General features: G+C 40.2%; 57 protein-coding genes, 2 tRNA genes, 1 other RNA gene and 1 pseudogene (1 of these 61 running past the window's edge). 26 read left to right on the forward strand and 35 right to left on the reverse strand.

What is annotated here, in order from left to right; all coding sequences use genetic code 11:
* The 4 genes from FTU65_RS05375 to ubiH all read right to left on the reverse strand — a co-directional run.
* On the reverse strand, positions 1–285 hold a 285-nt coding region (locus tag FTU65_RS05375), incomplete at its 3' end, for an IS630 transposase-related protein (RefSeq protein ID WP_180065047.1).
* A 122-nt stretch (positions 286–407) separates the two neighbouring features.
* Positions 408–656: a hypothetical protein gene (locus FTU65_RS05380; RefSeq protein ID WP_078189169.1), complete on the reverse strand. Its 249-nt coding sequence runs from the start codon at positions 654–656 to the stop codon at positions 408–410.
* A 174-nt stretch (positions 657–830) separates the two neighbouring features.
* Complete coding sequence (locus FTU65_RS05385; protein WP_180012154.1) at positions 831–2,075, reverse strand: FAD-dependent monooxygenase; 1,245 nt, start codon at positions 2,073–2,075, stop codon at positions 831–833.
* Positions 2,072–3,280, reverse strand: coding sequence for a 2-octaprenyl-6-methoxyphenyl hydroxylase (gene ubiH / locus FTU65_RS05390; protein WP_180012156.1), 1,209 nt, complete (start codon positions 3,278–3,280; stop codon positions 2,072–2,074). Before ubiH ends, FTU65_RS05385 begins: the two co-directional genes overlap by 4 nt.
* 348 nt (positions 3,281–3,628) lie before the next feature.
* Between ubiH and FTU65_RS05395 the strand changes: the two genes are divergently transcribed.
* Positions 3,629–3,793: a hypothetical protein gene (locus FTU65_RS05395; RefSeq protein ID WP_180004157.1), complete on the forward strand. Its 165-nt coding sequence runs from the start codon at positions 3,629–3,631 to the stop codon at positions 3,791–3,793.
* A gap of 572 nt (positions 3,794–4,365) precedes the next feature.
* On the opposite strand, the gene FTU65_RS05400 is transcribed toward FTU65_RS05395, so the two are convergent.
* From FTU65_RS05400 to FTU65_RS05410, 3 genes are all read right to left on the reverse strand, one after another.
* The gene (locus FTU65_RS05400; RefSeq protein ID WP_180012158.1) at positions 4,366–5,541 is read right to left on the reverse strand and encodes a tetratricopeptide repeat protein; all 1,176 of its coding nucleotides are present in this window, start codon (positions 5,539–5,541) and stop codon (positions 4,366–4,368) included.
* A gap of 190 nt (positions 5,542–5,731) precedes the next feature.
* Entirely contained in the window at positions 5,732–7,066 is a 1,335-nt protein-coding gene (gene pepP, locus FTU65_RS05405; RefSeq protein WP_180008932.1) for a Xaa-Pro aminopeptidase, read from the reverse strand.
* Between the two features lie 102 nt (positions 7,067–7,168).
* The gene (locus FTU65_RS05410; protein ID WP_180012160.1) at positions 7,169–7,786 is read right to left on the reverse strand and encodes a UPF0149 family protein; all 618 of its coding nucleotides are present in this window, start codon (positions 7,784–7,786) and stop codon (positions 7,169–7,171) included.
* A 64-nt stretch (positions 7,787–7,850) separates the two neighbouring features.
* Here FTU65_RS05410 and FTU65_RS05415 point away from each other — a divergent pair, with 64 nt between their 5' ends.
* From FTU65_RS05415 to ssrS, 3 genes are all read left to right on the forward strand, one after another.
* A complete protein-coding gene (locus FTU65_RS05415; protein ID WP_180012162.1) occupies positions 7,851–8,402 on the forward strand; it encodes a hypothetical protein in 552 nt (183 codons plus the stop codon).
* A 2-nt stretch (positions 8,403–8,404) separates the two neighbouring features.
* Positions 8,405–8,692, forward strand: a complete 288-nt coding sequence (locus FTU65_RS05420; RefSeq protein ID WP_168378082.1) for a cell division protein ZapA — start codon at positions 8,405–8,407, stop codon at positions 8,690–8,692.
* Positions 8,693–8,791: 99 nt separating this feature from the next.
* Positions 8,792–8,974: non-coding RNA, 6S RNA (gene ssrS / locus FTU65_RS05425), on the forward strand.
* Positions 8,975–9,446: 472 nt separating this feature from the next.
* On the opposite strand, the gene FTU65_RS05430 is transcribed toward ssrS, so the two are convergent.
* The 5 genes from FTU65_RS05430 to FTU65_RS05450 all read right to left on the reverse strand — a co-directional run bounded on the left by FTU65_RS05430 (position 9,447) and on the right by FTU65_RS05450 (position 14,141).
* Entirely contained in the window at positions 9,447–9,911 is a 465-nt protein-coding gene (locus FTU65_RS05430) for a hypothetical protein (RefSeq protein ID WP_180012164.1), read from the reverse strand.
* 90 nt (positions 9,912–10,001) lie between these two features.
* The gene (locus FTU65_RS05435) at positions 10,002–11,198 is read right to left on the reverse strand and encodes a YncE family protein (protein WP_252725800.1); all 1,197 of its coding nucleotides are present in this window, start codon (positions 11,196–11,198) and stop codon (positions 10,002–10,004) included.
* 261 nt (positions 11,199–11,459) lie between these two features.
* Positions 11,460–11,804 (reverse strand): type I secretion C-terminal target domain-containing protein, encoded by a 345-nt coding sequence (locus tag FTU65_RS05440; protein ID WP_180012168.1) that lies wholly within the window; start codon positions 11,802–11,804, stop codon positions 11,460–11,462.
* Positions 11,785–13,344: a hypothetical protein gene (locus tag FTU65_RS05445; RefSeq protein WP_180012170.1), complete on the reverse strand. Its 1,560-nt coding sequence runs from the start codon at positions 13,342–13,344 to the stop codon at positions 11,785–11,787. The genes FTU65_RS05440 and FTU65_RS05445 overlap by 20 nt, the downstream gene beginning before the upstream one ends.
* On the reverse strand, positions 13,341–14,141 hold the full coding sequence (locus FTU65_RS05450) for a cadherin-like domain-containing protein (protein ID WP_180012171.1): 801 nt from the start codon (positions 14,139–14,141) through the stop codon (positions 13,341–13,343). The genes FTU65_RS05445 and FTU65_RS05450 overlap by 4 nt, the downstream gene beginning before the upstream one ends.
* Between FTU65_RS05450 and FTU65_RS05455 the strand changes: the two genes are divergently transcribed.
* The 3 genes from FTU65_RS05455 to lon all read left to right on the forward strand — a co-directional run bounded on the left by FTU65_RS05455 (position 14,122) and on the right by lon (position 18,305).
* Complete coding sequence (locus tag FTU65_RS05455) at positions 14,122–15,006, forward strand: OmpA family protein (protein ID WP_257222682.1); 885 nt, start codon at positions 14,122–14,124, stop codon at positions 15,004–15,006. The genes FTU65_RS05450 and FTU65_RS05455 overlap by 20 nt on opposite strands.
* A 137-nt stretch (positions 15,007–15,143) precedes the next feature.
* Positions 15,144–15,731, forward strand: a complete 588-nt coding sequence (locus FTU65_RS05460) for a 5-formyltetrahydrofolate cyclo-ligase (protein ID WP_180065520.1) — start codon at positions 15,144–15,146, stop codon at positions 15,729–15,731.
* Positions 15,732–15,878: 147 nt separating this feature from the next.
* A complete protein-coding gene (gene lon / locus FTU65_RS05465; RefSeq protein WP_180065521.1) occupies positions 15,879–18,305 on the forward strand; it encodes an endopeptidase La in 2,427 nt (808 codons plus the stop codon).
* Between the two features lie 417 nt (positions 18,306–18,722).
* On the opposite strand, the gene FTU65_RS05470 is transcribed toward lon, so the two are convergent.
* Entirely contained in the window at positions 18,723–19,685 is a 963-nt protein-coding gene (locus FTU65_RS05470) for a M20/M25/M40 family metallo-hydrolase (protein ID WP_180011831.1), read from the reverse strand.
* Between the two features lie 152 nt (positions 19,686–19,837).
* On the opposite strand from FTU65_RS05470, the gene rlmH reads away from it, so the two are divergent.
* From rlmH to FTU65_RS05485, 3 genes are all read left to right on the forward strand, one after another.
* Positions 19,838–20,320: a 23S rRNA (pseudouridine(1915)-N(3))-methyltransferase RlmH gene (rlmH, locus tag FTU65_RS05475; RefSeq protein WP_078189858.1), complete on the forward strand. Its 483-nt coding sequence runs from the start codon at positions 19,838–19,840 to the stop codon at positions 20,318–20,320.
* A 137-nt stretch (positions 20,321–20,457) separates the two neighbouring features.
* Positions 20,458–21,234, forward strand: a complete 777-nt coding sequence (locus FTU65_RS05480) for a dioxygenase (RefSeq protein WP_180011833.1) — start codon at positions 20,458–20,460, stop codon at positions 21,232–21,234.
* Between the two features lie 167 nt (positions 21,235–21,401).
* Entirely contained in the window at positions 21,402–22,178 is a 777-nt protein-coding gene (locus FTU65_RS05485) for an META and DUF4377 domain-containing protein (RefSeq protein ID WP_180011835.1), read from the forward strand.
* Between the two features lie 616 nt (positions 22,179–22,794).
* Here FTU65_RS05485 and gdhA read toward each other — a convergent pair.
* Positions 22,795–24,141 (reverse strand): NADP-specific glutamate dehydrogenase, encoded by a 1,347-nt coding sequence (gdhA, locus tag FTU65_RS05490; protein WP_227591817.1) that lies wholly within the window; start codon positions 24,139–24,141, stop codon positions 22,795–22,797.
* Positions 24,142–24,471: 330 nt separating this feature from the next.
* Between gdhA and FTU65_RS05495 the strand changes: the two genes are divergently transcribed.
* Both FTU65_RS05495 and nth read left to right on the forward strand, forming a co-directional pair.
* Positions 24,472–25,266, forward strand: coding sequence for an RnfABCDGE type electron transport complex subunit B (locus FTU65_RS05495; protein WP_180011837.1), 795 nt, complete (start codon positions 24,472–24,474; stop codon positions 25,264–25,266).
* Between the two features lie 2 nt (positions 25,267–25,268).
* Positions 25,269–25,952, forward strand: a complete 684-nt coding sequence (gene nth, locus FTU65_RS05500) for an endonuclease III (protein ID WP_180011839.1) — start codon at positions 25,269–25,271, stop codon at positions 25,950–25,952.
* Between the two features lie 142 nt (positions 25,953–26,094).
* Here nth and FTU65_RS05505 read toward each other — a convergent pair whose 3' ends face one another.
* From FTU65_RS05505 to FTU65_RS05525, 5 genes are all read right to left on the reverse strand, one after another.
* A complete protein-coding gene (locus FTU65_RS05505; RefSeq protein ID WP_180011841.1) occupies positions 26,095–26,832 on the reverse strand; it encodes a tetratricopeptide repeat protein in 738 nt (245 codons plus the stop codon).
* A gap of 46 nt (positions 26,833–26,878) precedes the next feature.
* Positions 26,879–27,112 (reverse strand): hypothetical protein, encoded by a 234-nt coding sequence (locus FTU65_RS05510; RefSeq protein ID WP_180011843.1) that lies wholly within the window; start codon positions 27,110–27,112, stop codon positions 26,879–26,881.
* A gap of 86 nt (positions 27,113–27,198) precedes the next feature.
* Positions 27,199–27,858 (reverse strand): adenylate kinase, encoded by a 660-nt coding sequence (adk, locus tag FTU65_RS05515; protein ID WP_078189866.1) that lies wholly within the window; start codon positions 27,856–27,858, stop codon positions 27,199–27,201.
* Between the two features lie 84 nt (positions 27,859–27,942).
* On the reverse strand, positions 27,943–29,259 hold the full coding sequence (locus tag FTU65_RS05520) for a hypothetical protein (protein ID WP_218946197.1): 1,317 nt from the start codon (positions 29,257–29,259) through the stop codon (positions 27,943–27,945).
* 64 nt (positions 29,260–29,323) lie between these two features.
* Positions 29,324–29,842 (reverse strand): hypothetical protein, encoded by a 519-nt coding sequence (locus FTU65_RS05525; protein WP_180020698.1) that lies wholly within the window; start codon positions 29,840–29,842, stop codon positions 29,324–29,326.
* A gap of 234 nt (positions 29,843–30,076) precedes the next feature.
* Between FTU65_RS05525 and mrdA the strand changes: the two genes are divergently transcribed.
* Together mrdA and rsmD are read left to right on the forward strand one after the other, a co-directional pair.
* Positions 30,077–32,119, forward strand: coding sequence for a penicillin-binding protein 2 (gene mrdA, locus FTU65_RS05530; protein WP_180065523.1), 2,043 nt, complete (start codon positions 30,077–30,079; stop codon positions 32,117–32,119).
* Positions 32,120–32,122: 3 nt separating this feature from the next.
* Positions 32,123–32,674, forward strand: coding sequence for a 16S rRNA (guanine(966)-N(2))-methyltransferase RsmD (gene rsmD / locus FTU65_RS05535; protein WP_078189870.1), 552 nt, complete (start codon positions 32,123–32,125; stop codon positions 32,672–32,674).
* Between the two features lie 56 nt (positions 32,675–32,730).
* On the opposite strand, the gene FTU65_RS05540 is transcribed toward rsmD, so the two are convergent.
* Positions 32,731–33,213 carry a hypothetical protein gene (locus FTU65_RS05540; RefSeq protein WP_180065525.1) on the reverse strand — a complete coding sequence of 161 codons (483 nt, stop codon included), beginning with the start codon at positions 33,211–33,213 and terminating at the stop codon, positions 32,731–32,733.
* Between the two features lie 199 nt (positions 33,214–33,412).
* Between FTU65_RS05540 and FTU65_RS05545 the strand changes: the two genes are divergently transcribed.
* On the forward strand, positions 33,413–34,150 hold the full coding sequence (locus tag FTU65_RS05545; protein ID WP_180065527.1) for a sulfite exporter TauE/SafE family protein: 738 nt from the start codon (positions 33,413–33,415) through the stop codon (positions 34,148–34,150).
* A gap of 190 nt (positions 34,151–34,340) precedes the next feature.
* Positions 34,341–34,670 (forward strand): hypothetical protein, encoded by a 330-nt coding sequence (locus tag FTU65_RS05550; protein ID WP_078189873.1) that lies wholly within the window; start codon positions 34,341–34,343, stop codon positions 34,668–34,670.
* A gap of 93 nt (positions 34,671–34,763) precedes the next feature.
* Here FTU65_RS05550 and FTU65_RS05555 read toward each other — a convergent pair whose 3' ends face one another.
* Entirely contained in the window at positions 34,764–35,342 is a 579-nt protein-coding gene (locus FTU65_RS05555; protein WP_171262613.1) for a 1-acyl-sn-glycerol-3-phosphate acyltransferase, read from the reverse strand.
* A 280-nt stretch (positions 35,343–35,622) separates the two neighbouring features.
* Between FTU65_RS05555 and FTU65_RS05560 the strand changes: the two genes are divergently transcribed.
* Positions 35,623–36,105: a copper resistance protein NlpE gene (locus FTU65_RS05560; RefSeq protein ID WP_180007485.1), complete on the forward strand. Its 483-nt coding sequence runs from the start codon at positions 35,623–35,625 to the stop codon at positions 36,103–36,105.
* 115 nt (positions 36,106–36,220) lie between these two features.
* Here FTU65_RS05560 and FTU65_RS16240 read toward each other — a convergent pair whose 3' ends face one another.
* Positions 36,221–36,346 (reverse strand): hypothetical protein, encoded by a 126-nt coding sequence (locus FTU65_RS16240; protein ID WP_257222683.1) that lies wholly within the window; start codon positions 36,344–36,346, stop codon positions 36,221–36,223.
* Positions 36,347–36,590: 244 nt separating this feature from the next.
* On the opposite strand from FTU65_RS16240, the gene FTU65_RS05565 reads away from it, so the two are divergent.
* Positions 36,591–37,787 carry a hypothetical protein gene (locus tag FTU65_RS05565; RefSeq protein WP_179988557.1) on the forward strand — a complete coding sequence of 399 codons (1,197 nt, stop codon included), beginning with the start codon at positions 36,591–36,593 and terminating at the stop codon, positions 37,785–37,787.
* Between the two features lie 38 nt (positions 37,788–37,825).
* On the opposite strand, the gene FTU65_RS05570 is transcribed toward FTU65_RS05565, so the two are convergent.
* From FTU65_RS05570 to FTU65_RS05590, 5 genes are all read right to left on the reverse strand, one after another.
* Entirely contained in the window at positions 37,826–38,977 is a 1,152-nt protein-coding gene (locus FTU65_RS05570) for a helix-turn-helix transcriptional regulator (RefSeq protein WP_180020691.1), read from the reverse strand.
* 259 nt (positions 38,978–39,236) lie between these two features.
* Entirely contained in the window at positions 39,237–40,871 is a 1,635-nt protein-coding gene (groL, locus tag FTU65_RS05575; RefSeq protein ID WP_078192965.1) for a chaperonin GroEL, read from the reverse strand.
* Positions 40,872–40,931: 60 nt separating this feature from the next.
* Positions 40,932–41,222 (reverse strand): co-chaperone GroES, encoded by a 291-nt coding sequence (gene groES, locus FTU65_RS05580; protein ID WP_078189876.1) that lies wholly within the window; start codon positions 41,220–41,222, stop codon positions 40,932–40,934.
* A 184-nt stretch (positions 41,223–41,406) separates the two neighbouring features.
* Positions 41,407–42,192: a metallophosphoesterase gene (locus tag FTU65_RS05585; protein WP_180003948.1), complete on the reverse strand. Its 786-nt coding sequence runs from the start codon at positions 42,190–42,192 to the stop codon at positions 41,407–41,409.
* On the reverse strand, positions 42,173–43,111 hold the full coding sequence (locus FTU65_RS05590) for a diacylglycerol kinase family protein (protein ID WP_180003946.1): 939 nt from the start codon (positions 43,109–43,111) through the stop codon (positions 42,173–42,175). Before FTU65_RS05590 ends, FTU65_RS05585 begins: the two co-directional genes overlap by 20 nt.
* A gap of 412 nt (positions 43,112–43,523) precedes the next feature.
* On the opposite strand from FTU65_RS05590, the gene FTU65_RS05595 reads away from it, so the two are divergent.
* Positions 43,524–45,356, forward strand: coding sequence for a phosphoenolpyruvate carboxykinase (GTP) (locus FTU65_RS05595; protein ID WP_180065528.1), 1,833 nt, complete (start codon positions 43,524–43,526; stop codon positions 45,354–45,356).
* Between the two features lie 80 nt (positions 45,357–45,436).
* Here the strand turns inward: FTU65_RS05595 and glpD are convergent, their stop codons facing one another.
* Complete coding sequence (glpD, locus tag FTU65_RS05600) at positions 45,437–46,954, reverse strand: glycerol-3-phosphate dehydrogenase (RefSeq protein ID WP_180065530.1); 1,518 nt, start codon at positions 46,952–46,954, stop codon at positions 45,437–45,439.
* Between the two features lie 342 nt (positions 46,955–47,296).
* Here glpD and FTU65_RS05605 point away from each other — a divergent pair, with 342 nt between their 5' ends.
* The 3 genes from FTU65_RS05605 (at position 47,297) to FTU65_RS05615 (ending at position 50,850) form a co-directional block, all read left to right on the forward strand.
* A complete protein-coding gene (locus FTU65_RS05605; protein WP_180065532.1) occupies positions 47,297–48,616 on the forward strand; it encodes an MFS transporter in 1,320 nt (439 codons plus the stop codon).
* 287 nt (positions 48,617–48,903) lie between these two features.
* On the forward strand, positions 48,904–50,223 hold the full coding sequence (locus FTU65_RS05610) for an MFS transporter (RefSeq protein WP_078190125.1): 1,320 nt from the start codon (positions 48,904–48,906) through the stop codon (positions 50,221–50,223).
* Between the two features lie 198 nt (positions 50,224–50,421).
* Complete coding sequence (locus tag FTU65_RS05615; RefSeq protein ID WP_180065539.1) at positions 50,422–50,850, forward strand: hypothetical protein; 429 nt, start codon at positions 50,422–50,424, stop codon at positions 50,848–50,850.
* A gap of 54 nt (positions 50,851–50,904) precedes the next feature.
* On the opposite strand, the gene FTU65_RS05620 is transcribed toward FTU65_RS05615, so the two are convergent.
* Both FTU65_RS05620 and folD read right to left on the reverse strand, forming a co-directional pair.
* On the reverse strand, positions 50,905–51,573 hold the full coding sequence (locus tag FTU65_RS05620; RefSeq protein ID WP_078189884.1) for a methyltransferase: 669 nt from the start codon (positions 51,571–51,573) through the stop codon (positions 50,905–50,907).
* A 265-nt stretch (positions 51,574–51,838) separates the two neighbouring features.
* A complete protein-coding gene (folD, locus tag FTU65_RS05625; protein ID WP_078192972.1) occupies positions 51,839–52,687 on the reverse strand; it encodes a bifunctional methylenetetrahydrofolate dehydrogenase/methenyltetrahydrofolate cyclohydrolase FolD in 849 nt (282 codons plus the stop codon).
* Positions 52,688–52,839: 152 nt separating this feature from the next.
* Here folD and FTU65_RS05630 point away from each other — a divergent pair.
* Both FTU65_RS05630 and FTU65_RS05635 read left to right on the forward strand, forming a co-directional pair.
* A tRNA-Cys gene (locus FTU65_RS05630) sits at positions 52,840–52,913 on the forward strand.
* 10 nt (positions 52,914–52,923) lie between these two features.
* Positions 52,924–53,009 (forward strand) — tRNA-Leu (locus FTU65_RS05635).
* Positions 53,010–53,163: 154 nt separating this feature from the next.
* Here the strand turns inward: FTU65_RS05635 and FTU65_RS05640 are convergent.
* Entirely contained in the window at positions 53,164–54,156 is a 993-nt protein-coding gene (locus FTU65_RS05640; protein ID WP_168378388.1) for an NAD(P)H-quinone oxidoreductase, read from the reverse strand.
* Positions 54,157–54,287: 131 nt separating this feature from the next.
* On the opposite strand from FTU65_RS05640, the gene FTU65_RS05645 reads away from it, so the two are divergent.
* Positions 54,288–54,638, forward strand: a complete 351-nt coding sequence (locus FTU65_RS05645) for a co-chaperone YbbN (protein WP_180020679.1) — start codon at positions 54,288–54,290, stop codon at positions 54,636–54,638.
* A 13-nt stretch (positions 54,639–54,651) separates the two neighbouring features.
* Here FTU65_RS05645 and FTU65_RS05650 read toward each other — a convergent pair whose 3' ends face one another.
* From FTU65_RS05650 to FTU65_RS05660, 3 genes and pseudogenes are all read right to left on the reverse strand, one after another.
* Positions 54,652–54,912 (reverse strand): DUF2798 domain-containing protein, encoded by a 261-nt coding sequence (locus FTU65_RS05650; protein ID WP_180026651.1) that lies wholly within the window; start codon positions 54,910–54,912, stop codon positions 54,652–54,654.
* Positions 54,913–54,925: 13 nt separating this feature from the next.
* A pseudogene (locus tag FTU65_RS05655) lies at positions 54,926–55,244 on the reverse strand (DUF3861 domain-containing protein).
* Positions 55,241–55,762, reverse strand: a complete 522-nt coding sequence (locus FTU65_RS05660; RefSeq protein ID WP_180065534.1) for a PadR family transcriptional regulator — start codon at positions 55,760–55,762, stop codon at positions 55,241–55,243. Before FTU65_RS05660 ends, FTU65_RS05655 begins: the two are co-directional and overlap by 4 nt.
* A 120-nt stretch (positions 55,763–55,882) precedes the next feature.
* On the opposite strand from FTU65_RS05660, the gene FTU65_RS05665 reads away from it, so the two are divergent.
* Positions 55,883–57,175: a hypothetical protein gene (locus tag FTU65_RS05665; protein WP_180003927.1), complete on the forward strand. Its 1,293-nt coding sequence runs from the start codon at positions 55,883–55,885 to the stop codon at positions 57,173–57,175.
* A gap of 49 nt (positions 57,176–57,224) precedes the next feature.
* On the opposite strand, the gene cysN is transcribed toward FTU65_RS05665, so the two are convergent.
* Positions 57,225–57,251, reverse strand: the 3' end of a protein-coding gene (gene cysN, locus FTU65_RS05670) for a sulfate adenylyltransferase subunit CysN (RefSeq protein WP_180065231.1). The gene runs 1,587 nt beyond the window's last position; 27 of the gene's 1,614 nt are visible here — the last part of the coding sequence; the start codon falls outside the window, past its right edge; it ends in the stop codon at positions 57,225–57,227.

Genomic DNA, 57,251 nt, shown 5'->3' on the forward strand with positions numbered 1-57,251 from the left:
TATTCCTGCGGCATGTAATGCATTAAATACCGCATGAGTGCTTACTCCTAAACGTTCAGCTCGCTCATACTGATAATCATCAGGATATTGTTCAACATCCTTCAATATTTGCTCTCTGCTAATTTTAACTGGACGGCCAGGAATAGGTTTGTTTGTAGTGGACTTTTTCCAGTTCTGAATCGTTTGTATACAGATGTTAAAATGCTGTGCTGCTTTTCGCACAGACATTTCATCTCGAATCATAATTTCTATGACTTTGTCTTTAAAATCTTTTGAATATCCCATATCTCTATTGTTCTATAGTTTTTAGGATTTGGCTATACAGAGTTAAGAACTGAATGACATGCATCCTCGCACAAGCGAATGAAGCAAAAAAAAACACCACATGACGTGGTGTTTTTTCATTTTTAATCTTTTGCCGATTCGTCTGGAGGGACTTCGGTAATACGACCACCACGCGCTAAGAACGCAGCAACTTCATCTTCAAGCGCCTGACGTTGTTTTAGTTTTGCAGTCACTGTTAATGTTTCAGCTTCAGAGGTGTCACCATCAGAGGCAGAATCAGCTGCGTCACCTGCACCTTTTTCAGCTGCTTGTGCTTCATCTTCATCAACTACTGAATCTTCTGGATCATCATAATCGTTCATATCAGTCATTGTGTTCTCCCCGCGAATGACTTCTGTTTGCCAGCGAATGGCTGGTTTTAAATTAACAGAAATTTAGCAATCTCTGAGCATTTCGACTAGTACCCACAATCAAAAAATCGTATCTTTTTTAATCAAAATCGTAACCTTGTTTATACGACTGTCTAAAAAATATCAGACTTTGACCTAAGCTGCGTAGATTGTATCTTTTAAAATACTCAGACCATTGGCTTGAGCCATAAACGCATCTTTTAGAACAGTCTGATTTTCCACTTGTTTTAAACCAAAGTTTCGCGCCCACACCACAGGTGAAAAAGTGGTGGTTTCTAACCAACCAATCGCGGACATACTATGCATCATGGCATCGTTTTGCCCTTTACGACGGTGTTCATATCGCTTCAAACTTTGTTCATGTGCCCACACACCACGTTTTTTATCGGTCAAAAGCACATCGCAAAGCACTGCTGCATCTAAACAACCAATATTCACGCCTTGTCCTGCAAGCGGATGAATCACATGGGCCGCATCACCAATCAACGCCAGACCATCATGCACATATTGCTGTGCTGCTCGCGCTTTCAATGGAAATTTAGCACGCGGTGTTGCTTCTAAGACCTCGCCGAGCATGTGATGGCTTTCTCGAGTGAGCAACGCAGTAAATTCCACATCGGATAAAGCAACATATTCATCGGCATAATCATCTGGCAAGGTCCACACAATCGATTGCCAATAACCGCTTTCTTCTTTTTTCAGACTCGCCATCGGCAAAAATGCCAAAGGCCCAGTTTCTAAGAAAATTTGACGCGCTACATGCTGATGCGGTTGGGCGGTTTTAATTGCACAGCTCACACCGGCTTGTTTATAGTCCAGCACATCTAGATCGATGAAAGCTTGCTCACGGACAAATGAGTTTGCACCATCTGCACCAATCACCAGTTTTGTTTTGAGCTGGGTACCATCTGCAAGGTGAATGATCCACACACCAACGCCACGCTCAACTCGACTGACCTTAACTTGGGTTCGGTAGTCTTCGAGTTGTTCTAGCATTTTTTCTTGAATGGCTAAATTCAATACACTTGGTTCAACCATTGAACCTAAAGCTTGCTCAACTGATGGTGTTTGCTCTGCCACATGACCAAAATTGATTTCGCCATAGCCATTTTTATTCCACACCTGCATACCAGTATAAGGCTGCTGACGGGCAAGCTTTTCCCAAACACCCACAGTCTTGAGTAAATGAATGGTGGCTTGACTGAGCGCCAAAACTCGAGGATTCGCAACACTTTTGGTTTTTTCTGCATCCAAAATAGGTGCCGCATCCAATACCGTAGCCTGCACACCGCCCTGCGCCAATAACAATGCCGTTAAACCACCGACCAAGCCACCGCCGACAATCACAGCATCCAGTACATCTGTTTGATTGAAACTCATGCTTTTAGCCCCATTGCATAATTCGCGACCAAAGGCTTGATCCCCGGAATGGTGTCAAAGGCAACTAATCCTGTATTGCGAATGAGTTTTAAAATTGGATTCTGGTTGCTAAAACCACGTACAACTGAATCACAGAATTTAATCACCCGCTGCTGATCGGTCAGGCGCGATTTTTCATAATCCAGCAACATAGCTGCATCACCCAAATCTGCACCTTGGGTACTTTGCTCTGTTAAATAACGGCGCAGTACATAGGCATCACGCATACATAAGTTAAAACCCTGACCCGCCACTGGATGAATGGTATGTGCAGCATTGCCCATCAGCACTACACGGCCGACAGCTTGTTTTTCTGCAAGCACTTGGGATAATGGGAAGCTGAAACGTTTACCCGTTTTTTGGAATTTACCTGCACGGTCGCCATAGGTTTCTTGTAAAGCATCTAAGAAGTGCTGATCATTTTCATCCCCCATCCACTCGCCTTCAGTTCCTTTAGGAACAGGCCAAACCACTGAGCGACGGTATTCACCTGGAAGTGGCAGCAGCGCTAGCGGACCAAGCGGACTAAAACGCTCGAAACCGACATGACCATGCGGTTTAGAGGTTTGTACTGTAGTGACAATCGCCACTTGGTCATAATCATGCACCGATGCGCCAATACCTAAGGCTTTACGGCAGAATGAATCACGGCCATCTGCTGCAATCACAATTTTAGATTGTAGTTTGAGCTGTTCTTCAGCACGCTGTGCTTCGATAAAAGCATGATTAGCATCTTGATTCAGAGCGGTCACTTGCACGCCATCAATTAATTCTATCAGCGGTTCTTTTTTGACTTCTGTGAGCAGCACACGACCTAACCATGCATTTTCAATCACCTGTCCAAAGCTTTCGACTTTTTCTTGTTCTGCTTTGAGTCTTGCCTTACCAAAACTTCCTTGCTCGGTAATATTCACTTCTAAAATAGGTGTGGCGTGTTCCTGCAAAGAATCCCAGAGGCCTAGTTCTTGATAAATCTGCACCGTACGGCGTGACAAGGCGCTGTTTCGTGCATCAAAACTCGAGTGATAAGGCTCAAGGTTTGCATCATCATAATTGGGGTATTTAATGGCTTCTAAAAGTTTTACGCCAATTTTGGCTTTGGCCAACATGAGTGCCAAACTTAAACCGACCATACCACCACCCACAATGATGACTTCTTGCTGCATGCTTGTTTCCTTTTTTATGTTGTATTCGAATTTAGGACATTCACTCGAAATACATATAATCTGTAATGAATTTTATCTTACATCAAGGGCATGATTTTTTATAATGAAATACAAATTAGTTGCAGGTATTTGCACTGATTAAATACAAAATTAATCATCTCTTACCGTAAATATTGATCTCTAAAAAAGAGAAAATCACAATAAAAATGGCTGAGTCCATCAGTATGAGCCATCATTTGCGTAAATCAGCGTCATTTGAACATGTCATGTTTTGATGCATTCAAAAGGACGATATCAAGCTAACTACCTGATGATCAGCCTTTAGCCATTGCTCAATTAGTTGAATAAGTGATTGCAGCTGCAAAAACCAATTATGTTACACCATTCGGTTTAATGAGCTTTTCATTACACAACATTTTCTGGATATATTCCGCAGCAGAATATCCAGAAGATGTAATTTTTGTTGTGTTATTGGCGCCTTATCCTAAAGTTGATGCACGTACTAAGCTTTAATTTGAGTTAGGTACAGAGCAACTCTAAAGCGATGTCGAGCACTATTATTCAAACAGGTTTTAGCGCCAACTTTACCTTGGCATGGTGTGAAAATACTATGGCGCAAACCTTAGAAAATAGGCTGCAAACCAATAATTGAGAAAGATTTACCCACCAAGCTGAGTTGTAGATTCATACCGATGTGATTGAGACAGCGAAAAAAAATCAACAAACAAACATTAGTGAATGGCTGTAATTATGATTATATGCACCCGAGTGTATGGTCAAATATGCTATAGATCTGATTTCACATGCTGAATATGCTGAACCGGCAATCGGATATTTGGCCGTATATGAAAAACCGGAAGAGTTTTTAAAATTAGCGACAGAATTTTTACAAAAGTCTTAATCGCAAAGTGAAGCTAAAAAGCCGATCAATAGATCGGCTTTTTTTATATTTATTTAATATTTTCCATGATTTGGTCAAAATATTGCGCTCATGTATTCAATTTATTTTCATTGCTATAGATAAAGATATAGAACACAAAAGACAGAAACGATCTCCTTAATACGGAATAATTTAAATGAATGGCTTAAGCATTAAAATGCTGGATTAATTCCTGCAATCGAATTTCTGCATCTTGATTAAAAGCATTCGCTGCTTGGTGATACCAACGTTTTGCCATCTTTAAATCTAGATCTACACCATTACCTAGCTCATACATTAAGCCAATTTTATAGGGAGCAATTGCACAGCCTTGTTTTGCCGATTGCTTGTACAAGCTCATTGCTACATTATAATCTTGATCAAGAATTTCGCCCTTTTCATATATTTCAGCAAGGGCCGTTCTTGCGTTTATATTTCCCTTTTCCACTGACTGATTCAGCAGAGCTAAAGCGATATGAACCTCTGTTTTACATGGTTTTCTGAACAACAGCACCGCTAACTTCAGCATCGCCGCATCATCACCCTGATCAGCCGCTTTTTGATACCATCCTTGTGCTGTAACATCATTTTTTTCGACGCCGCATCCCGTTTCATACATTTCACCCAATTTAATTTGGGCTGCAATATCCCCTCTTGATGCTAAACTTAAATAATCATCATAAGTACGCTGATTGTTATACTTAAACTTTATTTTCTTTACTGGATTATAATCACTATCAAAGATTTCAAAACCGACATAGATTTTAAAGAGTTCAATCAATAACAGCCGAACCAATTGAGTATGATAAATTAAATGATCCTTTTCGCTAAAATAATAATATTGATAATAGCTTTCCAAATCTTCATTGATCTCTTCTTTTAAACTGTTTAAATCAGTCATCCATTTTTTTTGAATTTTGCCATTTTCAACATATTCGTATAAATATCTTGTTGAAAAGTTTAACCATTCTTTTTCAAAATCTTGTATTTGCCTATCCATGTAAAGTTCATCTTCTTCCGCTTGAATGACACATCTAATTTCTGCACCCTCTTTATAAAACGCATAGCTATAGCTTGAATTTGTGTCTGCAAAATCAAAGAATATCATCCATTTAATCGGTAACCCACTGCTCAGCAAGCTGCTCCATTTTTCAGGTTCAGTAAAAGCAAAATGCGCTAATCCGGCACTATTGATACAAACAACATGATCCGTCAGCCACTCTATATCTAATGCAGATTTTGAGTTTTCTTCAAAATAAACCAGCCAATCATTTACCAGTCTTTCTATATCCTGTTGATTGCCATTAAAGGGAATAACCACCCCAGCTTTTCTAACGCCCATAATTATGATTAAAATAAAAAATTTATACGATTAATTTTAAAAGACTTATATCTAATTTTTGTAAAAACTTAACATCAGAAAATCAACTACATTGCTAATTAACATTGTCTGTATGATTAGTATTTATATGACTGCTTATAGATAAAAAAAAGCCGATCATCTGACCGGCTTTTTTAAATACTGTATAAACTTAAGCGGCTTTCGCTTTCGCCATCAGCGCTTCAATCTCTTCTACAGATTTCACCACTGCAGCGGTTAAAACACGTGGACCATTTTGAGTTGCTACAACATCATCTTCAATACGGATACCAATACCACGCCATTTTTCATCAACAGTTTCATCATCTGGCGCAATATAAAGCCCCGGCTCAACAGTCACGACCATACCTTCTTCATAGGCACGCCATTCACCGTCTTGTTTATATGAACCAACGTCATGCACGTCCATACCGAGCCAGTGGCCTGTGCCATGCATATAGAACTGACGATAACCTTCTTTTGCGATGATTTCGTCAATATCTCCCTGCATGATGCCCAAATCAAGCAAACCTTGAACTAAAATACGCACTGCAACGTTATGCGGTTCTTTATACGAGTTGCCGATACGCACAGCATCAATCGCCGCAATTTGCGAATCGAGCACGACATTATAAAGTGCTTTTTGTTCAGGGCTAAACTTACCATTGACTGGGAAAGTACGGGTAATGTCTGAGGCATACAGTTGATATTCACACGCTGCATCAATCAGTACCAAATCACCATCTTTCAATTCTTTGTCATTTTCCACATAGTGCAAAATACAGCCATTTTCACCACCACCAACGATGCTGTTATAGGACGGTACACAGCCATTTATACCAAAGACATAATTCAGTTCTGCTTCTAGTGCATATTCCATCATGCCCGGTTTGACTGTTTGCATGGCGCGGGTATGCGCTTCTGCTGAAATATCCGAAGCAATCTGCATCAATTCGAGTTCATCATCAGACTTATGCAAACGCATTTCATCGATAATGCGATCCAATTGAATGACTTGTGCCGGCGCACTTGCACCCTTACGTGATTCACCGCTTGCAGCTGCAATCCACTGCGCCACACGGGCATCAAAATCTGCTTGCTGCCCGATACGGTAAAATAATTTATCTTTATTTTGTAATTTTTCTAAAATTTCTTCGTCTAATAAATCGATAGCAAAGGCTTCATCCGCGTCATAGTCATCAATCGCGCCATCAATACCCGCACGGTAACCATTCCAAATTTCCATTTCACGGTCACGTTCACGGCAGAACAAACTATAGCTATAACCTTCTTCTTCGCTATCAAAGGTTTCAATCACTGCAACCGCTTCAGGTTCAGCAAAACCTGTTAAATAAAAGAAACTACTATCAGCACGGAATTTATAGTCGGCATCACGGTTTCGCATGGCTTCTTTGCTCGTGGCAATAATTGCGATACTGCGTAAGCCCATTTCACCTGCAAGGATGTCACGACGTTCCTGAAAATCTGCTTGAGTTAATTTCTTCATTGATATGCTTCTTATACGCTTGGACTATGATTGATTTAATAGGATGATGAACTCCTTAGATAGAGCCCATCATCTATTAATTATTAATGCAAAAAGAATGCCTTAACTTGGACGGTGTGGGGTGAACATTTCAACCACATTGCCCGCTTGAGCCAATGAATTTTTAGCGCTCAGTTGTAGCAACGGTGTTTCTGAAACATCAACTTTGGTACGTCCCATCGACAGACTCACTGGGATTAAACGAACAAATTCGTATAATTCCTGATAGCTTTCTTCACCTTCTTCATCATCATCTGAATCTTCAAATTCTACTGAAGCGACATCCTGTAAATGCTCAATCAATTCTTGTTCATTGGTGCGCAGATGACCTGCCGCTAAACCAAAACCAAGAACAACACCTGCACACCAATCTGCCAAGGCTTGCACACGCTCACCTAGCAAGTGATCATCATCTGGTAATAAAGGAAGATAGTCGAGTTCATCATCTGAAAGTGAATGAGCTACATCTTCTGCTTCTTCAGTCAACAATGCCACCGCATCTTCGTCTAATTCAGCTACATCAAGCGTTGCTAAAATTTGTTGCCACTCTTCACGACTCGGGGGTTGTGACACACAAACTATACCAGTGAGTAGACCGTGTAACTCACTTGGGCTTGAAATTTCTTCAATTTTAGAAAAATTCTGGGACCAATCTGACCAACCTGAAATATCGTCTTGCATTCGCTTATCCAATCTCTATACTTCGTATATATTACCTTTGTTTGCAAGACTGTGCGACTACGTTATGTTAGAAGAATTACAGCGTCTCCAAGCGCATATTAGCGTTTTAAAAACGCGACTGGCGCAATTTGAAAGCGAAAATGGTGCCTTACAAGATGAGAAAAACTCATCTAATGAGCAGCATCATGCTCAAATTGTACATAAGAACGGCATTATCACCTCGAAACAAGAAGAAATTGAAACACTGAATGAGCAATTAACTGATTCACGTGCTCAACTTCAACAGCTCAATACTGATGCAACTGCTTTGGCTGACCGATACAGCCGCCTCGAAAAAAGCTGTACTGATCTAAAAAATCGTTTTCAGGAAATTTTGGCAGAGCGTAATGAGTTACGTATCGTCAAAGAAAAAATGCAAAATGAACAACGTCATGCTCAGCAAGAAATTCAAGGTTTAAAGCAAGAACGTGAACGTCTGCTTCAAAAAAATGAACATGCCAAAGCCAAAGTTGAAGCGATTATTCAACGTTTAGCCATTTTAGGTACTGCTCAAGATCAACATGCACAAGAAATTCAACAATTGGCGCATCCGGCTGAAAGCAATGAGGAAGTTTGATCATGAGTGAACAAATTGCAGTTGATTTAAAAGTTCTAGGTCATAGTTTCCGTTTAGCGACGACCTCTGACCAACAAGCAGATTTAGAACGTGCAGCGCAGCTGCTGAATGACAAATACGATGAATTTCGTCGTAAAGCGCCACGTATGGAACCAAGCAAGTTGATCATTATGGTCGCACTTGAGTTAATGCAAGAAGTCCTGTCGATGAATAAGAGTTTGCAAGAATATGCAAACTGCGAACTTTTGTTGCAAAATATTTTGGAACAAGTGGAAGAATTGACTGATTAATCGGTGGTTTAGTGATTATACTTTGCCCGATTGCTTCATTTTAAACACTTTGTCAGCGTTTGGTGATTTGCCAATAACGCTGAATTCGTTATACTGAGTACATCTCTGAGGTGTTCGCCAGCTAGGTCTAATCCCCTGCCGATACTTAAACTTATGGATGTGTTCTGTATATTCTGAGCGTATGCCCTCCTCGTGTGGGAAACCCAGCGAGTGTACGTCGCGTCCACCTTGAACTCATCGGGTTCAGGGTCACGACATTTGCAGCGGCATCTTCGGAGTGTTTATCTTCCAAGTCATTAAATGAATTTTCAGCATTCAACTCAATTCAAAAATATTCTAAAAAATTCACTATTCTATTTCTGCGCTATTCGACTCCTGTTCTTTTCTTAAAAACTGATGTTACGCACATAAAAGTAATTTCGCATTTTTAAAATAATTTTAAGCCTATTCGACGGAGTCTTACATCTAAGGATTAAATAAAGAGATTAGCCTTCGGCTGGAGATACTTTTGTTTCGACAAAAGTACCCAAAACCATTGTCATCCGCAAAACTCGTTCACTACCGTCAAATTATTCAAAGCATCACAAAAACATTTTTGATTAGAAGTAGTCCTGTCTTAAACACTTGCGGATGACGTTACCGCGTATCGTTGTTTTATTTGAAGCAAATTGCGCTTTGATGTTACTGCGTAACATCAGTTAAAAATTTTTATTCAAGTTTGTTCACCTTCAAAAGCTGATTTAATCCGCCTTATTCAATTTTTGAGTTGTTCCAATTTAGCTTGCTGCCCATCTAAAAATCGATCCATTTCGGGAAGTATTTGGCGTAAATATTGAATAGATGAAATAGCTTCATCCACGTTCACGACGCCTTTTTCAACCAATCTGTATTGCTGCTCGAGTAAAGCGAGTACTTGATTTTGATTCGGCTGCTGCCCCTGACTCATCTGTGTGTTTATTTGCTGAAATTGTTGAAATACCTGTTCACGTTGCTGTAATAACTGGGTGTGCGTTTCATTATCTTGTCTTTCTTGTTTGGGTTTGGAACTTGAATACTGTAAAACATTTTCCGTGGTTTGATCTGAATGTGTTTCGGACACTTTTTGTTGATCTAAAGGTAGCTGTTCATGAACCTCCTGCTGCCGTGGTTTTAAAAACTGAATCATCAACCATAAAATTAAACTAAACGTCAAACCTAAAACAATCCATTTTTTATTCATGATGCAGTCTCTAGACACCTTCTGATATTTAAAAAATTCAGAGCCGATTTGACTCTGAATTTACCTTTTTATTTAATTTTATCTAAATTATTAGTTGCCCCATCCTGCTGGCGCATAACCCAAACGAACACGCTGTGGGTGATTGCCAACTGGAACTGTGATGACTTTTTCACCTGTTGCAAAATCAATCACGGTTACTGCATCTGTCGCACTTTCAGAAATTACACAGCGTTTACCATCTGGGCTTTGCGTTGCCCAATACGGTTTGCCTGCAGCAATCAATTTGGCTGCAGTCAAAGTTTTACGATCGACGATAGTGGCATAATCATCCATGGTTCCTGCGACACATAGTTTTTCACCATCTCCACTGATGGAAAGCCCATGATGGCGTGAGTCATTCACCCATTTCGTGCGATCTGAGGGAATAGTTGTACTTCCCGGAAGCTGTGCAATGCGCGTGACTTTGTCTTGATTGAGATCATATTCGACCAGACCATTAAAAAATGAGACCTGCGCATAGATTTTGGATTCATCTTTACTAAATACAATCGGTCGAACTGAGTTTGATAAGTCTTTGCGTCCTACGGCATCTAAAGCAGGTCTAAAATCTATTTTTTTGAGGACTTTATAGTTTTGAGCATCTGCTATCGTGATGTAGCGTTTGCCTTTGGTAAAGTCTTGCCAAGAAGCATCCATGGCTGTTTCGACATTACCAATGGCTGAATTTAGGATTTTAGTACCGTTGGCAAAATAGATATTTTCATGTGGTTTATCGCCCGTCGCAAAACGTCCTAGTTCTTTGCCTGTGTTGATATCGAATATATGTACGACATTACCTGAAGATGCTGAAACAGCAACTTGTTGTCCATCGGGTGAAACCGCCATATGGTCTGCTCGAAATCCTTCAACGGGTGTGCGCCAATTGATTTTCCCCGTTGCAATGTTAATCGAGACGACATCAGCATAACTTGGGCGTGATGCAACCACCGATTTGCCATCTGGTGTGGAATACATGTCATCGACCAATTGATCATTTCCCTCTCCTGCCGTATTACGAATATAGCTATAAGCGATTAATTTTACTGGGTTGAGGTAAATTTCAGTGAGGCGTTGTTTTTTGTCGGGCACCATATTGATGACACCAACTTTCTGATAGTTTTTTGCAGGATTGATCACTGTAACCGTACCATCCCAATTATTGCCGACAAAAAAGACTTGCTGGCTATTGGGTGGAACGGGTGCAGTGGTTGTCGCTGCGAAAATAAGTGGCGACACCGTAACTGTCATACAAAGAAGTGTCCTAATCCAGAGATTCTTTTTCATTTTTATTGTCCATTAATTTGTTTTTATGCATACCTTTTGAGCTACGTCATCAGATAAGTGTCGCTTTTTAAGCGCAAAGAAAGCTTATTCAATATACAAGTGTAGATATAGCGTATTTGTTTTAATTCCGATGAGTTGTTGATTAAAACCAAGTCTTCAATCTGCATTCACTTTTTGGGAAGCAAAAAAAAGCACCCGAAGGTGCTTTTTTAGTTCATCAAATGATTAGTAAATAATTTGATTATTGTTGATTAGGTCATCTAGTTCGACTTTGCTCGTTTGATTGAGTAAGACCACGAGATCTTGTGATTCGTATTTCAGACCTGATGTGCCATCACGGTCAATTGAAATCACAGCTGAATCAGTTTCTTCGTCATATGCTACTGTTACAAACTCTGCGAGATTCGCTTCAGTTGCATCGTCAGAAAGTAATGAAGAGATATCGATTTGGTCAGCAATAGAAAAATCATTTACTGTTGTTAATGTATTACCGCCCAAATTGTCATCTGCAAGAAGGTCAAAAACAATATCATCACCAATAAGTAAACTTTCACTTTCTAATGAGAACATCGCAAACGATGCTGTCGCAGTCACTGTTTCCTAACTCTGTTTCGAGCTGGGTTGTAAGTACATTTACATCTTGAATTGAGGTTTCAGGGACTGTAACTTTCACTACAAAATCTTCAACTTGACTACTTGAAGTGCCTTGATAAGCATAATACCCATCTGAATCTTTGCTTACTGATATACCATTTACCGAAACTTTGGCATCAACTAAAGCATCAAGAGCAGCAGATTTAAATTTCACACCATTTACATTCACATTTGCCTCTGCATCATTTAGAACTTCTGCATGTAAAGTAAATTGTAAAACTTTCTCTGGAACGCCTGCTTCCGGAGCTATTACACCAAGTTGATCCTGTCCATTTTGATTTTTCTCATCTGTCTTAGCAATTTGAGTTCCATCCGCAAATAGCACACCTTCCAACATATTAATTTGGAAACCACTTACATTTTGGACACCCGTAATACTCAAGTTAAAACCATCATTATAGTTGGTTGTATCAGAGTTGTTTAAAATCATTGAATTGACAGGATATTTTTCACCTGAATACGCTTCATCAAATACAATCCAGTCACTCGGAGTACCTTTTTCACCTCCAAAGTCTTTAGGGAAACTATTTGAGAAATTAAGCCCAAGCTCATTCTGAGTCAGAACTTTGTCAATTTTCTCCCAATTGATAATAATAATTTCAGAAACGTTAATTTCACTTTTCAAATTAGTAAAGATTCTTAGCGCTTCGTTAATTTTATTGAAATCATTACCATACTGTGGATCATTGATAATAGCTTGCATCTGTGCAGCAATATCTACAATTTTCGCACCCGCAACAAGATCATCAGAAACATAATTACCTTGTGCATCTTTATAAATCGTACCTAGGTTTGGAACGTTAATCACTGAACTTGACGCACCACCACCAGTTCCACCTGATGTTGACCCTGATACCGAAATTTCACTTGTTAATGTTGCTTTTAACTCAATGAGTTCAGCATTGCCAGTTACAGGAGTTGTAACTTTACCATCAGTAACTTGAAGACTTATCGAAGGCAATACAGCACCTGAATTTAGCTGATCCGCACCTTTCTGAGTTAAGGTTACAGATTGATCAGCCAATGATAATTGATAGAAACCGTCGGCACTAACTGTCGAGCCATTAGCAAATGTCACAGTCAGACTATCATTATCTGCATCCGATGCAGCATAAGCAGCAATTTTTTGACCGGCAACAGCTGCACCAACAGTGACTACTTCTGGTTCAATTTCAATTTCAGGTGCTACGTTTGTTACAGAAGCAGGATACAAAATTACACCGAACTCTAATTCTGAACTTGCAGTTGAACCATTCGATTTTTCAGTTGCAAGAGATTCAAGCTTCACGTTCAACTGTAAAGAATTACCCGTAACAGCCAAACTTGGTGGTGCAATCGCCACTAAGTTTGAACCTTCGATACTCATTCCATCAGCGACAAAACTTAAATTGCCATTTGTATCCGCAGTTCCAAGCAATACTCGAGTTCCGTCCTCTGTAATAGCATAAATTTTCATACCTTAATATCAGCATAAGATAGTGTTTGACCCGCGATGATTGGTGTTTTATTCCCAGCAGCATCTACGATTGTCAATACACCGTCTTTTGGCAGATTTGTTACCGTAATAACAAGCTGATCATTTGCTGTATTTGCATCTGAAATACCAAAATGCGCCCATGTTAATGTCACACTTTGATCTTCTATCGTAACCACTTGGGTTGTCTCAACTTCAGGAGCGATATTGTCCACTGGGACAGTTTTATCTACTTCCTCACCTGGACTACCTGATTTATCTTCATAGCTATCTGTAGGGACAGTTACCGTAACGTTACCATCAACACCCGGAGGTACTTCACCAGTCACCACATATGAGCCATCTGGTTGTTCCACTGGCGGCGTAAATGGTACTTCGATTGGACCATTTGGACCTTCAACAATGATTTTATCTTCTGTAATTGTCGATGGATCAACATCATCAGGATAAGTCACAGTGATCTTACCATCTGGTGTAATCGTCACTTCTGCTACAAGCGGAACCATATTGATGTTTTCGTTGCCTGTACCTGGTAGACCCAGGTTACCCGAAGTGTCTTCATATGAACCTTCTGGTACATTAACCGTAACTTTGCCTTCAACGTCCTCTGGCACTTTACCCGTTACCGTGATTGAACCGTCTGGTTGAGTCTCAGGTGTACCAAACTCAACCACGATGTCTTTGCCATTTGGATCTTTAACCGTAATTTGGTCAGGCGTAATTGTGGATGGATCAGTGTCATCAGGGTAAGTCTGTACGATGTCACCATTCGGTGTCACAGTCACTTCAACTTGTGGACGCTCAGTTGTCGCATGTTCAACTTTTCCTGGCGTAAATAAATATGCAAAACCAGATAATTTATTGTTTCAAAACAATATGATTGATGCATACAAAATACATGTGCAACGTGATGAAAAATTATGCGCAGATGATCAAGCTAAGAACCAAAAATGTGCAACTAAACTCTATATAGATGAATTTAAAGCGGGTGATTTTTATATTAATAATTCTGCTGATTTTTATTTAAAAGAAGGCGAATACCAATTTAAGGTGAAAAATTGTACAACTCATTGTAAAAATTATTCAGTTAGCTATTGTGTAAACGAAAAGTCACTTTTGAATAACTTATTACTTACAGTTGATAATAATGGCAAACCTATTATATTAAATAATGATGGCACTACGATTAATAATTGCCCGATTAGAGAAAATGCTCTAAATAATGTGATAAAACCAATTGAACCTAGTTTAGATAATATAAATTTAGCTGCCGATTCTTTATTTAAATTTAATGGTGGCAAACTAAATGATTTACTTCCTGCAGGTAAATCAAGCTTGAATGAACTAGCAACTAAACTTAATAACCAATATGCACGTATTGATATGATTAAGCTTACCGGACATACCGACCGTTTAGGCAGTGAAAAATATAATCAGCAACTTGCATTGCAACGTGCACTAACTGTCAAAAATTACTTAATGAACCAAGGGATTGCTGCTGACAAATTAAGTTTCGCTTCAGCAGGTGAAACTCAGCCTGTAACCAATGGTTGTTTTGATGTGCAAGATCAAAATACCTTAAAAGCTTGCTTACAAGCAGATCGTCGTGTTGACGTCCAAATTCTTGGTATTAAAAAGCCTTAAATAAGTCCGCGTTCCTTAAGCCGACTAGTGTTTTAAGGAACGCTTTATATAAAAAAGATAAAATCTATTTCTTCGGACTTTTAAGCTTGAACGCGTTAAAATGCCTTTGAGAATTTTGTGCTACTTTGAAATGAACCATGACTTTGAGCACCACCAGCCTTCGTAAACAACTCCGTAAGCAGCGTCGTAGCCTAAACCTATGGGAGCAACGACAAGCTGAACAACAAGTCCTACAGCGTTTAGTCAGACTCAGTCATTTTCAGCGCAGTCAGCATATAGGCGTGTATTTACATGCATTCGGTGAAATTCACACTCAAAAGCTTATCCATTACTGTTTTTCGCATCAAAAACACGTGTATTTACCTATAATTTGCAACATGAATCAGCAACTGGTTTGGGTTGAAATCTCACGTCATCAATACATTAGTAAACGTTTTTCTCATCACCCGCTCGGTATGAAAGAACCGATGGCAAGCCGCGGGAAGCATGTTTCTCACCTTGACCTTTTAATAATGCCCTTGCTGGCTTGCGATAAGTACGGCACACGTATTGGTATGGGGGGTGGCTTCTACGATAAAACATTAGCAACAGCTCATTCTACACCCTACCGTTTAGGACTTGGTCACGATTTTCAACTCATCCAATATCCCTTAGTTCGAGAAGATTGGGATCAACCGCTAGATGGTTTTATTAGCCCATCTCAAACTTTAAGTTTCAAACGTTAATTTGATATTTTTGACACTGAGTTACACTTAAAAATCACATATTTAGTCATTTTTTACACATTTTAATTGGCATGACCCTTGTAATTTAAAAAATACACATCACTATAAAAAACATGGCAACACCGTTGTCACTCATTAGGAGTGCCCATGTCTGAGATTATTATGAATGAAGAAAGCTTGGAAACTACAATTCCGAGCGTATTACCGCTCTTAGCGCTACGAGATGTGGTTGTATATCCTCACATGCAAATTGCACTGTTTGTGGGTCGTGAAAAGTCGATCAATGCAGTCAATGTCGCACGTGACAGTGACAATCTTGTATTCGTAGTTGCACAAAAAGATTCGCTAACAGAAGAAATTGATCACGACAATTTATATCAATACGGTACTGTCGCGAAGATTGTGCAAGTTGTGAATCATGAGAATGATGAAAACTGTATAAAAGTACTGATTGAAGGCTTATATCGTGCCAAGTTAGAAAAAATTATCGATGCCGATGATTACCTGACTGCCGAGCATTCATTAAGCCCAATGACGGTTTCTGTTGACTCAGAAACTCAGAATAACCGTGTGGAAGAATTACGCACCTTATTTGCTCAATATGCAGAAGCAAAATTGCGTAACGCACGTGAATTGATTGCAGCAGCCAATAAAATTGACGATTTGCTACAATTATTATTCTTCGTAGCAACACGCGTGCCTTTGAATATTGATGTAAAACAAAAATTCTTAGAGCATGATGAATTTGAAGCACATTTAGCTGAGCTCATGACGTATTTATTACAACAGTCAGAAGAGCAGCAAATTGAGCAAACCTTACATGATTCTGTGAAACGCCAAATGGAAAAGAATCAGCGTGAATACTTCTTAAATGAAAAAATGAAGGTCATTCAACGCGAACTTTCTGATATGAATGGCGGTGGTGAGGATGACGTTGCAGAAATTGAAAAACGTCTAACTGAAGCCGATTTACCTGAACATGTACGTAAAAAAGCTGAAAATGAGTTCCGTAAGCTAAAAGCAATGCAACCTGCTTCGAGCGAAGCTGCTGTCGTGCGTAACTATCTAGAAGTTATTTTAGATACGCCTTGGAACAAAGCCAGCAAAGTCAGCATTAACCTTGCGAAAGCTCAAGACATTCTTGATGCCGATCACTATGGTTTAGACGACGTGAAAGACCGCATTGTGGAATACCTTGCTGTTCAATCACGTGTGAAAAAACTTCGCGGTCCAATTCTTTGCTTAGTTGGTCCCCCAGGTGTAGGTAAAACTTCACTCGGTGAATCTGTTGCCAAAGCAACTGGTCGTGAATTTGTCCGTATGGCGCTTGGCGGCGTGCGCGACGAAGCTGAAATCCGTGGTCACCGTCGTACATATATCGGTGCGATGCCGGGTAAAATTGTGCAGTCTTTGACTAAAGTTGGAGTAAAGAACCCACTGTTCTTACTCGATGAAATTGACAAAATGGCGCAAGACTATCGTGGCGACCCTGCTTCAGCATTGCTTGAAGTCCTAGATCCATCACAAAACAGCAAGTTCAATGATCACTACTTAGATCTTGATCTAGACCTTTCTGAAGTGATGTTCATCTGTACTGCAAACAGCATGAATATTCCAGAAGCTTTGCTTGACCGTATGGAAGTGATTCGTCTACCGGGTTACACCGAAGATGAAAAAGTGAATATTGCTGAACGTTACCTTGTTCCAAAAGCCATCAAGAACAATGGTCTACGTGCGAAAGAATTAACCGTTCACGAAGAAGCCATCCGCGATATCGTACAACGTTATACACGTGAAGCCGGTGTGCGTAGCTTAGAACGTGAAGTATCTAAAATTGCACGTAAAGTCGTGAAAGAAGCTGTTAGTAAGAAATCGAAAAATCTTCAAATTGAAGTGAATTCGAAAAATCTTCCTGACTACTTAGGTCCACACAAATTCGACTTCGGTATGGCCGAAGAAGAAGCTGAAGTGGGTCGTGTAAATGGCTTGGCATGGACATCTGTTGGTGGTGAACTGCTAACGATTGAAGTTGCGGCAGTAAAAGGTAAAGGCAAGTTCATTACCACCGGTTCTCTTGGCGATGTCATGAAAGAATCGATCACAGCAGCGATGACCGTTGTACGTACCCGTGCAGATGAACTGGGTATTGAAGCGATTCGCTTTGAAGAAACAGATGTGCATGTGCATTTACCAGAAGGCGCAACACCGAAAGATGGTCCATCTGCTGGTTTGGCCCTAACTACCGCACTTGTTTCAGCGTTTACAGGCATTGCGATTCGTCCAGATATTGCAATGACAGGTGAAACCAGTCTTGGTGGCCGTGCAATGCGCATTGGTGGTTTAAAAGAGAAACTTCTCGCTGCTCACCGTGGTGGCATTAAGCTTGTCTTTATCCCACAAGATAACGTTCGTGACTTGGCTGAGATTCCAGACAATGTCAAAGAAGGTCTAGAAATTAAACCAGTGAAATCGATTGATGAGATTTTACCTCTAGCCTTAGTTGATATGCCTAAACCTCTTGCAAAGACACCGATTGTCAAAGCAACTGAAGGTGGAAAAGCTGCTCGTCACTAAGCGCTAGCAACTCGCAATAAAAGAAAAAAAGCCCTGTTTCGACAGGGCTTTTTTATATCCATTATTTCATACTGCATATTCGAAACTTTTCATTCAAATTCTTCACAACCACTAGATTCAAGACAACAGCTACAACTATGGATTGGATAACTATTTCAAAGTCGACATCAAGATCAAGAATAGCCAATTAGAAAGTCTTACAATATTTGCATGCTATTACTTGAAATATCGCTCTCTATCCCACATATATAGTAGAGAGATATACGCGCTGTATGTTTCTTTATTGGTTCCAATCACGTCTAAAAGCGTGATGATCATTGGAACAAGATGGTCATCTACATCTCCAGGTAGATGACCTTTTATCGCAGTCCACAGGCTTTCGGGGCTGCGTTTTTTATGTCATGTGTTTAAAGACACTCATTTCAAATTTAAGATGGTTTTTACTAAACCATCGATCACTTGAGCCATTTTGTCTAAGTTTAATTTATCCAGGGTATCTTGCTCGGTGTGATAGTGCTTATTACGATAAAATGCCGTATCAGTGATCATCATCGCTGGCATATCAAATTGCCAATAATTCATATGATCTGAAAAATCCACACCCTGAATAAATGAGGGTGAAATCAAGCGTTCACATTGCAACTGCTTCAAAGACTCCATCGCCGCACAATACGATGAGGTTAAGTCACGAGACTGAATGTTCCCCACCGATGCAATAAAATTTGTATGCGATGGATAAATCCACTTCAGCCCAACAGGATATTCTTGGGTGACTTTGGGATCAAAATAACCAATCATTTCTAGAATATATACACCTGAAATTTTATCTTTTTCCTTTGCTACCGATTTTGCGTGAATAAAACTGCCCATCGACTCTGTTCTAAAATATGGCGGTTCTTCGAGGGTATAAAATACAAACTCAATATTTTGTTTTAAACGCGCTTTTTCAGCCGAAAGAATCCGTGCAGCTTCGAGTACACCTGCAACACCGGAGGCATTATCATCAGCGCCATGCTGCTCCTCAAATACATCGTAATGCGCGCCAATGATCACTCGATTGCTATGCCCTGCATTTAAGGGACAGACTACATTACGGTATGGTTGGCTATTGACGGTATAGGTTTGAAAACGACAATTCACACCAAATAAACGCATCTGCTCACGAATCCAAGCAGACACGCGATTTAACTCTTGTATGTTCTTATAGTTACGATATTCAGCTTCATTACCAATAATTTGTTCTAAATAGACTTTTAAATTATCCGGTTCAGCGGTTCTAATATTGTTGGCATACGCCGAAAATGAACACCATCCAAAAATTGAAAGGATTGCTGCCTGCTTGAGCAAAAATAATTTACCGTCCTGCCATGTTTTTTTCATTGTTATTATTCCAATTTTCATCTTCGATCTAATCTGCTTATGCTGCGTATTTAAACAGCAAGCAGAACACGATTTCAATTGCAAATTGTGTCTGAACATACAAAGTGCAAGCGAACCGTTATAATGCTCTTTTGTATACTTTCAGGCGCTGTATGAAAATTCGTATTCTGACAATCGGTCAAAAAATGCCAGCATGGGTTCTGACGGGTTTTGAAGATTATTTCAAACGTATTCAGCCTTTTGTTCAAACGCAGATCATTGAACTGCCTATGGCCAAACGTGGCAAGAACGACTCAGAAGCCGATATTTTAAAATACCGTCAAATTGAAGGTGACAGCATTTTAAATGCCATGAAATCGAATGAAGTACTGATCGCCTTAGAAGTCGGTGGTCGTGAGTTCAGTACGGAAAAACTAGCTGAAACCATGAAAGGCTGGATGCTTGAAGGCAATGATGTGGTTTTAGCCATTGGTGGGCCAGATGGACATTCTGAAGCAGTACGTAAAGCTGCAGCGTGGCATTGGTCTTTGTCTAAACTAACTTTGCCGCATCCAATGGTTCGTGTCATGCTCATCGAACAGCTATACCGTGCAATGAGTATTAATCATAATCACCCTTATCATCGTGCGGGTTAATCTAAACGGACATCCAGCGTATACAGCAATTACAGCGTTGCAACAATGAAACAAACCGTTGAAATTATCCGAATTGTTACGCTGAATAATTTAGTGCATGATCATCATATTCATTTAAACAACCAACGGCGACCGCGATGAATTTACAAACACTTCCAGGTTTATTTATTTCCCATGGCTCACCTATGCTTGCCATCAATCCTGAGCAAGTCGGTCCTGCGTTGGAACGTTTAAGCCTGAATCTTCCAAAACCTGAAGCCATTGTTATCATGTCAGCACATTGGGAAAGTAACGCACTAGAAGTAAGTACCAGTGCCCGTCCTGAAACTTGGCATGACTTCCGTGGTTTCCCTGCGGAACTTTATGATATTCGTTATCCAGCACCGGGTAACCCAGAGCTTGCAGAAGAAATTCTCCATTTGCTTGCCAATGCAGGGTTATCGGCACATGCCAACAGCACCCGTCCACGCGATCATGGCGTTTGGATGCCGTTATTGCATATGTATCCTGATGCTGACATTCCTGTGATTGAAATATCACTGCCAATGACCATGTCTGCGCAAGAGATCTATAAAATTGGACAAACGCTTGCACCTTTACGTGACAAGCAAATCCTGTTGATTGGATCGGGCAGTATTACTCATAACTTACGTGAGTTGGCTTGGGATGGACGTGCAGCAGCCGTGCCTGAATGGGCGTCTACATTCCGTAATTTTGTGGTCAATAAGCTCACTCATCAAGATTTTGATGCAGTTCTCGATTGGCAAAATATCCCGTTTGTACAACGCAACCATCCGACCATTGAACATTTTGCACCCATCTTCTTTGCGATGGGTGCAGGCCCCCGCTTCTCTATTGTTCACAGTAGCTTTAGTATGGGTTCGCTCGGTATGGATATTTATCGTTTTGATTAAACGTGGAAAAATGAGATAGATTGACTTATTCATAATTTATATTAATAAGTTAACAAATTATTATTTATGGATACATTTTGCTACTTATTTGAGCTGAATGTATTCATATTTTTTTAAAATGAATGGGTTATGCTACAGGCTGAAATTCACTTAGAACAGTTAGCGTAATGAAATTAAAATATTTAGCGATCGCCCTCTTCCCTTTAGCCCTTGCAGCATGTCAATCAAGCGATATCCAAAAAGCTGGAGATTTAGCCGTGAGCGTATTACAACAACAAAATGCTGATAAAACTTTAGCTTCATATCAATGGAGCACCACCACTGAAAATGCACCAAAACCTTTGGTTTTAAATTTTCTAGAAAATGGCACTTTGGGTATTTCAACCAGTTGTAACAGTATGTCAACCCAATGGAAAGTGGAACACAATACGCTTGTAACAGGCAACATTGCATCTACCATGATGGCGTGTCCTGATAATGCGATGAAACAAGAAGGACTTGCATCTTCACTCTTTAGTGACCGTAAAGCACCTTTTGTTTTAAATACCACAGATCCACAAAACCCAACGTTAACCATTATCTCTGCAACAGGTGAAAAACTGGTTTTCACTGGAAAATTAACACCTGAAACTCAGTACAACTCACAAGGCGAAACGATTTTCCTTGAAATCAGCCCTGAAACTAAACAATGTACAGGCGTTGCTCCACAAACTTGTTTGCAAGTGCGTGAAGTGAAGTACGATGAAAAAGGCCTAAAAACACAAGTTGATAAAGACTGGACCTTATTTTACGATCAAATTGAAGGCTTTAAGCACACTCCTGCAGAACGCCAAATTATTCGCGTAAAACGTTTTGAACGTAAAAACCCTGCTGCTGACCAATCAAAATATGCCTATATTTTTGATATGTCAGTCGAACGTGAAGCCGTAAAAGGTACGTTGTAAGTTACAGCCGATAAAAAACCGAGGTCATCGCCTCGGTTTTTTTATATCTACACAACCGCAAACGCTGATTGGATATGCATAGTATTCAAATCACGATGTACTGTTCAACCAACGCTTTAGCGATGTTAATCTAAAGCTACTTCTTGCAAATTACTGAATTCATCCTGACGAATCGCAATCAACAGACAGATATTTTTAAGCATACAGCGAATTACCCATTGACGCGATTTTGAAGCAAAACAATTAACTCAAAAGACGTGGGTTCTCGTAGAAAATAAGGCTTTACCCGCCCAAATAACTCTCAAATTAACGATGGCAGTATGACATTCTTAGTGGCTGTAATTACATTGGCCACAATTATGATGTAGAAAAGCATACTTTGCGTTTTATAGGAGATGTAGGGAGTACACTGAAGTTCAGCACACAGTTACATCGGTCAGGGCTTCATTTTTAAACGTTTGCTCAGCCAACCCTTAAATTTTCACTTCAACGTTATGGATAGCGAAATCCAACTTACCCAGATGAGCACTAATTAAGAATCCAATATATTCCAAACCATTCAGCCATAAAAAAACCGAGGCTTGAGCCTCGGTTTTCAGTTCAGCTTACGGAGAACTTAGTAAACGCCTTGAGCAAGCATTGCGTCAGCAACTTTTACGAAACCTGCAATGTTCGCACCGTTTACGTAGTTCACAGTACCATCTTCTTCAGTACCGTATTTCACGCAGTTGCGGTGAATTTCTTTCATGATCGCGTGTAGACGCTCGTCAACTTCTTCGAAAGTCCAACCCAAACGAATTGCGTTTTGAGACATTTCAAGACCAGAAGTTGCAACACCACCCGCATTAGATGCTTTACCTGGTGCATAAAGAATTTTCGCTTCAACGAATTTCTCAACTGCAGCCAAAGTAGATGGCATGTTTGCGCCTTCAGCAACACAGATTACGCCATTAGCAAGAAGAGCTTCAGCATCAGCTTCATCTAATTCATTTTGAGTTGCACATGGAAGCGCGATATCACATTTGATAGACCAAGGACGTTGACCTTCTAAATATTCAAAACCGTGCTTAGATGCAAATTCAGAAATACGGCCACGCTTAACGTTTTTCAATTCCATTACTTCAGCAAGAAGTTCAGTTGTGAAACCGTCTTTTACGTATACAGTACCTGCTGAGTCAGAAAGTGAAACCACTTTCGCACCTAAGTACATTGCTTTTTCAGCAGCGTATTGTGCAACGTTACCAGAACCCGAAATCGTTACAACTTTATCTTTAAAGCTATCGCCACGAGTTTTTAGCATTTCCTCAGCGAAATACACAGTACCGTAACCAGTTGCTTCAGGACGCGCAAGTGAACCACCGAAAGTTAAACCTTTACCAGTGAACACACATGCTGTGTCGTTGCTTAATTTTTTCATCATACCAGCCATGTAGCCCACTTCACGGCCACCTACACCGATGTCGCCCGCAGGGATGTCAGTGTTAGAACCAAGATGACGGTATAATTCGATCATTAATGCTTGACAGAAACGCATGATTTCGCCTTCAGATTTACCTTTAGGATCAAAATCTGAACCACCTTTACCGCCACCCATAGGAAGTGTAGTTAAGGCATTTTTGAAAGTTTGTTCAAAACCTAAGAATTTAAGAATTGAAAGGTTCACTGATGGGTGGAAACGCATACCACCTTTGAATGGACCAATTGCTGAGTTGTATTGAACACGGAAAGCACGGTTAACTTGAGTTTGACCTTTGTCATCTACCCATGAAACACGGAACTGAATTGCACGCTCAGGCTCAACAAGACGTTCTAGCAAACCGTAGTCAGCATATTGTGGGTTCTTTTCGATGAATGGCCAGAGGCTCGTCATCACTTCTTCAACAGCTTGAAGAAATTCAGGTTGATGTTCATCACGTGTTTTAACGTAGTCTAGGAAGTCGTTAAGGCTGTTATATTTCAACACTTAATCCTCAGCAGATGTATGGATCAAAATTGATCACAATTTTGATCAAAGATATATTTTGGCGCAAAATATTAAATATCTTTTGTAACTAATCAGCAATAGTTTTTTTAAAAAATCTTTAAATTCTTTAAAGAACAGCGATTTAAATTGATTACTCAGATATTTTAGTTATAAATATTATTACTTTTAGGAATATTTTAATGAATTATTTTGCTCACTTATGATGCATCTATAGACCCATTTTTGCGCACAGCAATTCATACTGAAACATGCTAGAATTCAACGTCCTCTTTGGTTTTTCTCTGCCTTCATTTGTACTCGCGACTACCCATGACTTCTGAAATTTCCCTCATCCAACAAATTGATGCCCTATTGCCACAAACTCAATGTGGACTTTGTGGACACCGAGACGGCTGCTTACCCTATGCCAAAGCCATCAGTGAAGGAGAAGAAGCCAATAAATGTATACCCGGTGGTCAACCTGTGGCAGATTCACTAGCAGCGTTATTAAATCGTCCACACTTAACAGCAGAAGCCAGCGTTTGGCCAATCCAAAGTGATGGACGCCCGCAACGGGTTAAAGCTGTGATTCGTGAGGATGAATGTATTGGTTGTACCAAATGTATCAGTGCCTGCCCTGTCGATGCCATTATTGGCTCAGGCAAATTGATGCATACGGTCTTGACGGATTTATGTACGGGCTGCGAACTCTGCATCCCACCGTGTCCAGTGGATTGTATCGACCTAGTCGAAGAGCTTGATCATGTGCCATCTGAACCTGTTCGAATCGCAGAACAGAATGATTTACGTCGCCGCTACTATGCACATATTCAACGTGAGGAAAAACGCCGAATTCATCGTAAAGGCCCTATTGTACGCGCAGAAATTGATACGGAACTTTTTGCCCAATTTTCGACCCAGACAGACTTGGTACCGGTCATTGAAGTCGTGGAAAAACCTGCTACGCCAGTCGTTCAACTCGATGCAAAAACCACCATTGAACTTGCAAAAATTCGTACACAAATTAAGAAATTAGAAAAACAACTGAGTGTTCGAGAAGATGCAAAAAAACGTGAATTACTCCATACACTAACGCTACAACTAACACAACTGCAAGGGGCTTAATCATGGCTGTTAAAAACATGACTAAGAAGCAAATTCAAACTTTTTTTGAACGCTTACGTGAGCAACGCCCCAACCCGAAAACCGAACTCAATTATAGTAGTCCATTTGAACTTTTGGTGGCTGTTACCCTATCGGCACAGGCCACAGATGTCAGTGTCAACAAAGCCACAGACAAGCTTTTTCCAGTGGCAAACACTCCTGAAGCTATCTATGCGCTAGGTGTTGACGGACTGAAGGAATATATCAAGACCATTGGCCTGTATAACTCTAAAGCGGAAAATGTCATCAAAGCCTGCAAGATTCTGATTGAGAAGCATAACAGTATCGTTCCGAATAATCGTGCAGATTTGGAAGCCTTACCCGGTGTCGGTCGTAAAACTGCAAATGTGGTGCTGAATACTGCTTTTGGACAACCAACTATGGCAGTCGATACGCATATTTTTCGTTTAGGGAATCGAACAGGATTGGCTGTCGGCAAAAATGTTCTGGAAGTAGAACACCGACTCGTCAAAGTCATCCCCAAAGAGTTTATTGTTGATTCACATCATTGGTTGATTCTGCATGGGCGTTATACCTGTATTGCCCGCAAACCCAAATGCAATGAATGTATCGTGTCTGATGTATGTAATTGGAATGATAAGTATGAGTTTGGTGCAGTGAAAGAGTTAAATCTTAAGAAGCAATGATGAAAAAATATGTTGAGCTTTTTACTAATAGCAATATTTCGAAGTGCGTTCCTAGTAGCGATTAAAAGCATCTTTAAATCAATTTAGCTAGATTAAATGAAGAATTTCTGCCTACTAAATCAGAGTAGCCTTTCAAATAGAACTATATTGCTCCCTTGTCTGACAAAATGCGCATATTATGGGCAGCATCCTGATGCCCTTGACTTGCTGCTCGTTGGTACCAATATATAGCCTGCGCATTGCTCTGTTCTACATGAATCCCCTGCTCATAAAAAACACCAAGATTATACTCAGCTTCCGCATTCCGATATTCAGATGCTTTGATAGAATATTCGTATGCCTGTTCATATTTCCCTTGTTCGACATATAATTTTGATAATCCTTCGTAAGCCTTGCTTGGATCATCAGCTACTCCCTGAAGATACCACTTTTCAGCTTCCGCATTTCTTTTCTGTTTTCGGTACAAAGTACCTAAGTTATTTTTAGCATTTTGCTCATTTAACAGGCTTGCCTGCATGAAGTATTTTTCTGCTTTTATAAAGTCTTGATCTCGTCCTGCTCCATTCATATAAATCATACCCAATATGTTGATTGCTTCAGCATCTCCTTGTTGTGCAGCAAAATTTAATAAATTAAAAGCCTGCACATAATCTTTTTGAATATTTTTCTGGCCTGTAAAATACAAAAAACCCATACCCGCTATTTTCTCTGTCGATGTTAAATTCTTATCATATACAATTTTACATAACGGATTGCTTTCAACTAATACAGGACATTGCTGTTTTAAAATCTCTGCTTCTGTTTGTACGTCACTCTTACAGGCAATAAGGCATACATTTATAAGAAATAACAAGCAGGTATGTCTATTCAAATACTCCATTATCTAATTCTCATAATCTGAAAAAATCTTATTTATTTAGACATTTTTATTTGGTGTCTTTGTTTTCTAACTCTTTTTTTAACTTTTCCAAGCGTTTTTTTTCTTCTTCAACTTGCGGATGTACCTGATACTTTTCAGATACATGTACAAATTTACGCATTTCACGGCGTTCAGCCAACTCTTCCACTTGCACCTTACGCAACATTTTAAAGCTGACAAATAATAAGCCCAATAACACCGCCACAGCGATGATGACCATTATAACCAAAGCAAATTTCATAACAGATTCGCCCTAAAAGCCACATAAAAAAAGAGCCCCACTATGCAGTAGGACTCTTTGATTGTCAAAAATTCAAAAAAGTTGAATTATTTAGACTGATCTAAAATCGCGAACAAATCAGTTTGAACTTGATCGATTGGACGAAGACCATTTAATTTGTCATAAGTCGGTGCGTTTTCGCCAGAAGCTGCACGACCTTGGTAGAAACCAACCAATTGCTCAGTTTCAGCATGGTAAGAACCTAAACGCTTACGAATTGTTGCTTCTTGGTCATCCGGACGTTGAACAAGGTCTTCACCAGTTTCGTCATCTTTACCTTCCACTTTTGGTGGGTTGTAAACGGTGTGATATACACGACCAGATGCAGGGTGTTGACGACGACCAGATAAACGTTGAACGATTTCTTCGTCAGGTACATCGATTTCAATTACATGATCGATGCTGATCCCTTCGTTTTCAAGCGCTTCAGCTTGTGGAATCGTACGCGGGAAACCGTCAAAAATGCAGCCGTTGACACAGTCAGGTTGAGCAATGCGTTCTTTTACAAGACCAATAATAAGCTCATCAGATACAAGGCCGCCATTATCCATGACGCTTTTAGCTTGTAGACCTAATTCAGTACCTTCACGAATCGCAGCACGGAGCATATCACCGGTTGAAATTTGTGGGATATCGTAGCGCTTACAGATCAACTGAGCTTGTGTCCCTTTACCTGCTCCAGGTGGTCCGAGTAATATAATGCGCATAAAAAAACATCCTCATTTTAAACATTGTATATGACGCTATGTAGTGATCTAAACCCAAGATTCAGATCATCTTCCAGCATCTAATTATAAGAAAGCCACAAACAAATGTATTGTACCCGCGATAAAACCGGTTACACCACCCAAGACAATTAAAATCCATTCGTCTTCCTGAAATGCAGGACGTAATAGATTTTGAAATTCTTTCGGTGTTAGCTCACGAATACGGTCTCTAAACATTTGAAAGATTTTCTGTGCACGGCTCGCATTAAACGCAGGGTCGCATACAGGCACCATCGTAATTTCAATTGAGCGATCGATCAAGTCTGTCTTGAGTTTTGCGTACTCTTTTGGACCTAAAGACAACTGTAATGAGGTACGAACCAGTGGAGATTCCATAATTTCATTAATATGACGTTTCACAATGCGACGGGTCTTATCTTTCTTCCCGCCATACATCATTTCGGTCATGATGGATTTTAACGTAATTAGGTCTTCTGTTACTACACTTGCGAATACATCCGAAACTTCTTCTTGGCGTTTCATAAACGCCCCTTGAACATTGTACGTTCCAATACGTGGAATCACAGGTTTCATCCAAGGGAATTTACGATCTTTAGTTAATTCAAATAATTGCAAATACTTAACAGGGTGCGGCTCAATGGGATTAAATACCATCCAGATGGCAATCCAGTTGGTCAAAAAGCCCCAGATTGCTGCCCATAATGGAACCGTCCAATGCCAAGGCACCACAAACCAAACGATCATCTGGAAGATACCAAAGAACATCCCAATCAAGGCACTGATATGCCAAATAAAGTTGATTTCTTTTTGGCCAACTTTAAGAAACATACGCACCATCATGAGACGATCTGCTTCCATTTGACTCACCACCATTTCACGCATATCAACAAGTGACTCTACGTTCATGGTCAGTTCGGTCACGAGTTCTTTTAAGGTATTTGGTAGCTGTTTGTGTGCTTGGGCATAAATACGGCGTTTAATTGAATACGGTAGGTTTTCCCAAAGCACCGCATTTCGGTCTAGCATGACTTCATCAATCAAATGTTCAAGCTCAAAGCCAACTTGTTCACCAATGATGCGCGCCATGTCCTCAGGATCCATTGCATCCAAAAACTCACGCAAGGAACCCAATTTAGACAATGTATTATCCGTAATAATGCCAGAAATACGTCCAGCTTTTCTTGGCACAATCCCCTGCCATCCCACGGGTAATGGACCTAAATGGAATCCCCAGAAATTAATTGGGTAAAACACCATTTTCAGTGCCATCCAAACGTGTGCCCAGGTAACGAATGCGGTAACAGGGATAATACTCAGCACAGCCCAAAAATCGGGACGTTGCAAAAAGGTTTGCCACAATTCGTTAACATACTCAAGCATGCATAACTTCCATATTTAATTTTATTCAGTGAGTGCGGTTATAAAATAAAGTTGATTATTTTCACTACAAACCAAAACTTAAAGTATATGAGATTTGTAGTCTCGGTTCGGTTTCCACAATCACATTACCTGATTTGTCTTCTAATTTTTCACCCGCACCCATGCCTACACTAAACGTACTAATACGCTCGGCACTCAACATCACATAAGCAAGATCGATACCACCACCTAAACGCGCTTCATCTTCACCATCTACTTTCTTGGAGTCGATGTGGCCCGCATAAGCTCCGATATAATAACCATTTTTATCTTTGCCAGTGAAATGAACTGGGTAACGAAAGCCGACTTGCCCGCCAGGTGTTTTATCATCGTTCAAGAAAACACCAGCTTTTGCATAAGCAATGCCATATGGGTTTACCCACTCACCATTCACGTGAATAATTTTTTGAGTAAAACCTGCTCCAACATTCCATGGTTGATAACCCTTACCTGTTAACTTTGCCTCAGGTAAAAATGAATTGTCATTGGCATGTGCGATGCTTCCAAGCATCATAAATGCAAGCAATGGATATAATTTATTCATTGTTTTCACAAACTTCCTTAGTATTATTTTTTGGAATATTCCTTTTTTATACGTTTCGACTTTAGCAGAATAATATGAACTGTTATACACAAAGCCCCATATTTTTCATGTCTGCAAAGTCAAAATATAGACTGCAATCACAGCAGAGTCGTTTTTATTTATCAAAAAAATGTCAGTTGCGCTAGAATATGCCTCTTCCGTTATTTTAGCTCTCAGTCTTTAAGTCGAACGCGTATGAAGCAGCATTATCCTTTAAAAAATGTCCAGCAAGAAAAGCGGATTTATCGTAATCGCGTGGTGATTTCGATAGGGATTGTCTCCTTCTTTATGCTGTTGCTTGTGGCACGTTATGCATATTTGCAAATCAAGAGTTATGAGACCTTTTCAACTGCTGCAGATCAAAACCGAATTCGACTGCAACCACTTGCACCTTCTCGTGGTTATATCTATGACCGTAATGGCGTGTTATTAGCCGATAATTATCCGGTTTTCTCAGCAACCATGAGCCGTGCGGATGTTGAAGATATCGATGATACTGTTGAGCGCCTAACACCTTTATTAGAGCTTACATCTGAAGATATCGAACGCTTTAAAAGTCGAATTAAAACCTCTAAAAAGACTGAACGTGTTTCGATTAAACTGAATTTAAATGAAAATGATATCGCCCGTTTTAGTGAGGTGAAATATCAATTTCCGGGTGTCAATATAGAGACCCAAATGACTCGCTACTATCCACATGGCGAACTGTTTGCCCATGTGATTGGCTACGTAGGTCGTATTAATGACAAAGAACTAAAAACGATTGATAAAGATTTATACGCTGGCTCAAACCTAATCGGTAAAATTGGCGTTGAAAAATCATACGAAGAACTTTTACACGGTATGCCGGGAAATGAGTCGGTTGAAGCCGATGCCTTTGGTAATGTGTTACGTCATCTAGGTCGTAAAGATCCGATTCGTGGTAATGACTTATATTTATCCCTAGATTATGGACTGCAAATGGTCGCTTCAGAGCAGCTTGCAGATCGACGTGGTGCAATTGTGGCGATTGACCCACGTACTGGAGAAATTCTTGCTCTTGTGTCCAGTCCTAGTTTTAACCCCAATTTATTTGTTACTGGCATTAGCAGTAAAGATTATTCTGAACTGCGTGATAGCCTTGATCAACCTTTATATAACCGTGCTGTACAAGGGGCTTATCCTCCAGGTTCAACGATCAAACCGATGTTTGGTCTGGGTGGTATTCATTATGGTCTAGTGGACTGGAGTACTGCCATTTCCGATCCGGGCTACTTCACACTTCCGGGTGACAGCCATCGTTTCCGTGACCACAAAAAAACTGGTCATGGCTCAGTCAATTTACACAAAGCTCAAGTCGTTTCCTGCGATACCTATTTCTATGTCTTGTCCTATCGTATGGGCATTGAAAAAATGAATACGTGGATGCGTCAGTTTGGCTTCGGTGAAAAAACCGGAGTTGATTTACCAAGTGAAAGTACGGGGCTATATCCAAATCCTGAATGGAAACTTCGCACACGGAAGTCCAACTGGCTCAAAGGTGAAACCATTTCTGTCAGTATTGGTCAGGGTGCTTTTACTGCAACACCATTACAACTGGCGATGGCGACTGCCATTACTGCCAATCAAGGCTCTCATGTTACACCTCACGTTCTGCGTGAGAGTAAAGGTGCTAAAGTTCACAAAGTCCATAACGCCCCGAATGGTCGCATTCAATTTAATGGTAAGCCAGATGATTGGATCAAAATGCGTGATGCCATGATTGATGTGGTACAAACAGGGACAGGTCGTGGTATTCGTACCCCGATGTATCAAATTGCAGGTAAAACAGGGACAGCACAGGTTAAAAGTATTGCCCAAGGTAAACGTTATAACGAGTCCTTATTGACAGAGCGCCAGCTTGACCATGGTTTATTTGTTGGTTTTGCCCCTGCGGAAAAACCTGAAATTGCGATTGCCGTCGTTTGGGAAAATGGTCGTCACGGTGGTTCTGCTGCTCAAATTGCTAAACCAATGTTTGACTACTGGTTATTAACACGTAAAAAGAATCCAATTCGTCCTGCAGGCCATCAAATTAGCGGTGGTCTCATGACTGCAGGTCTAAAACCGAGTGAGTTACCAAGCGGCTCTAATATTTTATCTGCCGATCCAAATGCGAGCCCAACAGCTCAGCAGAACAACAGTGCAACTCAACAATCGAATACTGCAAATACCCCACCTCGTGCTGCCAGTGCAGCACATGCAACCGATGAGGAATAATTCATGAAAAATCAATTAAGAATCATTGGGGGTGAATGGAAACGCCGTCAACTGCCTTTTGCCAGTATTGATGGTTTACGCCCTACACCTGACCGTGTGCGCGAGACATTATTTAACTGGCTCATGTGGGATGTTCAAAATGCCAAAGTTCTCGACCTTTGTACAGGTTCAGGTGCTTTGTCATTTGAAGCACTCTCACGTGGTGCAGCAGAAGCTGTTTTAATTGAACCTGATCGCACCCAAGCGAAGTTTCTCATGGACAATTTAGAACTTTTAAGAGTTAGCAAACAACGTGTGCAACTCAAAAACATGACGGCACAACAAGCCATTCCTAACTTGAAAGACCAATTTGATCTGATTTTCTTAGATCCACCGTATAGTCTTGATTTATGGCAAGAACTTGCTGAATTGGTCGATCCCTGCATTGCAGACAATGGTTTAATTTATATCGAAGCTGACCGTGATCTTGCTCAATTAAAACTCCCGAGCACTTGGCAGCAAATCAAACAAACCAAAGCTGGGACGGTGCGTGCAGGCTTATATAAAAAGGCTTAATGTAAATGCACACAAAAAAGGACGTCAATGCGTCCTTTTTTATTACTTGAAAATCGTTAAACCTGTGGTCGAAGTGGACGCTGGCTGTTAAATCCACCCGGAGTTTTAGCTTTATCCACGGGCGTCACTTTTGGACGTTGTTGCTGTGTTTTTTGCTGCTGGGGCTTGCTTGTATTGGGTTTAGCTGGCGTCTGAGGCTTTGTGCTTGGACGCTGCACATTTGACGGATGCTGAGATGAAGGTTTCTGTACATTCGGTTTATGCGCATTTGGTTTATATATATCGTCTGGACGGCTATTCGAATTCGGTCGTGCTGAGTTTGGTCGATGTTGCGGGCTATTCACTCGACCATATGAATGGTCATAACGCTGACTTGAGTCATAGCGCTGTCCGTATGAACCACCATATTGACCTGAATTACCATATTGATTTGCATAGCCATATTGATTCGAATGGTATCGGCCATCATCAAATGGCGCCACGACACACCCTGTAAATGTAACTGCCACCACAGATAGCAAAGCAACTTGTTTAAGCATGCGTAGCACTCCTCTTTGATGAAGAGCATTTTCACTTATCGAAATGAATTTAATCGGAAGTCTGTGTACATCTGCTGTATTTAAACATTCATGTTTTATTCATCATTTAACATCCAATTTTGCTACATTTGCTCAGACAGCCACATTTATATAGAAAAATTCACTACAATAGCGCCACGTATTACAAAGCTGTAATTTAATGACTTGGCTGATTTTTATTCTTGGTGCCATCTTTGCGGGATTCGTACAAGGATTAACAGGGTTTGCATTCGCCCTTATCGCAATGTCATTTTGGGTTTGGATACTCCCCCCACAAATAGCCGCACCCTTGGTGGTCTGCGCTTCAGTTTATAGCCACTTCATTTCATTATCATCAGAACGTAAAAGCATTCCGATCAATAAAAAAATCATTTATCCCTATTTAATTGCAGGAATTTTAGGTGTACCGCTCGGTACGTATTTATTAGACAGCATTAATCCAGATACATTTAAATTGGTTTTGGGCGCTTTTTTAATGTTTTGGTGCCCAATTTTATTTTTTAATCCTAAATTTTCATTCATCCAAAAATCAGGGAAATGGGCGGATTCTAGTATTGGATATATTGCTGGAATCTTGGGTGGTCTTGGAGGCTTTTGTGGTGCATTACCCTCTGCATGGCTCATGCTGAAAAATACACCCAAAGCAGAACAACGCTATATTTTGCGACATTTCAATTTAGCCATTCAGCTCGTTACACTCATCAGCTATCTGCTACAAGGGATCATCCATCGTGAACATCTGCCCTATTTAGCCGTGCTGTTGGTAATTATGGCTTTTCCAGTGATTTTTGGTGCCAAACTTTTTTATCGCATTTCAGAACGCCAATTTAAGCATATCGTGTTAGGGCTATTATTTTCTTCAGGCTGCTTTTTGGTAACGATGAGTATCTTAAGCTGATGACTCAAAACCTAAAGATATTTGTCCAAATCATTCTAGAAAAACCCCTTCTCAGTTAGATATTCACATCTTGTAACAATGACACAGTTCACATTTAAATAAAAATTAGCCAAATGGTAAAAAAGTAATTAATTTTTCTGACGAAAATTAATAGAATATTGCACCTCATAATTTTGCTTAAAATAAAACCATGAAAAAGTTCATCCTGCTTGCAGGTGTAACTCTGCTTAGCGGCTGTATGTTTGGCACGTCCAGCGAAATTAAAAAAGCTGAAAAACTACTCTCACATTTTCAATGCAATAATATTGAAAGTTCACATATGACTCATAGCTCGATTACAAGTTTTCATGAAGAAAAACTGGCATCAAGTAAACAAAAGGTCGTGTCATATATCGACAGCTATAAAGAAGGCGAAAAATTATTTCGTATCCCGCTCATTGATGTAGTTGATCAGCAATACATTATTTATAAGGCGGCATGTCAAAATCTGGGCGGTATCCATCCCGACTTTAATGATTAAAATCAATATAAAAATCTAAACAGAAGAATCTAAATAGAAGAATCTAAACATAAAAAAGGACAGCCGATGCTGTCCTTTTTTTGGATTGTTGGATTAGTGATAGCGTGTATCGACACTGAATTTTTCAGGAAATTTGGCATGTATTTGCGCGTAAAAATCCATGATTTCAGCCATATCTTTTTCATAATCGCCTGTAGGATAAACAATTTTACCCACCCCAGTCTTTTTCTGCGCATAGTCCATATAGGCTAAAGCAATCGGCACACCCGCTTGCATAGCAACATGGTAAAAACCAGTTTTCCACTTCTCTTGTTTGGCGCGTGTCCCTTCTGGCGTCACCAACATGACCAATTTTGGATGATGCTTGAACAAGTCAGCCATCAGCTCAACCATACTTTGACGAGCTTCACCATCTTGTTTTGGACGTCGATTAATACCAATTCCGCCCATGGCACGTACAAAAGGCCCAAACGGGAATTTCATATAACTGTCTTTAATCGTGATACGAACATTAACCCCTAAAGCTTTCAGGGCAAGGCGTGCATAAAGTGCATCCCAATTACTGGTATGTGGCGCTGCAATCATGACACATTGGTCGATATTTAAATCCCAATGGTTATCAATTTGCCACCCCATTAAGTTCAGACTTTTTTCCGCTGTTTTTTCAAACACAATTTGCACCGACAGTTTTTTCTATGCCACAGAGTTTAACAACGCAAAATAATTATAAAAGCCTATATTGTTCAGTAATCCACCAATTAATATATAAATGTCCTTTAGCGTTCACTTTTAGGTAAATCACCAATATTTCACTATTTACGAATTTTAAAAATCAAATGTCTGTTTTGACCCATTAACCAAACACACAATTGTTAACAGGAATAGGCTATTTTTCTTGCGCAATAATAGTCACGCTTAGCATTATATTGGGTACGTACGGTGTATAAATCTCATGAAAAAACTAATGCTCGCTCTCTGTATGGTCAGTGCAACCTTAACGGCATGTTCAAAAACCAGCAATGAATCTGAAACTGCGACACCACCAGATAATAATGTCATTGCCAATACAGACGCAGCCTCAGAAAGTCCGATTGCCACAGGTGATAACACCGAAAATGCACTTGATTGGGCAGGTGAATATAAAGGGATTCTGCCTTGCCATGATTGCAAAGGGATTGAAACTGAGCTTGAACTCAAACTCGATAAAAGCTACGAGCTTAGCCAAGAGTTTTTAGGCAAACCTGCAAACACTGAAAATAAAGTAAAAGGCAGTTTTAAGTTTTTGCCAGATCAACCTGGGATGATTCAACTTGATGCCGAGGGCGACAATCGAATTTACTTTGTAGGTGAAAACTTTATTGAGCTTCGTGGTGATAAAGGTGAAAAACTAGAAATGCCTGAAGTAAATCTTAAACTCACCAAAAAGCTTGATTAGTGTTTTACTCTAAATAGGATTGTTATAAAAAAATCCCCGCAAGTAGCGGGGATTTTTTGTTTAATCCAAATATATCAACGGGTTAATTATTTTCCGCCAAATACATAAGAAAGACCTACACGACCACCAACTTCGCTACCACCAGCAACACCAATTGCAGCGCTAAGTGAAGTACGGCCATCACCATAATAGCGAGCACACCTGCAAAAATTGGACGTTCAATAAAAAATTTTGACAGCATAGAACAAGATCACTTTCTGGTGGCGATTGGGCTTAAACACGCAATATTTCTCTTCAAATTAACATAGGCGAGTGGATCTTCCGTGACTGAAAATCAAAAAATTATACTTTTTCACAAAAATATTGTTTTTTCTTCATTTTTTCTCACAGATTTTTGTATTTGCCCTCCCAATTTTGGGATAGCTCCTAGATTCATCTTATTTCTATACTTCTGACATAACAATTTGGATGACAAGGAAATCATGATGAAAAAAACGTTAATTTGCTTAGCCTTAGCAGGTTTACTCAGTGCATGTGGCGGGTCAGACAATGATTCTGGTAGCAATCAGAATCCGCCACCTAGTTCAGCAACACAGATTGGTGTACTGACCGATGGCCCTGTAACTGGGGTTAAATATCTCAGAGCTTCGAGTTCAGGTGAAAGTATTGAAGGTATCACCAATGATAAAGGTGAGTTTGAATATGCTGAGGGTGATACTGTTCGCTTCTTTATTGGTGATGTGCAACTTGGTGAAGCCATTGAAGCTAAAGCACGTATTACCCCACTAGATTTGGCTGAAAGTGAAAATGCCCGTACCAACTTAATGGTATTTTTACAATCTTTAGATAGCGATGGCGACCATAGCAATGGAATTGAAATTACTGCAGACACTCAAACAGCCTTAACCGCTGTGAATATGAATTTCGAGCAAACACCCGCAGAGTTTTCAACTACGTTTGTCAATGAAGTGATCCCTAAAACCGATATCCCACTAGATCGAATCGTGACACCTGAAAAAGCTGCAGAAAACTTCCAAGCCACTTTCTATAAAGATATTGCAGGCACTTGGGAAATTGGGCGTACTGAAAGCACTGCTGTTATATTACATATTTTACCAGACGGACGTTATGCGCTAGGTGAAGCAGATGTAGCTGATGAAACAGGGAAGTCTGGTATCGAAACAGGACGACTAAATTGGAATGCTTTAACTTCAGCGCTGAGCCCTGTGATCTCAGTAGATACTAATGGAGACTACGGGCTTTCACATCCAGACAATGATGGTCATTACCGCCTAAGTTATAACGGTACAGATTTAGTGCTGACTGATGTAGGAAGTAATAGCACCTATATTTTAACTAAAGTCAAACAATCATCAGGTTTAGTCGGCACTTGGCAATTTAATCAAACTCATTTATTTGCTTTCTTTGACACAGGATTCTATTTCTTGTTAGACACTGAAGGCGATGATGATTGCGCTAACCCAGGTATTGAATATGGCAAATATTCAATGACAGCCAATACACTTGCCGCAACAGAAGTGTTATATGACACCAACGATTGCGGTGGCTTACAAGACTCTTGGGATGGCAGTAAAGTGAATGCAACTTACAGCATCTCAGGAACAAGCCTAACCTTGCATCCGCAAGGCGAAGACTCTGTTACCCTACAACGTAGTAACTAAACATATTCAAAAGCTGCCTAAGCCAAACTTAGGCAGCTTTAACCAATATGCTCAAAATGAATGGTACAACCCATTAATAAATGCATAAGTTCAATTTGCGAGTTGCATTGGGTTTTTTCATAAATATTTTTAAAATAAGTGCGCACCGAACTGAGGGTAATCCCGCAATGTTCCGCAATTTCTTCTAACTTATAACCATTCAACAACAACTCACACAACTCAAACTCACGTTTAGATAATTGATAAGCTTGCTGCAAATAGGCTTTAGACAAGGCATAGTGCTGATGTTTATCGGTCAGAAATACCGCAATTTGATGTTGTCCTGCATTTTGATGCTGCATATTTTTTAATTTAGAACAAGGTACGATAGTCAGCATTAATTGTTGTCCTTTCGCATCTGACAAAGACAATACACCGCCTACATCTGCGTTTAATGCCGACTGTCCCAACAACGCTGAATGTAATAATTGATCTAAACGACTTTGATCATAAGCATGGGTTTTTAATCGATTATACAAATCCAAATCTAAACATGAATCGTGTTCCAGCATGCTTTGAGCTAAAGGGTTTGAATAAGTCAAACTCAGCTGATGATCAAGCAAAATTACACCTGTTTTTAAATGATCGAGCACGCTATACAAACTTAAATTTTCTTGTTTAACCAAACTAAACTGACGATGGATTTGTAAAGCACGGCGTAAATGCACACCCAAATGCTTTAAAAAATCCAACTCTTTTTGTTGATACGGCGCTACATCTGGCGAACGGTGTAATCCCAAAACCGCCCAGCGATGTGAACCCTGATCGAGCAAAACAGCCGAGATATAACTAATTCCCGTCGGATTCAAACACCGTTCATAAAAGATATATTCATCACTTTCAGGGTTTTCCCCATAATGCGATAAATCCGAGCTCGCTACTTGGCCCACACCTAAATTTTCCCACAATACTCGGTGTAACTGCATGTCAATCACACGAATCCGCTCATCACGATAGGCATGCAAAGCTTCATCTGGAATATTGTGACTAAATAAAAAATCGTAACTTGGACTAAATTGATCTAAGGCAGTAAAAATGGCGGTTTTACTGTCTGTATATTGAACAATTTTTTCAATTACTTGCGGCCATAAATTCACATCTACAGCGGCATCATAAATACTGCCTATAATTTCGTGTTCTCGGTTATCCATTTTTATCCCCTTTATGCCTACTCCAATCTGCATTACATTTATTTAATCATTTGTTTTTCTTATTGTTCTAAAAAGAATAATGAGTTTTATTCACAAAAAAAGGAGTTTAAATACATATTACACATTTAATGTGTAAATAAAAAATAGCTAGGTGATTTTGTCTTTTCATGTGTGCAATCTCTACATTACAAAAACTACGCCATAAAAAAAACCCCGTATCTGACGATACGAGGTTTTTGAAGTTTGGGTACGCTGAGGTTTACATCATACCGCCCATACCACCCATGCCACCCATATCTGGCATTGCTGGCTTGTCTTCTGGGATTTCAGTGATCATACATTCAGTTGTAAGCATAAGACCTGCAACAGATGCAGCATGCTCAAGCGCAGAACGAGTCACTTTAGCAGGGTCAAGAATACCCATTTCTAACATATCGCCATACTCTGAAGTCGCAGCGTTGTAACCGAAGTTACCTTCACCGTTTTTCACAGCATTGATTACAACTGATGGCTCATCACCAGAGTTTGCAACGATTTGACGAAGCGGTGCTTCAATTGCACGACGTAAAATGTTGATACCAACATTTTGGTCATCGTTAGCACCAGACACACCTTCAAGTGCTTTTGCAGCACGTACAAGTGCAACACCACCACCTGCTACAACACCTTCTTCAACTGCAGCACGAGTTGCATGAAGTGCATCGTCAACGCGATCTTTCTTCTCTTTCATTTCAACTTCAGTTGCAGCGCCGATTTTGATTACAGCAACACCGCCTGCCAATTTAGCAACGCGTTCTTGAAGTTTTTCTTTGTCGTATTCTGAAGTTGATTCTTCAATTTGAGCACGAATTTGAGTTACACGTTCAGCAATTTGCTCTGCAACACCTGCACCATCAACAATTACTGTGTTTTCTTTAGAAACAGTAACTTTATGCGCTGTACCTAAGTGCTCAAGTGTAGTTTGGTCTAAAGACATACCAACCTCTTCAGAAACTACAGTCGCGCCAGTTAAAATCGCGATGTCTTGAAGCATCGCTTTACGACGATCACCAAAACCAGGTGCTTTAACAGCACAAACTTTGATAATGCCACGCATGTTGTTTACAACAAGAGTTGCAAGTGCTTCACCTTCAACATCTTCAGCAATGATAAGAAGCGGTTTACCTGTTTTAGCAACAGCTTCAAGTACAGCAATTAATTCGCGGATGTTGCTGATTTTTTTATCAACAAGAAGAATGTATGGGTTTTCAAGTTCAGCTGTTAGTGTATCTTGTTTGTTTGCAAAGTACGGGCTGATGTAACCACGGTCAAACTGCATACCCTCTACAACATCTAGAGAATCTTCAAAGCCTGAACCCTCTTCAACTGTAATTACACCCTCTTTACCGACTTTTTCCATTGCTTGAGCAATAAGTTTACCAACAGTGGTGTCAGAGTTCGCAGAGATCGAACCTACTTGTTCAATGGCTTTAGAGTCAGAAGCAGGTTTAGCAGTCGCTTTAATTTCAGCAACAACAGCTTTAACCGCGATGTCGATACCGCGTTTAAGATCCATTGGGTTCATACCAGCAGTAACTGATTTGATCCCTTCATTTAGGATTGCTTGAGCAAGTACAGTTGCAGTTGTTGTACCGTCACCCGCGATGTCATTGGTTTTTGAAGACACTTCACGAACCAGCTGAGCGCCCATGTTTTCAAATTTGTCTTTTAATGTGATTTCTTTAGCAACAGAAACACCATCTTTAGTGATGTGCGGCGCACCGAAAGAACGGTCGATGACAACGTTACGGCCTTTAGGACCTAAAGTCACTTTTACAGCATCTGCAAGTACATTTACACCCGCGATCATTTTTGAACGCGCTGAATCACCAAATTTTACGTCTTTAGCTGACATGGTTTACTCCAAAATTTTTAATATATTTTTCAAATCGAATTTGGTTCGAAAGTTCTGAGATTAGCCTTCAAGTACAGCTAAAATGTCAGACTCTTTCATTACAAGAAGCTCTTCGCCGTCAACTTTTACTTTAGTACCTGCATAAGCACCGAAAAGCACGTTGTCACCAACTTTAACGTCTAACGCACGAACACCGTTGTCAGTTACTTTGCCGTTACCTACAGCAATGATTTCACCTTGAGCTGGTTGTTCAGCAGCAGAAGTACTCAAGATTAAACCGCCAGCAGTTTTAGTTTCTTTCTCAACACGGCGGATAACGACGTTGTCATGTAAAGGACGAATCTTGCTCATTTCTAACTCCATAGACATTTAAAATGTCATTGATAACGATGTGAAGATGACTTCTTATTTCCTAGGTCATCGACAAAATTTTGATATGACACTTTTGTGGGGATGGAATAAAACGCTTCAAGGGCAAATTCTAAATTTTTTCATCTTTTTGTATTTTTTTTCTTCAAAATTTAAATTTAAATGGTTAAAGCTCATCTAAAACATGAGTGCTGAGATTTTCTTCAAATATTTTTAACTTTGAATGATAAAAATAATGTCGCACATTCATCTGCTCATCAATGACATTAAAACTGTTGGCAAGGTTCTCATGTAGGCGATATGACGTCGCTGTGCCTGCATGAATATCCCAAACGGGATGATCAACGCCTAAAGCATAAATTTGATTGAGGTCATAGCTGGCTGGAACATGTAAATGTCCATGCAATAAACCATTCAAACCGTGTTGACTCCACTGTTCGAGCGCCAAACGCCCTTGAACAGGACAATCTTTCACACCATGCGGGTCATTGGGCGGCGTATAAAAAGGTTGATGCGCTATGATTAATTTCACTTTATTGGGCGGCGCATGTTTAAGTAACTCGTCGACATAATGTATTTGCTCGAGCGACACATGCCCTCGCGTATGGTAACGACGACGAATACTATTGATCCCAATTAAGTAGAAATGCTCGGTTTCCAGTACATTTTCCATGGCACCAAAAAATAGTTGATAACGTGCAAAAGGACTAAAAACACGGTTCCATAAATGATACAGCGGAATATCATGATTCCCTGGCACAACGATATAAGGCAGCTTTAAGCTTTCTAAAAATTGCTTACATGCATAAAACTGACGATAGCGCGCACGTTGGGTTAAGTCTCCACTGGCAACCACGGCTTCGATACGATTTTCACGACAAAATTGCTGAATCGCGCGCATACACTCTGGCTTTTCAGTGCCAAAATGCAGATCAGACAGATGCAGTATCATGTGGCACCCGTATCTTTAAGGCTTGTTTTTGCACTCGAATTTTAAGCGGCGGTTTCATTTCTACAATCTCACCATCCACAGCAACGGTCATTTTTTTTCGTTGAGTATGTATCGTGACTTCATTAGCGGCAAAACTATACACATCTGGCGCATTGTCGATATTGCCACGGATCAACTGCCATAAAATTTTAAATAAAGTTTTCTTATCACTTTTTGCGACCACCACACCTGCAACTTTACCTGCTGCTGCATCTTTAGCAATTTGCAAATTTAAATCGGCCAATTGCAATTGGTTATTACCAAAAAAGATCAAAGGCGTTTTGACTGGATAAATATGATGATCAACTTCGATTTCCAATTTCAACTCTTTACGATCTCGAATCAGCACATCCAAACCTGAGGTATAAGCATGCAATGGGAAACGACCAAACTTCTGATTATAAAACTCTCTTTTTTGTATAAATAATGGATACAAGCCCAAACTGGCATTGTTTAAATAGATATGTTCATTGATTTGCGCCACATGTACCTGTCGATTATTGCCTGTCGCAATGACCTGTGCTGCTTGAATTAAATCGAGAGGAATATTGAGTACGCGCGCCACATAATTAAATGTGCCTAAAGGTAAGATCCCCATTGGAATATCGGTATGCATCAACCGATGAGCAACTGCATTTAAGGTTCCATCACCACCTGCAGCAACGACAACGCCCAAATTATCTGGGTCTTGGTGGCGTGCAAACACCTTGCTCATTAAAGTATCAAAACTGGCTTCCTGCCCAAGCTCAAAAGACTGTATTTCGAAATCATGATCGGATAATATCCGCACAAGTTCCTCGTAGACTTCATCTTTGTTTGCAGCATGAAATCCTGATTTTTTATTATAAATAATAGATAAAGGCTTGGCTTGTTTAATCACTTTTTATACATCTTGGCCGCTTAGTTTTGTATTTTGTCGAATTTAACAGCAAATAATAGCGCCTTTATGTAAAAATCGAATTACCACCATTTATTTAATCAATAATAATTCTCAAATATCAAATACATGCAACTTTTTGTTTTTATTAAAAATAAATATATAAAATATTGTCCATCACGTTAATAAATAAAGTTAAAATTCGCGATAAAATCTATTAAGTTATTGTATTTTATTTACATTTAACTTAAATAGCATTAACTACCAAAAAAAATCTACCACTTCTTTAGTCTTATTTTTTTTATGATTTTATGCTTTAATACAGCCACTTTTTTTCATCTTTTATCTGCATGATGTAACCCATGATGCAGATTATACTTTGTACGGTTAGTACATTTTTGAGATAGGCCTCACCATGACCCAAGTGAACGCACCAGAATTCGTTCGTCACCCTAAGCTAATTGCTTGGGTGGAAGAAATTGCCAAATTAACCAAACCAGCAAAAATCGAATGGTGTGACGGTAGCGCAGAAGAATATCAACGTTATATCGACTTGATGATCGCTAACGGCACTATGCAAGAACTTAACCAAGAAAAACATCCTGGTTCTTACCTTGCTAATTCTGATCCTTCTGACGTTGCTCGTGTTGAAGGTCGTACTTACATCTGTTCTGAAAAACAAGAAGATGCAGGCGCAACAAACAACTGGGAAGCTCCAGCTGAAATGCGTGCTCGTCTGAATGGTTTATTTGACGGTTCAATGAAAGGCCGTACTTTGTACGTTGTTCCTTTCTCTATGGGTCCTTTAGGTTCTCATATTGCTCACATCGGTATCGAACTTACTGATTCTCCTTACGTTGCTGTAAGCATGTCTAAAATGGCTCGTATGGGTAAAGCTGTTTATGACGTACTTGGTACTGACGGTGACTTCATTCCTTGCGTACACACTGTTGGTGCTCCGCTTGAAGAAGGTCAAAAAGACGTTGCTTGGCCTTGCAACCCTGAAAAATACATCGTTCATTACCCAGAAACTCGTGAAATCTGGTCTTACGGTTCTGGTTACGGCGGTAACGCATTGTTGGGTAAAAAATGCCTAGCTTTACGTATTGCATCTTCTATGGGTCGTCAACAAGGTTGGTTAGCTGAACACATGCTCATCCTTGGCGTGACAAACCCACAAGGCGAAAAACACTACATCGCAGCTGCATTCCCTTCTGCGTGTGGTAAAACAAACTTCGCGATGTTGATTCCACCAGCGGGTTACGAAGGTTGGAAAATTGAAACTGTAGGTGATGATATTGCTTGGATCAAACCAGGTGAAGATGGTCGTTTATATGCAATCAACCCTGAAGCTGGTTTCTTCGGTGTAGCACCTGGTACAAATACCAAGACTAACCCGAACTGTATGGCGACTCTTCATAAAGACGTAATCTATACTAACGTTGCTGTAACTGACAACGGTGAAGTATGGTGGGAAGGTCTTTCTAAAGAAGTACCTGCTAATCTAACTAACTGGAAAGGTCAACCACACACCGGCGAAGAAAAAGCAGCTCATCCAAATGCTCGTTTCACTGTTTCAGCTGGTCAGTGTCCTTCTATTGATGCTGACTGGGAAAATCCAGCAGGTGTTCCAATTTCTGCGTTCATCTTCGGTGGTCGTCGTGCAGACACAGTGCCTCTAATTTCAGAAGCATTTGACTGGGTTGACGGTGTTTACAAAGCTGCAACTATGGGCTCTGAAACAACTGCTGCTGCTGTTGGTCAACAAGGTATCGTTCGTCGTGACCCATTCGCAATGCTTCCATTTGCGGGTTACAACATGGCTGACTACTTCTCTCACTGGTTAGAACTTGGTGAAGAAGTTGCTGCTAAAGCTAAAGCTGCTGGCAATAAACTTCCTGGTATCTACAACGTGAACTGGTTCCGTCGTGATGCTGAAGGTAACTTTGTATGGCCTGGTTTCGGTCAAAACATGCGTGTTCTTGAGTGGATCATTGACCGTTGTGAAGGTCGTGCAACTGCTGTTGAAACTCCAATTGGCCGCGTACCGACTTACGAACAATTGAACTGGACTGGTTCAGACTTCACTAAAGAACAATTTGATCTTGTAACTTCACAAGACAAAGAACAGTGGATCAAAGAACTTGAGAGCCACACTGAATTGTTCAACAAACTTGGTGATCGTTTACCAAAAGCACTTAAAGCACGTCAAGACGAGCTTTTAGAAGCTGTAAAAAAATCTGCTTAATCCGCCTTTAATTTCCCTCTTTTAAAAGAGGGATTAAGGAAGATTTAAAAGACCGCTTGTGCGGTCTTTTTTTATATCTACTAAGCCACATCTTGAGCTTTTTGCTTTATTCGAATTGCCATTAAGTATTCATTCAAAGCATCAACTTCAGCTGCACTGAATTGCAAATAGAACTTTGTTCGTCTTTGCAAAATATCTTCAGAACTTCTCGCCCACTCCTGCTCGACCAAATAATCCACTTCTTGAGCATACAATCCATGTCCAAAGTTTTGACCCAATTCATCAATCGAAGTTAAATGATTCAGCAAAATCCAGACACGGGTTCCATAAGCATGCGCCCAACGACTGGCTAGACTGATCGAAACCCCTCGCACTTTTTGTTGGATTTCAACCATCAACTGCTCTACCGATTCTAAATTTTCCGCACCAGGCAATGTTGCATCAGCAGTCCAAGGTTTGGATCGATGATGAAAAACCGTTTTAAGCTGATCTAATGCCGCTTCTGCTAGTTTTCGGTAAGTGGTAAGTTTGCCACCAAAGATTGAAAGTAATGCAGCCCCTTCTACATCGGTCAGTGCCAAGGTGTAATCTCGCGTGACTGCGGCTGGATTATCTGACTCATCATCACACAGCGGACGCACACCTGAATAGGTTGAAATGATGTCCGTTTGCGTCAATTGAGTTTTAAAGTGATCATTTGACACATCAAGCAAGTAATCGATTTCTTCTTGGCTTATCTTTACTCGATTTGGGTCTGCATGATATTCACGATCTGTCGTGCCGATCAAGGTAAATTGTTCTAAATATGGGATCGCAAAGACAATGCGATGATCATCATTTTGCATAATAAAAGCTTTATCGCCGTCAAAGAGCTTTGGAACAATGATATGGCTACCCTGTATCAGCCGTATACTATAAGGTGACTCTTGCTTTAAACCCTGTTTTATAAAGTCAGCAACCCAAGGACCTGCCGCATTCACCAATACTTTAGCCTGCACATTTTGCAAACCCTTGGCATTTTTCAAACACACCTGCCAAATGCCACCTTTACTATATGCATTTAAACATTCTGTTCGAGTCAGAATCTGTGCACCATGTTCTCGTGCTTGTATTGCATTGAGTACAACCAAGCGTGCATCATCCACAACGCAGTCGGAATATTCAAACCCTCGAGTAAATCTGAGTGCTAAAGGACTAACTTTCACATCAAATTCAATACCATTGGAGCCAGCAAGCTGTTCTCGCTTACCCAAATAATCATAAAAGAATAATCCAGTCCGAATTAGCCAAGCCGGACGTAAGTGCGGTTCATGTGGCATGATAAAACGCATAGGCCGAATAATATGAGGGGCTTTTTTAAGCAGAACTTCGCGTTCTGCAAGCGCTTCACGTACTAAACGAAATTCTTTATGCTCTAAATAGCGAAGACCACCATGAATTAACTTGCTACTTGCAGATGAAGTATGGCTCGCGAGATCGTCTTTTTCGCAGAGCAAAACACTTAACCCCCGCCCCGCTGCATCACAAGCAATACCAACACCATTGATTCCACCACCAATGACCACCATGTCATATATTGATTGTTGTTGTGTATTCATCGCTCCCTCCCACTATGTCTTTTTTATTCAACAATGCATCGTTTTCTTTGCTTTATTATTTTTCTCATTGATCATGATTTTTTGATCAAGATACCTATTTTGGTCACGATATCCTTACGCTGAGTTTTTGTATTCCTCATTAAATGAGAAGTTATATTTTAAATGTACGTTTAAAAGCCTGCTGGCTCAAGTATGAAATCAATCATTTTAAGGCCCAAACCATTATTCAAAGCAAAATTCACGACAAGTTGTTGATTTGTACACTTTTTAAACAAAACCTCTTTTTTAGTTTACATTTCATGCTTTTCGATACGCATAAGATATTTTCACACAATAAAAAAGATGGATTTTAAAATGACGGAAGAAATTGTTACTCAATCAAATTTAGATACAAAGACCCGAGTAAAATCCATTCTCGGAGGTTCAGCAGGTAATCTTGTTGAATGGTACGATTGGTATGTCTATGCGGCATTCACCCTCTATTTCGCCCATGCTTTTTTCCCTCAGGGCAGCCAGACTGCACAACTTCTCCAAGCCGCGGCCATCTTTGCAGTGGGCTTCCTCATGCGGCCCATTGGTGCATGGATTATGGGGATCTATTCAGACAAAAAAGGTCGAAAGTCAGGTTTAACCCTCTCCGTCACACTCATGTGTATCGGCTCATTGATGATTGCAATTTCTCCAACGCATGACCAAATTGGTATTTTGGCGCCGATTATTCTTGTGGTAGCTCGACTGATTCAAGGCTTAAGTGTCGGCGGTGAATATGGCGCTAGTGCGACCTACCTCAGTGAAATGGCTGACCGCGACCGTCGTGGTTTTTTTTCAAGCTTTCAATATGTGACACTGATTGCAGGTCAGTTGACTGCACTGTGCGTACTACTTATTTTGCAATGGTTGCTGACAGAAGAACAATTGCATGATTGGGGCTGGCGTATTCCGTTCTTTATTGGTGCGTGCTTAGCGGTAGTGGTTTTCCGTATTCGACGTGGCCTGCTAGAAACCCAGTCCTTCAAAAATGCACAAGAGCAAAAGGACCAGCCTGAATCAGGCTTATTTTCTCTATTTAAGCATTATCCGAAAGAAGCATTCACGGTGTTATTTTTAACAGCTGGGGGTACATTGGCTTTTTATACCTACACCACCTATTTGCAAAAATATCTGGTCAATACCTCTGGCTTTAGTAAACCTGAGGCCACGCAAATCACCACTTTAGCACTGTTTATTTTTATGTGCTTACAACCACTAGCAGGTGGTCTATCCGATAAAATTGGTCGTAAGCCTTTAATGATCGCTTTTGGGATCTTAGGGGTGCTGTTCACCTATGTTCTATTTAGTGCATTAGGACAAACTCAAGATTATTGGACTGCATTTTGGCTCTGTCTCGCAGGTCTAGTGATTGTCACGGGATACACCTCGATCAATGCGGTTGTAAAAGCAGAAATGTTCCCTGCGCATATTCGCGCATTGGGTGTTGCACTGCCTTATGCTCTTGCAAATACCATCTTTGGTGGTACTGCAGAATTTTTTGCCCTAAGTTTCAAAGAAGCTGGCTATGAGACATGGTTCTTCATCTATGTAACCATCATGATTTTTATTTCATTATTGGTCTACGTCTTTATGAAAGACACCAAACACCATTCCAAAATTCAGGAGCATTGATCAGGTTCATTTGATGATGACTTATTGATCAAGCTGATCAAAAACAGCATGTTTTCCCCATCAAAGCCTCAGTCTATGAGGCTTTGTTGTTTTCATTTAGTCGTGAAAAATCTATCTGATCAAAAAAATCGCATTTTATAGACTAAAGTCGCATGATTTTCTGCGACAACAGGAGTATAAATTAAATAAATATAGTTCCATCTCCCATTTCGACAAAATATATTGATTTAAACTTTTCCCAAAGAGTTTAAATGGATATGTTTTGCATTCATTCCTTGGAGAATGATGTGTCAAACTCATCTGAGCCAGTTGTTCCTGAACAATTGGATAGAAAAACTCGTGTCAAATCTATCCTCGGCGGATCTGCCGGCAACCTCGTTGAATGGTACGACTGGTATGTCTACGCTGCCTTTACCCTTTACTTTGCACCGCAATTTTTCCCTGACGGTGACAATACTGTAAAACTCTTACAAGCAGCTGCAGTCTTTGCACTCGGTTTCTTAATGCGTCCAATCGGCGCATGGGTCATGGGTATTTATGCGGACCGTAAAGGTCGTAAAGCAGGTTTAACGCTGTCTGTATCGTTGATGTGTGTCGGCTCACTGATGATCGCATGTGCACCAACCTATGATTCTGTAGGCATGCTCGCACCCGCTATTCTACTTTTAGCGCGTTTACTCCAAGGCTTAAGTGTTGGTGGTGAATATGGTTCTAGTGCCACCTATTTGACTGAAATGGCAGGTAAAAACCATCGTGGCTTCTTCTCAAGTTTCCAATATGTCACACTGATTTCAGGTCAGCTATTGGCACTTTGCGTTTTAATTATCTTACAACGCAATTTCTCAGAACAAGCTTTAACTGAATGGGGCTGGCGTGTTCCGTTCTTCATCGGTGCATTACTCGCTATTGTGGTGTTCTGGATTCGTCGCGGTTTAGTTGAAACTCAATCCTCTAAAGAAGCTCAAGAACAAGCTAAAAATGGTGGTCCAAAATCAGGTGCTTTAGCGTTATTTACCAAATACCCTAAACAAGCCTTCACTGTGATCATGTTGACTGCCGGTGGTACTTTAGCGTTCAACACCTTTACCACTTATTTGCAAAAGTATTTGGTCAACACGTCTGGTTTTGAAAAAACCACAGCAACTGAAATTACCACTGCTGCAATTTTCATCTTTATGCTTTTACAACCTGCTGTCGGTGCGCTTTCAGACAAAATTGGTCGTAAGCCAATTATGATCGCCTTTGGTGTGCTTGGTGTACTCTTCACCATTCCAATTTTCAACGGTATCGGTTCTACGACTAGCCCAACCACAGCATTTATGCTTTGCATGAGCGGTATGGTGATTGTCACTGGTTATACTGCGATTAATGCCGTAGTAAAAGCTGAGTTGTTCCCTGCACACATCCGTGCCCTAGGTGTTGCATTGCCTTATGCCATTGCAAATACACTCTTTGGTGGTACCGCAGAACTTGTAGCTTTGAGCTTCAAAAATGCAGGCCATGAAAACTACTTCTTCTACTACATTACATTCATGATTGGTTTATCTTTAATTACCTATGTCTTCATGAAAGATACCAAAAAACATAGCATGATCACTGACGATTAATTCGCTCAGCCCTGCTATTCCACTTAAGCTCATCAAAGCCTATTTTGATGAGCTTTTTTTATCTCCATTTCCATCTATTCACCGTTTCGGCTGCATCAAAGAGTTAATCAAACTTCTTTGGCTTTCTTGATTTTCGCCATCGAGTCGACAGACGGACTATGGCATACTGAGCATACAAATACACACGGCGAATGAATGATGAAAAATATTTACAAAGTTTTAAGTTTGGGTATTGTTGCAATGTCGATGGCTGCTTGCCAAAGCACTCCACGTGCTTTTAATGGTCAAACGGGCTTTCAAATAGAGTCCAAATCTGCAGATAGCGCAACACTTGCATATACTCTAGCGGGTCGCCAAAACCAACAACTGGATGCCAATAAATTACAACGTGCTTGCCAAAAAGTATTAAATACGCAAAAGATCTATAAATTACAAATCTTAAGCGTGAACGAAATTGCAAATCCTGCTTTGGAAAATACCCAGTACGGCCGTCAAATTGGTAATACACGTGCGAACTTCGGTCTATCAAATACTCCTGATCTACGTAACTCTGAAAACTTAGGCGCGCGTGATGCACTCGATGCTCGCCCTTCAACCTTACGTGTGGTTCGCTATACCTGTTCTTAATAAAATATGTTATTCAAAAGACGCATTGAGCGTCTTTTTTTATGAGTTCAATAATTATAGCGTTTTATAAAAACTCACATTACGAAACTCAGGTGATTCATCCAAATCAGGCCATGTCGTTGCGCTTCGTTCATCGAGTTTTTCATATTTAGGATGACTAAAGTTTTTCACACGACTGTCTGCCACCCACACTTCTGGAGCAAACTTTAAAAATTCATCCAAAAAGAAACGGTTGCATTGGTCATACAGCACATCGGCAGCCAATAAAATATCGACTTGTTCGGCTTTATACAAATCGTCCAAATATTCGAGTTCAACATTATTCAGCTCTGCATTGGCACGGCAGGCATCTAGGCTTACTTGGTCGATGTCACAGCAGATCACGCGTTTCGCCCCTGCCATTTTCGCGGCAATCGCCACCACGCCTGAACCTGCACCAAAGTCCAACACGACTTTATCTTTGACATGATGCGGCTCTGCCAACAACCACTGCGCCATTGCAAGCCCTGAAGCCCAACAAAAGATCCAATACGGCGTATCATTCCATATACGACGAATGACTTCATCATCCAATTTATCGGTTGGAAATACAGGCGGTATCAACCATAAAGAAATGGGGGTTTCAGGCAACTGTTGTGCATGTAATTCACAATGCGGAATGACTTCATGAAGTGCTTTAAGTAAATGTTCAGGGGCTTTAGGAAATTGGAAAGTACAGCTCATATTAAGCCTTGGGGATGATTTTATTTGAATTTATAAACGTATCAGATACGCGACATCGTCATCTGCTGCTGTGCGAGACAGACCTTAATCGAATGAACACTGTTTCTGCGACACCATTAATCAAAAGGCTGATTATGTCGAGTTCAGCAGATGACAAATGGTTTTGGTTACTTTTGCCGAAACAAAAGTAACATACGAGCTTCTTACATTTATAAGTCACAACGGTAAGACTCCGTTGTGACTTTAAGATCTTTTTATTAAAAGATTAACCCAACGCTTTTTCAGCAGCTTCAACAGTTTGACGAATCAACGTTGTAATGGTCATAGGACCTACACCACCCGGAACAGGTGTATAAGCAGAAGCAACTTCTTCAATACCCACCAATTGGATATCACCTACACCGCCGCCATCACGTGGATGAAAGCCAGCATCAACAACCACTGCACCTGGTTTGATCCAATCTTTTTGAATCAATTCAGCTTTACCTACCGCACCCACAATAATGTCAGCTTGCTTAACAAAGTCAGCTAAGTTTTGAGTACGTGAGTGGCAAGTAGTCACTGTCGCATTTGCTTCAAGTAACATTGCAGACATTGGTTTACCCAAAATTGCAGAACGTCCCACAACAACCGCATGTTTACCTGCAATTTCAATGTTGTTTTCTTTTAAAATGGTCATGATACCTGCAGGAGTCGCAGAACCATACGCAGCTTCACCCATTGCCATACGACCAAAACCTAAGCAGGTCACGCCATCCACGTCTTTTTCAAGAGAGATCGCATCGAAACATGCACGCTCATCAATTTGAGCAGGTACTGGGTGTTGTAACAAAATACCGTGAACATCTGGGTTTGCATTCAATTTTTCAATTTCAGCAAGCAATTGCTCAGTTGTGGTTTCTTTAGGAAGCTCAACTTTTAATGAATCCATACCAACACGGCGGCAAGCATTCCCTTTCATACGTACATAAGTTGCAGATGCACCATCGTCACCTACCAAAATAGTCGCAAGAATTGGGGTACGACCAGTTTTCTCTTTTAGCGCTTCTACGCGAGTCAACAAGTCAGCTTCAATTTTCTTCGCCAATGCACGACCATCTAAAACTAATGCCACGGCACTTCTCCAAGTGATGATATGAATCAATTTTGCACATAATACATGATTATTTTAAATTTTTTACCTTGTATGCTGCTTTTATGCTCATACAGATGAATCTGCTATTGTTTTTTTTTCAGAGCTTGCTAATATACGCATCAACAAGACATGGCGGGGTGGCAGAGTGGTCATGCAGCGGACTGCAACTCCGTGTACGCCGGTTCGATTCCGACCTCCGCCTCCAATCTTGTTAAGCCCGAGTGGTGAAATCGGTAGACACAGGGGATTTAAAATCCCCCGCCCACAAAGCGTGCCAGTTCGAGTCTGGCCTCGGGCACCATTCTTCTACTACTGAAGATGGTGTAATAAAGAACCCAGCGATAAGCTGGTTTTTTTATGCCTAAAGTTTAGTAAGACAATAAAAAAGAGGGACATCGCCCTCTTTTATTATTTTAAAACACCCTGCAAATACATCGCGTTTTAAAAATAATCCTTTAGATCACTTCAACCACAATCTTACCCACATGGTCGCCTGTATCCATGGCTGCATGTGCTTCTTGAATTTGATCAAACTTAAATGTTTTGTAGATCATTGGCAGACATTCACCTTTAGACCATAACGGAACAACATTTTCCTGAATGCCTTTGGCAATCTCTGCTTTTTCTGCAGTATTACGCGCACGCATGGTTGAGCCTGTAATGGTCAAACGCTTCATCATGATTTGACCCAGTTTCACCTCTTTGGCCTTTGCACCACCTAAAAATGCGATATAGACCAAACGACCATCACGACGTAATAGATTGAGGTTCTGCGCCAAATACGGTGCGCCAACAATATCTAAAATGACATCTACACCTTGCTCATTGGTCGCTTCATTAATCACTTGCTCAAAGTCTTGAGTCTTGTAGTTAATCGCATGTGTGATATCAGAGATCGCTGCCACTTTTTCATCTGAACCGACTGTTGCAAAGGTTTTCATGCCCAACGCATTACACAGCATGATTGCCGTAGTTCCAATACCACTGGTTCCACCATGAATCAGCACCGTTTCACCTGCTTTGGCTTTGCCCATTTGGAATACATTCGCCCAAACGGTAAAGAATGTTTCAGGAATCGCTGCAGCTTGAGTAAAGCTGACGCCTTCAGGAATCGCAATGGTTTGGCTTTCAGGCACCACGCAATATTCTGCATAACCGCCGCCATTGGTCAGACCGCAAACCTTATCACCTACTTGAAATAAAGTAACCTCTGCACCCACAGCAACCACTTCACCCGCAACCTCTAAACCTGGTACTGGCGTTACGCCTTTCGGCATTGGGTATAAACCTTGACGCTGTAAAATGTCTGGACGGTTGATGCCAAAGGCATGCACTTTAACCAACACTTCATCTGCTTTCGCTTCTGGGATGGCAACACTTTCATAGGCCAGTTTATCTACACCGCCCGGCTCAGTAATAATGACCTGCTGCATGCTTTGCTGTGACATTGTTTTCCCTTTTCAATTATTGAATATTCATCTATCTCTGCACTATTTGAACATAGAAATGGCGCAGAATGAATAAACATGGACTTATGTATAATTTGTAGTGTATTTCGTAAATGAATAATAGGCCAAGCATGTCTCAGATCGTTGAATACAATGAAGATAACGCCAGTGACTATGAATGGTTTGATGGTTTTGCCGTGATTCGCTTCTATGCAGACTGGTGCGCGCCCTGTGTACAGAACTTCCCAGTATTTGAGCAGTGCGCAAGTCAAATGTCAGCGCAGCATACACGGCTTAAATTTGGCAAAGTGAATATTGATTCCTCACCGATACTGACATTGCGTTATAACGTTTATGGACTACCCTCTACCTTGCTGTTTTATCGCGGGAAAGTGATTCAACGTATTGCAGGTGTCAAATCACTGACTGAATTAACAGCCATCATTCAAGATGCGATGCAGTCACACTCAACTCATGACTAAATAGATGTACCTTTTATTTGGATGCAGGCTCATTTGGTAGGCGTACAAACTTCATTAGCGTATTACGCACCAATGGCAACACGATCAAAATGAGCGGAAAGGCCATCATCCACGACATGCTCCATGCGCGCAGCCAAATGCCAAGAAAGCCTTCAACTAAGCCTTTATTCATCAGCATATTAAAGCAAGAAATTGAACCGCTCATAATGCCGGACAAGATTAAGGGCATCAGCCAAGTCATGTGTTTGGGATGAAATTTTGGGAGTTGATTCATCTGTAAATACCTATTATTCGTCTTGGGCTGCGTTCTGGGCTTTTACGGTTTGTTTTAGTGTTTTCATAAACTGGCCGAAATGCGGCATGAAATCTTTTAAATAAAGGATGGTCTTTATTTTCCAACAAGGTTTCACCAAACAGTTTCAGACCCACAGCAAAGGCTTTGGTCTTTTCATCATCTAACAATTGCGCTTTGGTCAAATGCTCCAGCACCTTAAACATGTCATCATGGTTGTAGGCATTAAACTGCAACGCTTCGGTATAAGTCGAAGGATTGCCCTGCGCATCAGCAATATGTTTGAGCGTGATTTCATATTGATGCTGTTTCATTGTGTCACCTCCATACGGCTGATTTCGACTGCCGCCTGATCGATTTTTTCTGCAATGGCATACACCTGTTCAGGTGTCAGTTCACAGTGCTGAATTTTGATGCGCAGTGATGCTTTTAGGTTTTCCATCGCACGTTTGATGTCGACGTATTGTTCATTGTTATGAATCTGCTTACGGGTATCAAAACGACACAGAATTTTCTCTACTGTGGCTTTTTCTGCATCTAGATGTACTAAGCCTGACTGCGTAACGCTGTATTGTTTACGGTCTTCGGCATTTAGTTCTGCATGGATGTATTGCTGTTCTTCGAGGTAATTCAGCGTTGGGTAAATTGTCCCTGTGCTTGGGCTGTAGCCACCGCCGACGATTGCGCCGACATCTTTAATAATATCGTAGCTGAACTTAGGTGCTTGGGAGATCAGATGCAGTACCAATAGTTTCATGTGCCCTGCTTCAAACAGGCGTTTGCGGGTTTTAACAGGACTATCGTTAACAGCAAGAAGGTCAGAATTTGACATCGCAAAGATACACCTTAAGATTATTTAAGATATATCTTATATCAAAATAAAATCATTATCAAACACATTCAAAAAAAAGTGTAATATTTAACCATAATTACTATTTATGGTTTGTTTTTTATGGGGAAAATACGCGATATGCTTTCAACAGGCATGACACAAACAGAGCGCAAAGAAGTTGAACAAGCACTTAAACAATTAAGTGCATTACATGGAAAACTTTCAAGTAAATACACACTTGCAGATAATCTAGAACATATTACAGATGGACGAACTGCCGCTGCAAAATTAATACGAGCCGAAATAGAGCAACTTCAAACAGAAATAGTAGATGTTAAAGCACAGAAACAGCTATTAATTGCGGAATTTAAAGAATTACAACAATTAAAGAATGAGGTTTCATCTTTAAAATCTTTAATGGAACACACTTACGAAGACGGAACAACTACAACACAAACTCTTAAAGAATTACTAGACTCTGAGAATCTAGCTGATTTATACAATGAATCAGATAAACTTAAAATCGAGTTCAGGAAATATTTTGCTGCAAATGAAGGTGAAGAATTAAGTCATAGTCAAAAACTAGATCAACTAGCAACTAAAGCAAAAGACGTACACTCTTACCTATTCAATAATGACGTTATTGTAGAAGGTATAGAAACTTCACGTGAGCAAGCAATTAAAAAGAAATACCAAGAAATTGACGATTACTACGACTACATATTTATTGATGAAACTAATGACGCTGGTGAAAAAATTTCATCTTACTCAACTACTTTCAACAAACAAAAGAATGCTTTAGATAAATTTTATCTAAAAATTTTTGGTGACAAAAACAACCAATCTTTAGAACAAGTTTTATCTCAGAGATTAGAAACATTAGAAGAAACCGAAAAAGAAGCTTTAAAAGTTTTAAATCAAGCTAGCAATGCTGGATTAGCTGGCGGCTTTTATGAGAAAGGTAATCAGGCAAAAGAGAACAGGAAAAATAATTTATATGTATTTATAGGTGCATTAGTACTTTTGGCTGGATTTAATTTTTTGACAATTGACTTCAACAATATTGATCAAATCACTATAACCTCTATAACTGTTAGATTAATCCTTAATATTCCACTCATTTGGATTGCTACGGTTGCCAATTTGAACCTCAATAGATATTCCAAATTAGAACAAGAATATGGACATAAAGAAGCTTTAGCTCGTTCATTTGAAAAGTATAAAACTGAAATAAAAACTCTAAATTCTGAAAGTGATGAATCTATTTATCTACAAGCTAAGTTATTAGAAATTAATTTAGAAGCATTTAGAAAAAATCCAGCCGATGGAATGGAAAATGTAAAATCCGACTCAATTTTAGAAAAACTTATTCCAAGTCTAGAAAAAACAAAAAAGACACCCGAAGAGTCCTAAATAAGAAACCCGCTTCTCAGCGGGTCTTTTTTTAAATCAATTCAATCTATTACAAACGAACCAACTCAACAATTTT

It is taken from the genome of Acinetobacter sp. YH12129, from assembly GCF_013418685.1.
Taxonomy (GTDB): domain Bacteria; phylum Pseudomonadota; class Gammaproteobacteria; order Pseudomonadales; family Moraxellaceae; genus Acinetobacter; species Acinetobacter amyesii.

What these genes read in the sequence shown, in the direction of transcription:
- FTU65_RS05665 (WP_180003927.1), top strand. Translation starts at nt 55,883, where the DNA reads ATGGGGAAAATACGCGATATGCTTTCAACAGGCATGACACAAACAGAG.
- FTU65_RS16240 (WP_257222683.1), bottom strand. Translation starts at nt 36,346, where the DNA reads ATGCTGTCAAAATTTTTTATTGAACGTCCAATTTTTGCAGGTGTGCTC.
- FTU65_RS05410 (WP_180012160.1), bottom strand. Translation starts at nt 7,786, where the DNA reads ATGCAAGACGATATTTCAGGTTGGTCAGATTGGTCCCAGAATTTTTCT.
- FTU65_RS05640 (WP_168378388.1), bottom strand. Translation starts at nt 54,156, where the DNA reads ATGTCACAGCAAAGCATGCAGCAGGTCATTATTACTGAGCCGGGCGGT.
- glpD (WP_180065530.1), bottom strand. Translation starts at nt 46,954, where the DNA reads ATGAATACACAACAACAATCAATATATGACATGGTGGTCATTGGTGGT.
- groES (WP_078189876.1), bottom strand. Translation starts at nt 41,222, where the DNA reads ATGAGCAAGATTCGTCCTTTACATGACAACGTCGTTATCCGCCGTGTT.
- adk (WP_078189866.1), bottom strand. Translation starts at nt 27,858, where the DNA reads ATGCGCATTATATTACTCGGACCACCTGGAGCAGGTAAAGGGACACAA.
- FTU65_RS05505 (WP_180011841.1), bottom strand. Translation starts at nt 26,832, where the DNA reads ATGGAGTATTTGAATAGACATACCTGCTTGTTATTTCTTATAAATGTA.
- FTU65_RS05660 (WP_180065534.1), bottom strand. Translation starts at nt 55,762, where the DNA reads ATGTCAAATTCTGACCTTCTTGCTGTTAACGATAGTCCTGTTAAAACC.
- FTU65_RS05460 (WP_180065520.1), top strand. Translation starts at nt 15,144, where the DNA reads ATGACTTTGAGCACCACCAGCCTTCGTAAACAACTCCGTAAGCAGCGT.
- FTU65_RS05645 (WP_180020679.1), top strand. Translation starts at nt 54,288, where the DNA reads ATGTCTCAGATCGTTGAATACAATGAAGATAACGCCAGTGACTATGAA.
- pepP (WP_180008932.1), bottom strand. Translation starts at nt 7,066, where the DNA reads ATGAAGAAATTAACTCAAGCAGATTTTCAGGAACGTCGTGACATCCTT.
- FTU65_RS05560 (WP_180007485.1), top strand. Translation starts at nt 35,623, where the DNA reads ATGAAAAAACTAATGCTCGCTCTCTGTATGGTCAGTGCAACCTTAACG.
- FTU65_RS05650 (WP_180026651.1), bottom strand. Translation starts at nt 54,912, where the DNA reads ATGAATCAACTCCCAAAATTTCATCCCAAACACATGACTTGGCTGATG.
- FTU65_RS05485 (WP_180011835.1), top strand. Translation starts at nt 21,402, where the DNA reads ATGAAATTAAAATATTTAGCGATCGCCCTCTTCCCTTTAGCCCTTGCA.
- FTU65_RS05430 (WP_180012164.1), bottom strand. Translation starts at nt 9,911, where the DNA reads ATGAATAAAAAATGGATTGTTTTAGGTTTGACGTTTAGTTTAATTTTA.
- groL (WP_078192965.1), bottom strand. Translation starts at nt 40,871, where the DNA reads ATGTCAGCTAAAGACGTAAAATTTGGTGATTCAGCGCGTTCAAAAATG.
- FTU65_RS05480 (WP_180011833.1), top strand. Translation starts at nt 20,458, where the DNA reads ATGAATTTACAAACACTTCCAGGTTTATTTATTTCCCATGGCTCACCT.
- FTU65_RS05385 (WP_180012154.1), bottom strand. Translation starts at nt 2,075, where the DNA reads ATGAGTTTCAATCAAACAGATGTACTGGATGCTGTGATTGTCGGCGGT.
- nth (WP_180011839.1), top strand. Translation starts at nt 25,269, where the DNA reads ATGGCTGTTAAAAACATGACTAAGAAGCAAATTCAAACTTTTTTTGAA.
- FTU65_RS05455 (WP_257222682.1), top strand. Translation starts at nt 14,122, where the DNA reads ATGTCACCATTCGGTGTCACAGTCACTTCAACTTGTGGACGCTCAGTT.
- FTU65_RS05570 (WP_180020691.1), bottom strand. Translation starts at nt 38,977, where the DNA reads ATGGATAACCGAGAACACGAAATTATAGGCAGTATTTATGATGCCGCT.
- FTU65_RS05615 (WP_180065539.1), top strand. Translation starts at nt 50,422, where the DNA reads ATGAAAAATATTTACAAAGTTTTAAGTTTGGGTATTGTTGCAATGTCG.
- FTU65_RS05545 (WP_180065527.1), top strand. Translation starts at nt 33,413, where the DNA reads ATGACTTGGCTGATTTTTATTCTTGGTGCCATCTTTGCGGGATTCGTA.
- FTU65_RS05435 (WP_252725800.1), bottom strand. Translation starts at nt 11,198, where the DNA reads ATGACAGTTACGGTGTCGCCACTTATTTTCGCAGCGACAACCACTGCA.
- FTU65_RS05415 (WP_180012162.1), top strand. Translation starts at nt 7,851, where the DNA reads ATGTTAGAAGAATTACAGCGTCTCCAAGCGCATATTAGCGTTTTAAAA.
- FTU65_RS05595 (WP_180065528.1), top strand. Translation starts at nt 43,524, where the DNA reads ATGACCCAAGTGAACGCACCAGAATTCGTTCGTCACCCTAAGCTAATT.
- ubiH (WP_180012156.1), bottom strand. Translation starts at nt 3,280, where the DNA reads ATGCAGCAAGAAGTCATCATTGTGGGTGGTGGTATGGTCGGTTTAAGT.
- FTU65_RS05565 (WP_179988557.1), top strand. Translation starts at nt 36,591, where the DNA reads ATGAAAAAAACGTTAATTTGCTTAGCCTTAGCAGGTTTACTCAGTGCA.
- FTU65_RS05540 (WP_180065525.1), bottom strand. Translation starts at nt 33,213, where the DNA reads ATGCTTAAACAAGTTGCTTTGCTATCTGTGGTGGCAGTTACATTTACA.
- FTU65_RS05400 (WP_180012158.1), bottom strand. Translation starts at nt 5,541, where the DNA reads ATGGGCGTTAGAAAAGCTGGGGTGGTTATTCCCTTTAATGGCAATCAA.
- FTU65_RS05620 (WP_078189884.1), bottom strand. Translation starts at nt 51,573, where the DNA reads ATGAGCTGTACTTTCCAATTTCCTAAAGCCCCTGAACATTTACTTAAA.
- FTU65_RS05525 (WP_180020698.1), bottom strand. Translation starts at nt 29,842, where the DNA reads ATGAATAAATTATATCCATTGCTTGCATTTATGATGCTTGGAAGCATC.
- FTU65_RS05510 (WP_180011843.1), bottom strand. Translation starts at nt 27,112, where the DNA reads ATGAAATTTGCTTTGGTTATAATGGTCATCATCGCTGTGGCGGTGTTA.
- rsmD (WP_078189870.1), top strand. Translation starts at nt 32,123, where the DNA reads ATGAAAAATCAATTAAGAATCATTGGGGGTGAATGGAAACGCCGTCAA.
- lon (WP_180065521.1), top strand. Translation starts at nt 15,879, where the DNA reads ATGTCTGAGATTATTATGAATGAAGAAAGCTTGGAAACTACAATTCCG.
- FTU65_RS05520 (WP_218946197.1), bottom strand. Translation starts at nt 29,259, where the DNA reads ATGCTTGAGTATGTTAACGAATTGTGGCAAACCTTTTTGCAACGTCCC.
- FTU65_RS05445 (WP_180012170.1), bottom strand. Translation starts at nt 13,344, where the DNA reads ATGAAAATTTATGCTATTACAGAGGACGGAACTCGAGTATTGCTTGGA.
- FTU65_RS05605 (WP_180065532.1), top strand. Translation starts at nt 47,297, where the DNA reads ATGGATTTTAAAATGACGGAAGAAATTGTTACTCAATCAAATTTAGAT.
- FTU65_RS05440 (WP_180012168.1), bottom strand. Translation starts at nt 11,804, where the DNA reads ATGTTCTCATTAGAAAGTGAAAGTTTACTTATTGGTGATGATATTGTT.
- FTU65_RS05550 (WP_078189873.1), top strand. Translation starts at nt 34,341, where the DNA reads ATGAAAAAGTTCATCCTGCTTGCAGGTGTAACTCTGCTTAGCGGCTGT.
- FTU65_RS05420 (WP_168378082.1), top strand. Translation starts at nt 8,405, where the DNA reads ATGAGTGAACAAATTGCAGTTGATTTAAAAGTTCTAGGTCATAGTTTC.
- FTU65_RS05470 (WP_180011831.1), bottom strand. Translation starts at nt 19,685, where the DNA reads ATGAAAAAAACATGGCAGGACGGTAAATTATTTTTGCTCAAGCAGGCA.
- FTU65_RS05380 (WP_078189169.1), bottom strand. Translation starts at nt 656, where the DNA reads ATGACTGATATGAACGATTATGATGATCCAGAAGATTCAGTAGTTGAT.
- FTU65_RS05585 (WP_180003948.1), bottom strand. Translation starts at nt 42,192, where the DNA reads ATGATACTGCATCTGTCTGATCTGCATTTTGGCACTGAAAAGCCAGAG.
- FTU65_RS05495 (WP_180011837.1), top strand. Translation starts at nt 24,472, where the DNA reads ATGACTTCTGAAATTTCCCTCATCCAACAAATTGATGCCCTATTGCCA.
- mrdA (WP_180065523.1), top strand. Translation starts at nt 30,077, where the DNA reads ATGAAGCAGCATTATCCTTTAAAAAATGTCCAGCAAGAAAAGCGGATT.
- rlmH (WP_078189858.1), top strand. Translation starts at nt 19,838, where the DNA reads ATGAAAATTCGTATTCTGACAATCGGTCAAAAAATGCCAGCATGGGTT.